The sequence below is a fragment of the Brevundimonas sp. genome, from assembly GCF_035626975.1.
Lineage (GTDB): Bacteria > Pseudomonadota > Alphaproteobacteria > Caulobacterales > Caulobacteraceae > Brevundimonas.
The window spans coordinates 1-55652 of the sequence record NZ_DASPMQ010000060.1 but is presented as its reverse complement, the minus strand read 5'-3'; the positions used below and the strand labels follow the sequence as shown (position 1 = coordinate 55652).

At 70.0% G+C, this 55652-nt stretch carries 59 protein-coding genes (1 of these 59 running past the window's edge); 30 read left to right on the top strand and 29 right to left on the bottom strand.

What is annotated here, in order from left to right:
• The 3 genes from katG to VEB62_RS16060 all read left to right on the top strand — a co-directional run.
• On the top strand, positions 1-1706 hold the 3' portion of the coding sequence (gene katG / locus VEB62_RS16070; RefSeq protein WP_324802021.1) for a catalase/peroxidase HPI. Its footprint begins 526 nt before the window's first position; the window shows 1706 of its 2232 coding nt (coding positions 527-2232); the start codon falls outside the window, past its left edge; its stop codon occupies positions 1704-1706.
• Between the two features lie 100 nt (positions 1707-1806).
• Complete coding sequence (locus VEB62_RS16065) at positions 1807-2694, top strand: hydrogen peroxide-inducible genes activator (RefSeq protein ID WP_324802077.1); 888 nt, start codon at positions 1807-1809, stop codon at positions 2692-2694.
• 119 nt (positions 2695-2813) lie between these two features.
• The gene (locus VEB62_RS16060) at positions 2814-5654 is read left to right on the top strand and encodes a M16 family metallopeptidase (protein ID WP_324802017.1); all 2841 of its coding nucleotides are present in this window, start codon (positions 2814-2816) and stop codon (positions 5652-5654) included.
• On the opposite strand, the gene VEB62_RS16055 is transcribed toward VEB62_RS16060, so the two are convergent.
• The 4 genes from VEB62_RS16055 to VEB62_RS16040 all read right to left on the bottom strand — a co-directional run bounded on the left by VEB62_RS16055 (position 5655) and on the right by VEB62_RS16040 (position 9020).
• Complete coding sequence (locus VEB62_RS16055) at positions 5655-6479, bottom strand: S1 family peptidase (RefSeq protein ID WP_324802014.1); 825 nt, start codon at positions 6477-6479, stop codon at positions 5655-5657.
• A gap of 4 nt (positions 6480-6483) precedes the next feature.
• Positions 6484-6927: a DUF350 domain-containing protein gene (locus VEB62_RS16050; RefSeq protein ID WP_324802074.1), complete on the bottom strand. Its 444-nt coding sequence runs from the start codon at positions 6925-6927 to the stop codon at positions 6484-6486.
• A gap of 105 nt (positions 6928-7032) precedes the next feature.
• Positions 7033-8208 (bottom strand): dual-specificity RNA methyltransferase RlmN, encoded by a 1176-nt coding sequence (gene rlmN, locus VEB62_RS16045; protein WP_324802011.1) that lies wholly within the window; start codon positions 8206-8208, stop codon positions 7033-7035.
• Positions 8209-8609: 401 nt separating this feature from the next.
• The gene (locus tag VEB62_RS16040; protein WP_324802008.1) at positions 8610-9020 is read right to left on the bottom strand and encodes a metallopeptidase family protein; all 411 of its coding nucleotides are present in this window, start codon (positions 9018-9020) and stop codon (positions 8610-8612) included.
• A gap of 118 nt (positions 9021-9138) precedes the next feature.
• Here VEB62_RS16040 and VEB62_RS16035 point away from each other — a divergent pair, with 118 nt between their 5' ends.
• Together VEB62_RS16035 and VEB62_RS16030 are read left to right on the top strand one after the other, a co-directional pair.
• A complete protein-coding gene (locus tag VEB62_RS16035) occupies positions 9139-11463 on the top strand; it encodes a PAS domain-containing sensor histidine kinase (RefSeq protein WP_324802005.1) in 2325 nt (774 codons plus the stop codon).
• 48 nt (positions 11464-11511) lie between these two features.
• On the top strand, positions 11512-12351 hold the full coding sequence (locus tag VEB62_RS16030) for an HAD family hydrolase (RefSeq protein WP_324802002.1): 840 nt from the start codon (positions 11512-11514) through the stop codon (positions 12349-12351).
• On the opposite strand, the gene VEB62_RS16025 is transcribed toward VEB62_RS16030, so the two are convergent.
• The 7 genes from VEB62_RS16025 to sdhC are packed head-to-tail and all read right to left on the bottom strand — an operon-like array spanning position 12348 to position 17272.
• Complete coding sequence (locus VEB62_RS16025; RefSeq protein ID WP_324802000.1) at positions 12348-12677, bottom strand: PilZ domain-containing protein; 330 nt, start codon at positions 12675-12677, stop codon at positions 12348-12350. The genes VEB62_RS16030 and VEB62_RS16025 overlap by 4 nt on opposite strands.
• A complete protein-coding gene (locus VEB62_RS16020) occupies positions 12674-13474 on the bottom strand; it encodes a kinase (RefSeq protein ID WP_324801997.1) in 801 nt (266 codons plus the stop codon). The genes VEB62_RS16025 and VEB62_RS16020 overlap by 4 nt, the downstream gene beginning before the upstream one ends.
• A 4-nt stretch (positions 13475-13478) precedes the next feature.
• On the bottom strand, positions 13479-13799 hold the full coding sequence (locus VEB62_RS16015; RefSeq protein ID WP_291833500.1) for a 2Fe-2S iron-sulfur cluster-binding protein: 321 nt from the start codon (positions 13797-13799) through the stop codon (positions 13479-13481).
• 3 nt (positions 13800-13802) lie between these two features.
• Positions 13803-14606: a succinate dehydrogenase iron-sulfur subunit gene (gene sdhB, locus VEB62_RS16010; RefSeq protein ID WP_324801992.1), complete on the bottom strand. Its 804-nt coding sequence runs from the start codon at positions 14604-14606 to the stop codon at positions 13803-13805.
• Positions 14606-16390, bottom strand: coding sequence for a succinate dehydrogenase flavoprotein subunit (gene sdhA, locus VEB62_RS16005; protein WP_324801989.1), 1785 nt, complete (start codon positions 16388-16390; stop codon positions 14606-14608). The genes sdhB and sdhA overlap by 1 nt, the downstream gene beginning before the upstream one ends.
• A gap of 4 nt (positions 16391-16394) precedes the next feature.
• Complete coding sequence (gene sdhD / locus VEB62_RS16000; protein WP_324801986.1) at positions 16395-16802, bottom strand: succinate dehydrogenase, hydrophobic membrane anchor protein; 408 nt, start codon at positions 16800-16802, stop codon at positions 16395-16397.
• Complete coding sequence (gene sdhC, locus VEB62_RS15995) at positions 16799-17272, bottom strand: succinate dehydrogenase, cytochrome b556 subunit (protein ID WP_324801983.1); 474 nt, start codon at positions 17270-17272, stop codon at positions 16799-16801. Before sdhC ends, sdhD begins: the two co-directional genes overlap by 4 nt.
• 188 nt (positions 17273-17460) lie before the next feature.
• On the opposite strand from sdhC, the gene VEB62_RS15990 reads away from it, so the two are divergent.
• On the top strand, positions 17461-18006 hold the full coding sequence (locus tag VEB62_RS15990; RefSeq protein WP_324801981.1) for a hypothetical protein: 546 nt from the start codon (positions 17461-17463) through the stop codon (positions 18004-18006).
• On the opposite strand, the gene VEB62_RS15985 is transcribed toward VEB62_RS15990, so the two are convergent.
• Positions 17990-18418, bottom strand: coding sequence for an HIT domain-containing protein (locus tag VEB62_RS15985; RefSeq protein ID WP_324801978.1), 429 nt, complete (start codon positions 18416-18418; stop codon positions 17990-17992). The genes VEB62_RS15990 and VEB62_RS15985 overlap by 17 nt on opposite strands.
• Positions 18419-18466: 48 nt before the next feature.
• Positions 18467-19381, bottom strand: coding sequence for an SIMPL domain-containing protein (locus tag VEB62_RS15980; protein ID WP_324801975.1), 915 nt, complete (start codon positions 19379-19381; stop codon positions 18467-18469).
• A 228-nt stretch (positions 19382-19609) separates the two neighbouring features.
• Here VEB62_RS15980 and VEB62_RS15975 point away from each other — a divergent pair, with 228 nt between their 5' ends.
• Positions 19610-20164, top strand: coding sequence for a peroxiredoxin (locus tag VEB62_RS15975; RefSeq protein WP_324801973.1), 555 nt, complete (start codon positions 19610-19612; stop codon positions 20162-20164).
• 207 nt (positions 20165-20371) lie between these two features.
• Positions 20372-20905: an alkylhydroperoxidase, AhpD family gene (ahpD, locus tag VEB62_RS15970; protein ID WP_324801970.1), complete on the top strand. Its 534-nt coding sequence runs from the start codon at positions 20372-20374 to the stop codon at positions 20903-20905.
• Positions 20906-20954: 49 nt separating this feature from the next.
• On the opposite strand, the gene VEB62_RS15965 is transcribed toward ahpD, so the two are convergent.
• On the bottom strand, positions 20955-21485 hold the full coding sequence (locus VEB62_RS15965) for an SRPBCC family protein (RefSeq protein WP_324801968.1): 531 nt from the start codon (positions 21483-21485) through the stop codon (positions 20955-20957).
• A gap of 62 nt (positions 21486-21547) precedes the next feature.
• A complete protein-coding gene (locus tag VEB62_RS15960) occupies positions 21548-22399 on the bottom strand; it encodes a glutamate racemase (RefSeq protein WP_324801965.1) in 852 nt (283 codons plus the stop codon).
• Between the two features lie 121 nt (positions 22400-22520).
• On the opposite strand from VEB62_RS15960, the gene VEB62_RS15955 reads away from it, so the two are divergent.
• Entirely contained in the window at positions 22521-24689 is a 2169-nt protein-coding gene (locus tag VEB62_RS15955; RefSeq protein ID WP_324801962.1) for a M3 family metallopeptidase, read from the top strand.
• A 230-nt stretch (positions 24690-24919) separates the two neighbouring features.
• Here VEB62_RS15955 and VEB62_RS15950 read toward each other — a convergent pair whose 3' ends face one another.
• A complete protein-coding gene (locus VEB62_RS15950) occupies positions 24920-25216 on the bottom strand; it encodes a UrcA family protein (protein WP_324801960.1) in 297 nt (98 codons plus the stop codon).
• Positions 25217-25348: 132 nt separating this feature from the next.
• Positions 25349-28045 (bottom strand): phosphoenolpyruvate carboxylase, encoded by a 2697-nt coding sequence (ppc, locus tag VEB62_RS15945; RefSeq protein ID WP_324801958.1) that lies wholly within the window; start codon positions 28043-28045, stop codon positions 25349-25351.
• A gap of 377 nt (positions 28046-28422) precedes the next feature.
• On the opposite strand from ppc, the gene ffh reads away from it, so the two are divergent.
• From ffh to VEB62_RS15895, 10 genes are all read left to right on the top strand, one after another.
• Entirely contained in the window at positions 28423-29940 is a 1518-nt protein-coding gene (gene ffh / locus VEB62_RS15940) for a signal recognition particle protein (RefSeq protein ID WP_324801955.1), read from the top strand.
• Between the two features lie 25 nt (positions 29941-29965).
• Entirely contained in the window at positions 29966-30598 is a 633-nt protein-coding gene (gene rpsP / locus VEB62_RS15935) for a 30S ribosomal protein S16 (protein ID WP_324801952.1), read from the top strand.
• 141 nt (positions 30599-30739) lie between these two features.
• On the top strand, positions 30740-31267 hold the full coding sequence (gene rimM, locus VEB62_RS15930; RefSeq protein WP_324801950.1) for a ribosome maturation factor RimM: 528 nt from the start codon (positions 30740-30742) through the stop codon (positions 31265-31267).
• A gap of 53 nt (positions 31268-31320) precedes the next feature.
• The gene (locus tag VEB62_RS15925; RefSeq protein WP_324801948.1) at positions 31321-31695 is read left to right on the top strand and encodes a DUF3597 domain-containing protein; all 375 of its coding nucleotides are present in this window, start codon (positions 31321-31323) and stop codon (positions 31693-31695) included.
• Positions 31696-31767: 72 nt separating this feature from the next.
• Positions 31768-31983, top strand: a complete 216-nt coding sequence (locus VEB62_RS15920; RefSeq protein WP_324801945.1) for a KTSC domain-containing protein — start codon at positions 31768-31770, stop codon at positions 31981-31983.
• 74 nt (positions 31984-32057) lie between these two features.
• Complete coding sequence (locus VEB62_RS15915; protein WP_324801942.1) at positions 32058-32429, top strand: hypothetical protein; 372 nt, start codon at positions 32058-32060, stop codon at positions 32427-32429.
• A gap of 36 nt (positions 32430-32465) precedes the next feature.
• Positions 32466-33617 (top strand): acyltransferase family protein, encoded by a 1152-nt coding sequence (locus VEB62_RS15910; RefSeq protein WP_324801939.1) that lies wholly within the window; start codon positions 32466-32468, stop codon positions 33615-33617.
• Between the two features lie 37 nt (positions 33618-33654).
• On the top strand, positions 33655-34182 hold the full coding sequence (locus VEB62_RS15905) for a CHAP domain-containing protein (RefSeq protein ID WP_324801937.1): 528 nt from the start codon (positions 33655-33657) through the stop codon (positions 34180-34182).
• Between the two features lie 30 nt (positions 34183-34212).
• Entirely contained in the window at positions 34213-35175 is a 963-nt protein-coding gene (locus VEB62_RS15900) for a magnesium transporter CorA family protein (RefSeq protein ID WP_324801934.1), read from the top strand.
• Between the two features lie 60 nt (positions 35176-35235).
• The gene (locus VEB62_RS15895) at positions 35236-35727 is read left to right on the top strand and encodes a COG3650 family protein (protein WP_324801931.1); all 492 of its coding nucleotides are present in this window, start codon (positions 35236-35238) and stop codon (positions 35725-35727) included.
• On the opposite strand, the gene mmcB is transcribed toward VEB62_RS15895, so the two are convergent.
• On the bottom strand, positions 35712-36170 hold the full coding sequence (mmcB, locus tag VEB62_RS15890) for a DNA repair putative endonuclease MmcB (protein WP_324801928.1): 459 nt from the start codon (positions 36168-36170) through the stop codon (positions 35712-35714). The two genes, VEB62_RS15895 and mmcB, sit on opposite strands and share 16 nt — an antisense overlap.
• A 149-nt stretch (positions 36171-36319) precedes the next feature.
• Between mmcB and VEB62_RS15885 the strand changes: the two genes are divergently transcribed.
• Entirely contained in the window at positions 36320-36544 is a 225-nt protein-coding gene (locus tag VEB62_RS15885) for a hypothetical protein (protein WP_324801926.1), read from the top strand.
• A gap of 153 nt (positions 36545-36697) precedes the next feature.
• Here the strand turns inward: VEB62_RS15885 and VEB62_RS15880 are convergent, their stop codons facing one another.
• The 4 genes from VEB62_RS15880 to hslV all read right to left on the bottom strand — a co-directional run bounded on the left by VEB62_RS15880 (position 36698) and on the right by hslV (position 40189).
• Complete coding sequence (locus tag VEB62_RS15880) at positions 36698-37330, bottom strand: hypothetical protein (RefSeq protein WP_324801924.1); 633 nt, start codon at positions 37328-37330, stop codon at positions 36698-36700.
• Positions 37331-37362: 32 nt separating this feature from the next.
• Complete coding sequence (gene hslU / locus VEB62_RS15875; RefSeq protein ID WP_324801921.1) at positions 37363-38664, bottom strand: ATP-dependent protease ATPase subunit HslU; 1302 nt, start codon at positions 38662-38664, stop codon at positions 37363-37365.
• 19 nt (positions 38665-38683) lie between these two features.
• On the bottom strand, positions 38684-39565 hold the full coding sequence (locus VEB62_RS15870; RefSeq protein WP_324801919.1) for a Cif family virulence factor: 882 nt from the start codon (positions 39563-39565) through the stop codon (positions 38684-38686).
• A gap of 63 nt (positions 39566-39628) precedes the next feature.
• Positions 39629-40189: an ATP-dependent protease subunit HslV gene (gene hslV / locus VEB62_RS15865; RefSeq protein ID WP_324801917.1), complete on the bottom strand. Its 561-nt coding sequence runs from the start codon at positions 40187-40189 to the stop codon at positions 39629-39631.
• Positions 40190-40331: 142 nt separating this feature from the next.
• Here hslV and VEB62_RS15860 point away from each other — a divergent pair, with 142 nt between their 5' ends.
• Positions 40332-40721, top strand: a complete 390-nt coding sequence (locus VEB62_RS15860; RefSeq protein WP_324801914.1) for a BLUF domain-containing protein — start codon at positions 40332-40334, stop codon at positions 40719-40721.
• Positions 40722-40774: 53 nt separating this feature from the next.
• Positions 40775-41509 carry a HesA/MoeB/ThiF family protein gene (locus tag VEB62_RS15855; RefSeq protein WP_324801910.1) on the top strand — a complete coding sequence of 245 codons (735 nt, stop codon included), beginning with the start codon at positions 40775-40777 and terminating at the stop codon, positions 41507-41509.
• Here the strand turns inward: VEB62_RS15855 and VEB62_RS15850 are convergent.
• Positions 41506-43545, bottom strand: a complete 2040-nt coding sequence (locus VEB62_RS15850) for an alpha/beta hydrolase family protein (protein WP_324801907.1) — start codon at positions 43543-43545, stop codon at positions 41506-41508. The genes VEB62_RS15855 and VEB62_RS15850 overlap by 4 nt on opposite strands.
• Positions 43546-43625: 80 nt before the next feature.
• Positions 43626-44612 carry a 2-hydroxyacid dehydrogenase gene (locus VEB62_RS15845; protein ID WP_324801904.1) on the bottom strand — a complete coding sequence of 329 codons (987 nt, stop codon included), beginning with the start codon at positions 44610-44612 and terminating at the stop codon, positions 43626-43628.
• Between the two features lie 119 nt (positions 44613-44731).
• Here VEB62_RS15845 and VEB62_RS15840 point away from each other — a divergent pair, with 119 nt between their 5' ends.
• The 3 genes from VEB62_RS15840 to fabB all read left to right on the top strand — a co-directional run bounded on the left by VEB62_RS15840 (position 44732) and on the right by fabB (position 47128).
• A complete protein-coding gene (locus VEB62_RS15840) occupies positions 44732-45202 on the top strand; it encodes an SH3 domain-containing protein (protein ID WP_324801902.1) in 471 nt (156 codons plus the stop codon).
• Between the two features lie 111 nt (positions 45203-45313).
• Positions 45314-45844, top strand: a complete 531-nt coding sequence (gene fabA / locus VEB62_RS15835) for a 3-hydroxyacyl-[acyl-carrier-protein] dehydratase FabA (protein ID WP_324801899.1) — start codon at positions 45314-45316, stop codon at positions 45842-45844.
• Positions 45845-45898: 54 nt separating this feature from the next.
• Complete coding sequence (gene fabB, locus VEB62_RS15830; protein ID WP_324801895.1) at positions 45899-47128, top strand: beta-ketoacyl-ACP synthase I; 1230 nt, start codon at positions 45899-45901, stop codon at positions 47126-47128.
• Here the strand turns inward: fabB and VEB62_RS15825 are convergent.
• Entirely contained in the window at positions 47125-48726 is a 1602-nt protein-coding gene (locus VEB62_RS15825; RefSeq protein WP_324801892.1) for an ATP-binding protein, read from the bottom strand. The genes fabB and VEB62_RS15825 overlap by 4 nt on opposite strands.
• A 244-nt stretch (positions 48727-48970) precedes the next feature.
• On the opposite strand from VEB62_RS15825, the gene VEB62_RS15820 reads away from it, so the two are divergent.
• Positions 48971-49768, top strand: coding sequence for an enoyl-ACP reductase FabI (locus VEB62_RS15820; protein WP_324802072.1), 798 nt, complete (start codon positions 48971-48973; stop codon positions 49766-49768).
• A gap of 9 nt (positions 49769-49777) precedes the next feature.
• On the opposite strand, the gene rph is transcribed toward VEB62_RS15820, so the two are convergent.
• Complete coding sequence (rph, locus tag VEB62_RS15815; protein WP_324801890.1) at positions 49778-50503, bottom strand: ribonuclease PH; 726 nt, start codon at positions 50501-50503, stop codon at positions 49778-49780.
• Between the two features lie 46 nt (positions 50504-50549).
• Between rph and VEB62_RS15810 the strand changes: the two genes are divergently transcribed.
• From VEB62_RS15810 to grpE, 3 genes are read left to right on the top strand one after another with little or no spacing between them, the layout of a single operon-like run.
• On the top strand, positions 50550-51107 hold the full coding sequence (locus VEB62_RS15810) for a GNAT family N-acetyltransferase (protein ID WP_324801888.1): 558 nt from the start codon (positions 50550-50552) through the stop codon (positions 51105-51107).
• 8 nt (positions 51108-51115) lie between these two features.
• The gene (gene hrcA / locus VEB62_RS15805) at positions 51116-52192 is read left to right on the top strand and encodes a heat-inducible transcriptional repressor HrcA (protein ID WP_324802068.1); all 1077 of its coding nucleotides are present in this window, start codon (positions 51116-51118) and stop codon (positions 52190-52192) included.
• Between the two features lie 38 nt (positions 52193-52230).
• Complete coding sequence (gene grpE, locus VEB62_RS15800) at positions 52231-52824, top strand: nucleotide exchange factor GrpE (protein ID WP_414642069.1); 594 nt, start codon at positions 52231-52233, stop codon at positions 52822-52824.
• A gap of 36 nt (positions 52825-52860) precedes the next feature.
• Here grpE and VEB62_RS15795 read toward each other — a convergent pair whose 3' ends face one another.
• From VEB62_RS15795 to VEB62_RS15785, 3 genes are read right to left on the bottom strand one after another with little or no spacing between them, the layout of a single operon-like run.
• Positions 52861-53763, bottom strand: coding sequence for a dienelactone hydrolase family protein (locus VEB62_RS15795; protein WP_324801885.1), 903 nt, complete (start codon positions 53761-53763; stop codon positions 52861-52863).
• Between the two features lie 56 nt (positions 53764-53819).
• On the bottom strand, positions 53820-54452 hold the full coding sequence (locus tag VEB62_RS15790) for an alpha-ketoglutarate-dependent dioxygenase AlkB (RefSeq protein WP_324801882.1): 633 nt from the start codon (positions 54450-54452) through the stop codon (positions 53820-53822).
• A 3-nt stretch (positions 54453-54455) separates the two neighbouring features.
• Positions 54456-54821, bottom strand: coding sequence for a hypothetical protein (locus VEB62_RS15785; RefSeq protein WP_324801879.1), 366 nt, complete (start codon positions 54819-54821; stop codon positions 54456-54458).
• Positions 54822-55119: 298 nt separating this feature from the next.
• Here VEB62_RS15785 and VEB62_RS15780 point away from each other — a divergent pair.
• Positions 55120-55652, top strand: a 533-nt coding sequence (locus VEB62_RS15780; RefSeq protein ID WP_324801877.1) for an Hsp70 family protein, incomplete at its 3' end; no start/stop codon positions are given.

Below are 55652 nucleotides of genomic sequence, written 5' to 3'. Positions count from 1 at the left end.
GCTTCGGCGGCGGCCGGGCCGACGTCTGGGAGCCCGAGAAGGACGTCTACTGGGGCACCGAGGAGGAATGGCTGGGCGCCACCCGCATCGACGAGGAGGCGGGCAAGGCGCTGGAAAGCCCGCTGGCGGCGATCCAGATGGGGCTGATCTACGTCAATCCGGAAGGCCCGGCCGGCAGCGCCGACGCGCTGAAATCCGCCCGCGACATGCGCGAAACCTTCTCGCGCATGGGCATGAACGACGAGGAGACGGTGGCCCTGACCGCCGGCGGCCACACTTTCGGCAAGGCCCACGGCGCGGGCGACGCCTCCAAGGTGGGCGCCGCCCCCGAGGGCGCCGACATCGCCCAGCAGGGCCTGGGCTGGCAGTCCGGTCACGGGAGCGGCATGGGCGACCACACCATCACCTCGGGGCTGGAAGGCGCCTGGACGCCGACGCCGACGCAGTGGGACATGACCTTCTTCGACATGCTGCTGGACCACGACTACGAACTGGTCCGCAGCCCCGCCGGGGCCAAGCAGTGGCAGCCGGTCGGCAACCCCGAAGACACCCTGGCGCCGGGTGCGCATAGCCCGCATCGCCGCCTGCCGACCATGATGACCACGGCCGACATGGCGCTGAAGGTCGACCCCGGCTACCGCGCGATCATGGAGAGATTCCGGGCCGATCCGGACTATTTCGCCGACGCCTTCGCCCGCGCCTGGTTCAAGCTGTGCCACCGCGACATGGGGCCGAAGGCCCGCTACCTCGGGCCCGAGGTCCCGGCCGAGGACCTGATCTGGCAGGACCCGATCCCGGCGCGGACAGGACCGGTCATCGGCGCCGCCGACATCAGGGCGCTGAAGGATCGGATCGCCGCCTCCGGCCTGACGGTCGCCGAACTGGTCACGACAGCCTGGGCCTCGGCGGTGACCTATCGCGGCTCCGACCACCGGGGCGGTGCCAACGGCGGGCGGCTGCGGCTGAGTCCCCAGAAGGACTGGGACGTCAATGAGCCGGCGAAGCTGGCGAAGGTGCTCAGGGTCTATGAGGACATCAGGGCGGCGTCGGGGACCACCGTCTCGATCGCGGATCTGATCGTTCTGGGCGGCTCGGTCGGGATCGAACAGGCGGCGAAGGCGGCCGGTCAGTCGATCGAGGTTCCCTTCACCCCGGGCCGCACCGACGCCAGTCAGGAGCAGACCGACGTCGAGGGCTTCGCGGTGCTCGAGCCCAAAGCCGACGGCTTCCGCAACTATCTGTCGGTGCGCTTCAACGTGCCGACCGAGGAGTTGCTGGTCGACCGGGCCCAGCTGCTGGGCCTGACGGCGCCGGAGATGACGGTGCTGGTCGGCGGGTTGCGCGTGCTGGGCGCCAATCACGGCGGGTCGAGGCATGGCGTGTTCACCGACCGCCCCGGCCAGCTGACCAACGACTTCTTCGTCAACCTGCTGGACATGCGGACGGGGTGGAAGGAGGTCGACGACAGCGGCGACGAGACCTTCGTCGGCACGGACCGGCTCACCGGCGATCAGCTGTGGACCGCCACCCGTACCGACCTGGTGTTCGGCTCCAATGCGCAGCTGCGGGCGCTGTCCGAGGTCTACGCCTCGGCCGACGCGGGCGAGAAGTTCGTACGCGACTTCGTGGCGGCGTGGACCAAGGTGATGAACGCCGACCGGTTCGACGTGACCCTGGACGAGGAGTTCGGCCTCGCGGCCGTATGAGCGGCCCACCCCTTCGCGGCCATGGGGTCGCGAAGGGGCGGCGGCATAGAGCGCGTGGATCGGGATGGCTTTCGGAATAGCGACCGCCTATGTCGGCCGGATGCTCCCCACGCTCCGACAGCTCCAGTATCTCAAGCTTCTGGCCGAACACGCCTCGTTCAGCCGTGCGGCCGAGGCCGCCCACGTCAGCCAGCCGGCCCTCTCGGCGGGGGTGCAGGAACTGGAGCGGATACTCGGCGCCCCTGTGGTCGAACGCACGCGCGGCAACGTCCAGCTGACGGCGGTCGGCGCCGAGGCCGTGCGCCGGGCCGAGGATGTGCTGGCCCGGACCGAAGACCTCGTCGAGGCGGCGAAGAACGCGGGCAAGCCGCTGTCGGGCCGGTTCCGGCTGGGCGTCATTCCGACGGTCGCGCCCTTCCTGCTGCCGACCAAACTGCCCGGAATCAGGCTGGCCTACCCCGCCCTGCGGTTGTTCATCCGCGAGGACCTGACGCCGCGTCTGATCGCGGGACTGAAGGCCGGCCAGCTGGACGCGGCGGTGATCGCCTTGCCCTACAGCTCCAGCGGCGTGGACCACGCCCGCATCGGCGATGACGATATCCTCGCCGCCGCACCGGCCGGCCATGCCCTCGCCGGAACCGGTCCGATTCCGGCCGGCTCGCTGAAGGCCGAGGACCTGATCCTGCTGGAGGACGGCCATTGCCTGCGCGACCAGGCCCTGGCCGCGTTCGACATCGACCCGCCCAAGGGCGACGACGTCTTCGCCGCGACCTCGCTGCATACGCTGGTGCAGATGGTGTCGGCGGGGCTGGGCGTCAGCTTCCTGCCCGAGATGGCGGTGCGCGCGGGGCTGGCCGACATGCCGGGCGTGGTCGTCCGCCCCATCGCCGCCAAGGCGCCGCGGCGCGAAATCGTGGTCGCCTGGCGCACCGGTTCCAGCCGCGCGGCCGAGGCCAGGCTGCTGGCCGAGGCGCTCAGGCTGGACTGATCCGGCGGTCGTCGGGAGAGACGCCGGTCGAGCTTCATTACGACTCCGTAAGGTGCGCCCGGTTTTCCCGCTGATAGGGTCGCTGGCCCGCGTGCGTCGGGCTTTCGGAGCCCGCGCCCATGAAGTCCCGTCTGATCCTGACCGCCGCCGCATCGGCCCTTCTGCTCGGCCTGCCCGCCGCGGCTCCCGCGCTGGCGCAGACCGCGCCCGCGGCCGTGGCCGTGCCGCAGCTCGGCTTCGTCGAGCGCACCCTGCCGAACGGGCTGAAGGTCTACACCGCGCGCGACTCCTCGACCGCCAACGTCACGGTGCAGGTCTGGTACAAGGTCGGCTCCAAGGACGATCCGGCCGGACGATCGGGCTTCGCCCACCTGTTCGAACACCTGATGTTCAAGGCCACGAAGAATTTCCCGGACGAGACCTTCGACCGCCTGACCGAGGACGTGGGCGGCAATAACAACGCCTTCACCTCGGACGACGTCACGGCCTACCACGAGACCATTCCGGCCAACCACCTGCAGCGTCTGTTGTTCGCCGAGGCCGACCGGATGAGCTCGCTGGTCGTTGGCGACGACGTGTTCAGGTCCGAACGCGCCGTGGTGCAGGAGGAATACCGCCAGGGCATTCTGGCCAGCCCCTACGGCCGCCTGTTCGGCCTGTTCGAACCGGCCACCGTCTATCAGGAAAGCCCCTATCGCCGCTCGACCATCGGCTCGATCGAGGATCTGGACGCGGCGACGCTGGAGGATGTGCGGCGCTTTCACGCCACCTACTACCGGCCCGACAACGCCTATCTGATCGTCGCCGGCAATTTCGACCAGGGTCAGCTGGACGCCTGGATCGACCAGTATTTCGCGCCCATCGCCAATCCCGTGCGCCCTCTTCCGGCCAACAATGTCGTCGAGCCGGAGCCGGCCGGCCCGCGCGACGTGACCTTTTACGCCCCCAATGTGCCCCTGCCCGCCGTGGTGCTGGCCTGGCCGACGGTGAAGTACGCCGACCCGGACCGCGCCGCGCTGACCGTGCTGGACGGCATCCTGTCCACCGGCGAGAGCTCGCGCCTGTACCGGTCGCTGGTCTATGAGCAGGAGATCGCCGCCCAGATCGGCTCCTCGCCCGACATGAAGCAGCAGGCCGGTCACCTGACCGCCTACGCCATCATGGCCGACGGCCATACCGCCGACGAAGGCGTCGCCGCCCTGAACGCCGAGATCGCCCGCTTCCGCGACGAGCCGGTCACCGAGGCCGAACTGGCCGAGGCCAGGAACGAACTGGTCGCCAACGCTCTGCGCGAGCGCGAGACCATCGAGGACCGCGCCAACGTGCTGGGTTCGGCCCTGATCGGGACCAATGGCGACGCCTCGGCCGCCGACCGCGAGATCGCCGACATCCAGGCCGTGACCGCGGCGGATGTCCAGCGCGTGGCGCGGCGCTATCTGACGCCCGAGCGCGGGGTGACCATCCGCTATCTGGCCGCCGACGAAGCCCACCCGCCGACCGGGCAGAACACCGCCGTCGACGCCCCGGTGCGGGTCGCCGACCTGGCGCCGGTCGGCGAGATCTTCACCCTGCTGCCCGAGGCCGAACGGGCGCGCATGCCCGAACCGGGGGTGACGGTGTCGCCCGCGACCCCGGCCATCTCCGACTTCCGCCTCGACAACGGCCTGCGCGTGCTGGTCGCGCCGAAGAGCGGCCTGCCGCTGGTCTCGGCCCGCCTCAGCTTCGAGGCCGGCTCGGCCGACGAGGCCGCGGGCAAGGCCGGCGCGGCCAGTTTGACCGCCAATCTGCTGACCCAGGGCACGAGCACCCGCTCGGCGCCGCAGATCGCCACGGAGATCGAACAGCTGGGCGCCAATATCGGCGCCGGGGCCGGTCCGGACTTCACCAATGTCTTCGCCAACGCCCCGGCCAATGTCTTCCCGCAGGCTGTCGCCCTGATGGCCGATCTGGTGCGCAACCCGGCCTTCGCCGGAGAAGAACTGGACCGGCAGCGCACCCAGACCCTCGACAATCTGAAGGTGGCGTTGAGCACGCCCGGCCAGGTGCTGAGCCAGGCCGTCGGCCGGGTGGTCTATGGCAATGCGCCCTACGGCTCGCCGGGGGTCGGCACGGTGACCTCGCTGCCGGGGATCACGCGGGACGACATCGTCGCCTTCCACGCCGCCCGCTACCGTCCGCAGGACGCCACCCTGGTGTTCTCGGGCGACATCACGCCGGAGCAGGCCCGCGCCCTCGCCCAGTCGGCGTTCGGCGACTGGGCGCCGTCGGGAGCCGCCCCCGCCGCGACCGCGTCGCCGGCCGGCCAGACCGTGACGCCGCGCGTCATCGTCATCGACCAGCCCGGCGCCGGACAGGCGGCGGTGGCCGTGGCCATGCGCAGCGTGCCTCGCGCCACGCCCGACTATTTCCCCCTGACCCTGGGCAACACCCTGCTGGGCGGCAGCTTCACCTCGCGCCTCAACCAGGAGATCCGCATCAAGCGCGGCCTGAGCTACGGCACGCGCTCCTCGCTGGGAATCCGGCGCGACGCCGGGGCCTTCGTCGCCTCGGCCCAGACCCGCAACGACGCCGCGCCCGAGGTCGCCGAACTGATCCTGGCCGAAGTCGCCCGCCTCGGCTCGACCGCCCCGACCGAACAGGAGATGACCACCCGCCGCGCCATCCTGACCGGCGCCTTCAGCGACTCGCTGGAGACCGTGGACGGGCTGGGCTCGCTCGTCGCCAACCTGGCGCTCTACGACCTGCCCATGAGCGATCTGGCCGCCTATGTGAGCAATGTCGAAGGCGTCGGGGCCGCGGACGTCCAGGCTGCCTTCGCCCGCAACATTCCGGTCGACCGGTCCAGCATCGTCATCGTCGGCGACGCGTCGAAGTTCCTCGAGGCCCTGCGCGCGAAGCACCCCGACGTCGAGGTCATTCCGCTGTCAGACCTGAACCTCGACAGCGCGGCGCTGCGGTAGTCAGGCGGACAGGCAGACCACCTGGACGACGCGCAGGTCGCGGCGGAGGTCGTCGGCGACGAGGCCGTAGTTGTCGATAGTGACGGTGCGGCCCGTCAGCGGCTCGTCGGCCTTCTGCAGGCCGCGCACGGCCGGGCCGAAGGTGTCGGGCGAGGTGGTGTAGATGCGGCCCCGGCGCGGGCTTTCGGCGATGGTCACGCCGACGGCGCGGCCCTGGCGGTCCAACACCGGGGCGCCCGACAGGCCGGCGAGCGTGCCGCCCAGCCGGTCGGTGCGCCCGACCTCGGCCCAGGCCAGAACCGGCTCGTCGCGCTGGCCCCGGCCGCGCACCCGCAGCGTCTCACGGCCCATGAGGCGCGAGGTGACCTCGCCGGCGCGGCCCTGCGGGAAGCCCGGATGGAAGGCGCGCTGGCCCTTGCGCAGGGGTTCGCCGTCCGCGACCGGAATCGCCGCCGGCCCGCCGGCGGTCTGGAGTACAGCGATGTCGGCGCGCGGGGCCAGACGCACGTCGGCGGCGACGGCGCGGTCGCCTCCGACCATGATCGCCGGCCGGCGGCAGCCCTCGACCACGTGGCGGGCAGTCACCCAGCGGCCCTCGCCCGCGATCGAGAAGGCGGTGCCCGCGGCGGGCTGGAAGGGGATGTCCGGGGCGTTGACGGTGACGGCGGGGTCGAAGGGCGTGATCGGCCCGAGCAGGGCGCCTTCCATCTCGTCCGGCGGCGGCGGCGCGGGCGGGGCGTCGGCGTTCTCGCGCTGTCCCAGGGAGACCCCGATCAGGGCGGCGAGGACGAGGGTGTAGATCACCCAGTCGGGCGGACGGGCCATGGCCTCAGCCGGTCAGGGCGGCGGCGAGGATCAGGGCCGTCGCCAGCTTGGCGCCGACCAGCAGGACGGCGGCGGAGATCTCGCCCTCGCGGATGCGCTGGGGCAGGCCGGTCAGGAGCAGGTCGACGACGCGGAAGGCGAGCAGCTGCAGCACCACGGTGGCCGCGCCCCAGATGACGATGTCGCGGACCGAGGTCGAGACGCTGAGGCTGACCGCCAGCGGAATGGCCAGGCCGAGCAGCACGCCGGAGAAGGCCACGGCGGCGGCGGCGTTGCCTTCCCGGATGAGGGAGATCTCCTTCCACGGGGTCAGCAGGGCGTAGATCACCGCCCCGCCCGCCAGCAGGGCCAGGGTCACCGTCAGGTGGGCCACGGTCGTCGGAAAGCCCGACGCGAAGGCCTGGACCTCGGGGCTTTCAAGAACCTGGGTGAGAGACGAGGAGTCCATGGCGGTCCGGGCGGCTGACACGATCGAGGCTTGCCCCAATGGCGCCCCAATCCGCAAGCCCACCGGCGCCACAGGTGGTCAAGATTAGTGTCGGTGTGTGTCGGCTCAGGCCGCTTCGACAGTCCCGGCGGCGGCGGCCTGTTCGGCGCGGCGCACACTGGCGCGGACCTTCTCGCTCTCGGACTTGAGCTGGCCGCAGGCGGCGAGAATGTCGCGGCCGCGCGGGGTGCGGATCGGCGAGGCGTAGCCGGCCTTGTTGAGGATGGCCGCGAACCGCTCGATGGTCTTCCAGTCCGAGCATTCGTAGTCCGTGCCGGGCCACGGGTTGAACGGGATCAGATTGACCTTGGCGGGAACGCCCTCGATCAGCTTCAGCAGGGCGCGGGCTTCTTCGGGGCTGTCGTTGACGCCCTTGAGCATGACGTATTCGAAGGTCACGCGGCGCGCGTTGGACAGGCCCGGATAGGCGCGGATGCCGGCCATAAGCTGTTCGAGATTGTACTTCTTGTTCAGCGGCACCAGCACGTCGCGCAGGGCGTCGTTGGTGGCGTGCAGGCTGATCGCCAGCATGGCCTGGGTGCGGGTTCCCAGCGCGTCGAGCTGCGGCACGACGCCGGAGGTCGAGACGGTGATCCGGCGCCGTGACAGGGCGATGCCCTCGTTGTCCGAGATGATGTCGATCGCGTCGGCGACGTGGTCGAGATTATACAGCGGCTCGCCCATGCCCATGAAGACGATGTTGGACAGGCGGCGGTCTTCCTTGGGCGAAGGCCATTCGTCGAGGTCGTCGCGGGCGACCTGGACCTGGGCCACGATCTCGGCCGCCGTCAGGTTGCGGACCAGCTTCTGGGTGCCGGTGTGGCAGAAGGTGCAGTTGAGGGTGCAGCCGACCTGCGACGATACGCACAGGGCGCCGGCGCGGCCGACGTCGGGGATGTAGACGGTCTCGATCTCGATGCCCGGGGCGGTGCGGATCAGCCATTTGCGGGTGCCGTCCTTCGACACCTGGCGCTCGACGATCTCGGGGCGGGCGAGGGTGAAGGCGTCGGCCAGCTTCGCCTGGGTCTCCTTCGCGATGTTGCTCATCGCCGCGAAGTCGGTGACCCCGTAGTGGTGGATCCAGCCCCAGACCTGCGAGGCGCGCATCTTCGCCTTCTCGGGCGGGCAGATGTCCGCGTCGATCAGCGCCTGACGCAGGCCCGCGCGCGTCAGACCGGACAGGTTGACGGGGGCCGTGGGAACGGCCGCTGAGGTGCGCGAAAGGTCGAGCGTGAGGCTCAAGGCGGCATCCTTGGGTGACGGGAGGCGCGGCTTATACCACAGATCGTGCGGGTTTTAAGGCGTGGCCCGGGAAGCGGCCCACGGCGCTCCGCGCGGCCGGCGGTCAGACGAAAAAATGGGTCTGAATCGTCTGAACAGTCTGAACCGTCTGGCTCGCGGCGGGCCTCGAACGGCGCGGCGAGAGGATTCCATTGTCAAAGACCGGGCCTGCGAACCCGAACACCATGCGCCCGCTGTCTCCTGCGGCGGGTTCATGACGCTGGGGCCGGAAGGTTTCGTAGTGAAACCAGTGGCTTGCCTTTCCCGATTGTGGAGGCTGGGGTCGGATTTGCAGCGCAGCATCTACTTCCTTTTCCCCCCTGGGGGAGAAGGAAGGCGCGTGAGCTCCGCGCCCGCGACCCTCAGTCCGCCGCGTCCTCGATCTGATGGATCTGGTCGTCGTCGAGGCCGAAATGGTGGCCGATCTCGTGGATCAGGACGTGGGCGATGATTTCCGACAGGCCGACGTCGCCGCGCTCGCACCATTCGTCGAGGATCGGGCGGCGATAGAGGAAGATGCGCGAGGCCTCGGCGGCCGGGCCCATCTGATCGCGGCGGCCGACATCGACGCCGTGATAGAGGCCGGTCAGCTCGAACGGATCCTCCATCTCCATCAGGGCCAGCGTCCCGTCGTCGGCGAAGTCGTCGACGCGGATGACCACGTCGCCGGCCAGCGAGCGGAACGGCTCGGGCAGGCGGTCAAACGCCTCGCGCGCCAGCCGGGCGAAGTCGTCGAGGGAGGGGGCGGCCTGGTCGGTCCAGCGAGAGCTCATGCGGAGCCATATCGGGCCTGCGGAGCGTCCTCGCAAATCCTGCGACGCGGGTTATGGTTACCGAATCGGATTTGGGCGGCCTGCGTAACGTGGCCGGGGTGCGGAGCAGAACGACAGGATGGCCGAGGCCGACATCGCCTATGTCGCGACCGCGGGCGCCGCGGGACTGGCGCTGGCGCTCAGCGCCTGGGCGGCGCGGCTGCGCGGCCGGCTGGCCGAACGGGCGCACAGGGCCGAGACCGAACTGTCGGCCGCCCGGGCGGCGCTGGCCGACCGGGACGGGGCGCTGGCGGCGTTCGAGGACGCCCGGCTGGCCTTGACGCCGGACGGCCAGACCCGGCGGCTGGGCGCCCCCTCCGCCTGGAACGCCATCACCCGCGAACTGGCCGGGCAGGAATGGCCCGAGGTCGACCCGGCCCTGGTGGTGCTGGACGCGGTCCGGGCCACGGCGGGACCGCGGCTGGACGCCCTGATCGACCAGGGCGAGGCCTTCGACGCGGTGCTGGACGGCGCCGGCGGGGCCTGGGCGGTCGAGGGCCGCTCCTCGGCCGGGGCGGCGTGGCTGAGGCTGTCGCGGCTGGGCCTGGTCGGCACGGCGGCGGAAAGCGGCCTGGGCCTGCTGGCCGACGCCTATCCCTCTCCGACCTGGATCACCGACGCGGCGGGCCGGCTGGCCTGGGCCAACAAGGCGTGGCTGGCCGAGATGAAGGCCGACAGTCTCGACGCCGCCCGCGACAAGGGGCTGACCTTCGACCGCGGCGCCGACGCCATCGTGGCCGAGGCCGGGCGGCTTCATCAGCGGCAGGAGGGCTTCCGCTGGACCACCGGCGGCGGGCGGCGGCGGGCCTGGCGCATCGTGGCCGAGCCGGCCCCCGGCGGGGCGGGGGCGGTGCTGGCCTTCGCGCTGGACATGACCGAGGCTGAGGAGACCCGCGACACCCTGCGGCGCCACGTCGAGGCCCATGACGAAACCCTGAACCACCTCGCCGACGCGGTGGCGATCTTCGGGCCGTCGAAACGGCTGGCCTTCCACAACACGGCCTTCCAGCAGCTGTTCAACATCGATCCGGCCTGGCTGGACGAGCGGCCGACGCACGCCGAACTGCTGGACCGGCTGCGCCAGCGCCGCCTGCTGCCCGAAGTCATCGACTACGCCGGCTGGAAGGCCAACGAGCTGGATTTCTACGGCGCCTCCGAGGCCGCCCCGGACGACAGCTGGTCCCTGCCCGACGGCCGCACCCTGCGCGTGGTGCGCCAGCCCCATCCGCTGGGCGGGGTGCTGCTGCTGTTCTCGGACATCACCGACGAACTCAAGCTGCGCAGCCGGTTCAACGCCCAGATCCAGGTGCAGAAGGCCACGCTCGACAAGCTCAACGACGCCGTGGCGGTGTTCGGTTCGGACGGCCGCATCCGGCTGCACAACGAGGCCTTCGACACCTTCTGGGGCGTCAGCGGCGAGGCGCTGGACACGGCCAGCGATTTCGACGCCGTGGCCGCCCTGTGCCACGAGACCATGCCCGATCCGGCCCTGTGGCTGGGTCTGAAGGCGCGGGTGGCCGATCCGGACCCCGAGAGCCGGGTGCCGATCTCGGGCGAGGGGCGGACCGCCGACGGCCGCATCGCCTCGTGGCAGACCCGCCCCCTGCCCGACGGCGCGACACTGGTGGCCTTCTCGGACATCACGGCGCGGCGCGGCCTGGAGCAGGCGCTGGCCGCCAAGGCCCAGGCGCTGGAGGAGAGCACGGCCCTGAAGCGCGAGTTCGTGGGCAGCGTCAGCTACGAGCTGCGCACGCCGCTGACCACCATCGTGGGCTATTCCGAGCTGCTGGAGAGCCAGGCCGACCTGCCCGACCGCAGCCGGCAGCACGCCGGCGCCATCCGCATCGCCGCCAGCCAGCTGGCCGGCTCGATCGACGACGTGCTGGACATGGCCCAGATCGACGCCGGCGAGATGGAGCTGACCCTCGGCGACGTGCGCGTCTGCGACGTGCTGGACGAGGCGGCGGAGAAGGTGCGCGAGCGGATCGAGGGCCGCGGCGCGACCCTGAAGGTGGTCTGCCCGACCCCGATGAAGCCGATCCGCGCCGACGCCCAACGGGTCTGTCAGGCCCTCGCCTATCTGCTCGACAACGCGGCCCGGGCCGTGTCCGAGGGCGGCGTGGTGTCCCTGATCGCCGAGGCCGCGCCGGCCGAGGTCCGTATCCGCGTCGAGGACACCGGCCGCGGCATTCCCTACCACCTGCAGGCCCACGTCTTCGACCGCTTCGTCAAGCGCGAGCGCGGCGGCCCCGGCGTCGGCCTCGCCCTGGTCAAGGCGCTGGTGGAACTGCACGGCGGCTGGGCCGAGGTGGAGAGCGAGCCCGGCAAGGGCGCCGCCTTCATCCTGCACCTGCCGCTCGAGGCCACCGGCGTGGCGGCGGCGCCGGAGCTGCGGCTCGGCTAGATTTTCAGCCCGGCTGGTATAGATCGGCGGAGAACAAGGACTTCGCCGATGGCCAAACCGCTCAAGACCGCGCTGATCTACGACTTCGACGGCACCCTGGCGCGGGGCAACATGCAGGAGGTCAGCTTCATTCCGTCGATCGGGATGAAGCCGCAGGCGTTCTGGGACAGCGTCTATCCGGAGACGCAGAAGGCCGACGGCGACGGCATCCTGATGTATATGCAGATGATGCTGCAGGCGGCCCGGGAGACCGGCCAGCCGGTGACGCGGCAGGCCCTGCGCGACCACGGCCGCGACGTGGCCCTGTTCGAGGGCTTGAGGGACCTGAGCTGGTTCGAGCGGATGAACGATTTCGGGGCCCAATACGGGCTGGAGATCGAGCACTACATCATCTCGGCCGGGCTGACGGAGATGATCGAGGGCTGCCCGATCGCGAAGGCGTTCCGGCACGTCTATGCGTCGAAATACGTCTATGACGCCGACGAGGTGGCGGTGTGGCCGGCGGTCGGCGTCAACTACACCACCAAGACCCAGTACCTGTTCAGGATCAACAAGGGCGTCTTCAACCACTGGGACGACGAGCGCATCAACCGCTTCATCCCCGACGACGAGCGGCCGATCCCGTTCGAGCGGATGATCTTCCTCGGCGACGGCGACACCGACGTGCCGACCATGAAGATGATGCACACCAAGGGCGGCTTCTCGATCGCGGTCTACGACCCCGACAACACGCCGCGCGACACCAACAAGATCCACCGCCTGATTTCGGAGGACCGGGTCAATTTCGTCGCCGCGGCCGACTATCGCGAGGGCACGGCGGTGGACCTGATCGTCAAGGGCCTAATCGGCCGGATCGCGGTCAACGCCGGGCGGATGCCGGCCGACTAGCGGCCGCCGGCGCGCATCAGGGCGTCGCGGGCGGGGGCGAGGCGGGAGGGCACGAGGCCGCGCAGGGACGAGGCGGCGCCGCAGCGCTTGACGCCGGCTTCCAGGCCCTTGCCCCAGACGACTTCGGCCTCGACCGCCGTGGCCTGGGCGATGTCGATCAGGAGGATCCGTTTCGGCAGGGCCAGTTGGCGGTCCAGCCGCAGGCGCACGCCCGCGGAGGACTGGTCGACGATCAGGCAGGGCAGTTCGAGACCGGGCGCGACGACGATCCCGCGCATGTTGGCGGGCGAACGGGGTTCCAGCCTGCGGTCGTCCGGCCTGTTCATCCGTCGACAGCTACCGGCTGACGGTTTCCATCCAGTTTCACTGTGACGCTTGCCTGAATGCCGCCGGCCAGCATGCGGCGGGTGATCCGTTCGAAATACTGGATGAAGCCGGCAATCCGGGCGCGCTCCCGCGGCGGCAGATCGGCGGGGGCGACGCCCAGCAGGTCGGCCTCCTGCTGGCTGCGCCAGTCGAGCACGACGTCGAATGACGGGGCCTGCAGGAACAGGACGGCGTCGAAGCGGGCGGCGAAATCCGCATAGGGCCCGGCCACGAAGCCCTCGACCGCGCGCCGCCAGCCGCCGTCCGGGTCCCGCTCGCGCTCAAGGGCGTTGACCGGTTCGGCGAGGCCGGCCTCGTCTCCGGGCAGGGCGCCGAGGCACCAGGCGTCGATCAGGATGGCCGACGGGCGGCCCCGGAAACGGCGCCAGCGGTCGGCAGGAAAGCGATCGTCGCCGCGCTTGTCGAAGGCGGGAAGCGGCGTCTCGTCGTCGGGCCCGGCGGTCGAGAGGGCGTCGATCACGCGCTGGAGCAGGGCCAGTTCGTGCGTGCCCGGCGGGCCGCGGGTGAGAAACAGCGGATGGACGTCGCGGGCCATGGCCTCGCGTTCGGCCCGGGTCAGATAGACGTCGTCGAGGGAGATCTGCGCCGCGCCGAAGCGTTCGGCGGCGGCGCGGGCGAGGGTGGTCTTGCCGCACCCCTGCGCGCCGACGACGGCGATCAGGGGCGGGCGATCTTTCGGACCGTCGGCGATCAGCCGGCCGACGAGGTCGACCAGATCGGGGTGAGCGTGGCCCACGGCCTCAGTGCTGGTTTTCAGGCAGGCGGACGATCAGGCCGTCCAGATCGTCGCTGACCCGGATCTGGCACGACAGGCGCGAGTTCGGCTGGACGTTCTCGGCGAAGTCCAGCATCGACTCCTCCATGGCCGAGGCGCGGCCGGTCTCGGCGGCGAAGGCCTCGTCGACATAGACGTGGCAGGTGGCGCAGGCGCAGGCCCCGCCGCAGTCGGCGTCGATGCCCGGCACATTGTTGCGGATCGCCCCCTCCATGACGGAGAGGCCGTTCTTGACCTCGACCACATGCTCGCGGCCGTCGTGCTCGATGTAGGTGATCTTCGCCACGGATCAGGCCGCCGCTTCCGTCTTTTTCCGGCTCGGCGAGACCATCAGCTTCTTGGTCTCCGCGATGGCCTTGGCCGGGTTCAGACCCTTGGGGCAGACCTGGGCGCAGTTCATGATGGTGTGGCAGCGGTAGAGCTTGAACGGATCCTCGAGGTCGTCGAGCCGCTTGTCCGTGGCGTCGTCGCGACTGTCGGCGATCCAGCGGTAGGACTGCAGCAGGGCCGCCGGGCCGAGGTATTCGGTCTGGTTCCACCAGTAGCTGGGGCAGGACGTCGAGCAGCAGGCGCACAGAATGCATTCGTAGAGGCCGTCCAGCTTGGCCCGGTCCTCGGGCAGCTGGATGCGTTCCTTCTCCGGATCCGGCTCGTCGGACTGGAGGTAGGGCTGGATCGAGTCGTACTGGGCGTAGAACAGGGTCAGGTCGGTGACCAGGTCCTTGACCACCGGCTGGTGCGGCAGGGGCGCGATGGCGATGGTCGAGGACGAGCACTCCTCCCAGCCCTTGGTGCAGGCCAGGGTGTTGCGCCCGTCGATGTTCATCGAGCACGAGCCGCAGATGCCCTCGCGGCACGAGCGGCGGAAGGCCAGGGTCGGGTCGATCTCGTTCTTGATGTGGATCAGGGCGTCGAGCAGCATCGGGCCGTGGTCGTCGGCCGAGACCTCGTAGACGTCCCAGCGCGGGTCTGCGTCGATCTCGGGGTCGTAGCGGTAGACCTTGTAGGTCTTGACGTTCTGCGCGCCGGCGGGGGCCTTGTGGACCTTGCCTTTGGTGGGCTTCGAGCCCCTGGGGAGAGTCAGCTGGACCATTAGTAAACCCGCGCCTTGGGCTCGATGTAGGCGATGTCGTCGGACATCGTGTAATTGTGCACCGGCCGGTAATCGATCTTCACCGCGTCGCCGGGGACCTTCCAGGCGAGGGTGTGCTTCATCCAGTTCACGTCGTCGCGGTCCGGGAAGTCCTCGCGGGCGTGGGCGCCGCGGCTCTCGGTGCGGTTCAGGGCGCCCTCGATCGTGACGAGGGCCTGGTCGATCAGGTTGTCGTATTCGAGGGTCTCGACCAGATCGGTGTTCCAGATCAGGCCGCGGTCGGTGGTCCTGATGTCGGCGCCGGCGGCGTGGATGGCGCGCAGCTTGGCCACCCCCTCCTCCAGCGTCTTGCCGGTGCGGAACACGGCGGCGTCGGACTGCATGGCGCGCTGCATCTGGATGCGCAGCTTCGCCGTCGGGGTCGAGCCGTTCGCATGGCGGAAGCGGTCCATGCGGGCCAGGTGGCCGTCGGTGGCGGAGGCCGGCGCGTCCGGAACGGCCGAGGCCTTGTCCACCACCTCGCCGCAGCGCAGGCCGGCGGCGCGGCCGAAGACGACCAGATCGGTCAGTGAATTCGAGCCCAGACGGTTGGCCCCGTGCACCGAGACGCAGGCCGCCTCGCCCACGGCCATCAGGCCGGGCACGACGCTGTCGGCATTGTCGCCGACCTTGGTCAGGACCTCGCCATGATAGTTCGTGGGGATGCCGCCCATGTTGTAGTGCACCGTCGGCAGCACCGGGATCGGCTGCTTCGTCACATCGACGCCGGCGAAGATCTTGGCTGACTCCGAAATACCCGGCAGGCGTTCGTGCAGGATCTTCGGGTCGAGGTGGTCGAGGTGCAGGTGGATGTGGTCCTTGTTCGGGCCCACGCCGCGGCCTTCGCGGATCTCGATGGTCATGGAGCGCGAAACCATGTCCCGCGGGGCCAGATCCTTCACAGTCGGGGCGTAGCGCTCCATGAAGCGCTCGCCCTCGGAATTGGTCAGGTAGCCGCCCTCGCCGCGCGCGCCCTCGGTGATCAGGCAGCCGGCGCCGTAGATGCCGGTCGGGTGGAACTGCACGAACTCCATGTCCTGCAGCGGCAGGCCGGCGCGCAGCACCATGGCGTTGCCGTCGCCGGTGCAGGTGTGGGCCGAGGTGGCCGAGAAATAGGCGCGGCCGTAACCACCTGTGGCCAGGACGACCATCTTGGACCGGAAGCGGTGCAGGGTTCCGTCATCCAGCTTGAGCGCGGTGACGCCCGTGCACGCCCCGTCCTGCATGATCAGGTCGAGGGCGAAGAACTCGACGAAGAACTCCACTTCGCGGCGCACCGACTGGCCATAGAGGGTGTGCAGGATGGCGTGGCCGGTGCGGTCGGCGGCGGCGCAGGTGCGCTGCACCGGGCCCTCGCCGAAATTGCGGGTCATGCCGCCGAAGGCGCGCTGGTAGATCTTGCCCTCGTCGGTGCGCGAGAAGGGCACGCCCCAGTGCTCGAGCTCGTAGACGGCCTTGGGGGCGTTACGGACCAGGTATTCGATGGCGTCCTGGTCGCCGAGCCAGTCCGACCCCTTGACGGTGTCGTACATGTGCCACTGCCAGGAATCCTCGCCCATGTTGCCGAGCGAGGCGGAGATGCCGCCCTGGGCCGCCACGGTGTGGGACCGGGTCGGAAAGACCTTGGTGACGCAGGCGACCTTCAGCCCCTGCTGGGCCGCCCCGAGGGCCGCGCGCAGGCCGGACCCGCCCGCGCCGACGACGACGACGTCATAGGCATGGTCGACGAATTCATAAGCAGCCACGCGATCAGGCTCCGAAACCGGCCGGCAGCGGGGCCGAGCCCAGCGCCAGTCGCACGATGAAGAAGACGCCCGCCGCGGCGAGCACGACGCACAGCAGGCCGATCAGGCCGACCAGCGCATTCCGCGACATGGGCTTGTGGATGTAGTCGTCGACGATGACCTTGAGGCCCATGTTCATGTGCCACAGGGTAACCAGCAGGGTCGTGGCCAGCAGGATCGCGTTGACCGGCGAGCGGAACCACGCCAGCGCCCCGTCATAACCGGCGCCCGACAGGACCCAGCCGCTCCACAGCCCCCAGACGGTCAGCGGAACCAGGATCAGCGACGACAGCCGCTCCTGCAGCCATTCGCCGGCGCCGTGACGTTCGGAAACCTTGACGCCCTTGATGTAGCTTTTGGTCTGGAGGCTCAAAGGACGACCCTCCCGGTCATGAACAGGCCGGCCCAGAAGGCGACCGTGACCACGACGGCGAAGGCGATCGAGGCGGTGGACAACAGATTGGCCGACTTCGGCGTCAGGCCTTCGCCGGCATCCCAGATCAGGTGCCGGACGCCGCCGGCGAAATGATAGGCCAGGGCCGCGGTCAGGCCGATCCAGACCAGCAGGCCTAGCGGCGAGCCCATCCAGCCGGTGAACACCGCATAGGCGTCAGGTCCGAAGGCCAGGGCCATCAGCCAGATCGCCACCAGCAGGACGCCGACCGCCAGCGCGCCGCCGGTGACCCGGACGAGGATCGAGGCCAGCATGGTGACATGCCAGCGCCACACCTGCAGGTGCGGCGACAGCGGACGGACGCGGCCGTTGGGCTGGCGCACGAAACGGCCGGTCTGGTGGTCAGACGGATCGTTGGAGGCGTCGCCCGGCAAGGGGGAGGTCGACATATGCGAATGGTTCTCAGAAACCTGAGCGAAATCAGCCGCTCGAAATCGGTGATCAGGCTTTAGTCCAGCGGCGCGGCGGGGGTCAACGAAGCGTGAGCGCCGCCGGCCGGTCCGGCCACGAATTCCCGGGCCAGGAGGTCCGCTTTGCCAGAGTCGGCGCAAGGCGGCACAGTAGGATCATGTCGGGCATGATGATCGTTTTGCTGGCCGGGCTGCTGACGCCGCAGGCGGCGCCCCATCCGTCGACGCTGGAGCCCTATTCGGCGCCGGCGATCCGCCCGTTCGAGCCTGGCCCCGACTCCGGCCACGATGTCGCCCAGGGCGACGCGGCGGGCGCCCCGCACCGCCCGCCGCTAACCGCGCCGGTGACGGTGGGCGCCTATGACGGCTCCTATGAGCTCGCCCCGACCGATGTGGAGATCGCCTACGACCAGGGCGTGGCCTCCGCGGAGATCCGCACCGACCAGATCGCCGGGCCGCTGGACGGCTGGTGGTGGGTCCGGGACCCCGCCGGGCCGACCCTGTACGAGCTGGTGCTGGCGGATTCGGGCCTCGGACCGATCGAGGGCGGCTGGCGCAGCGGCAGGGACGCGGGCGGCGCGGGCGTGAACGACGGGGTGCTGACGCTGGACGACGGCGCGTCGATCGTTCTGGAGCGCACCCCCGCCGGGTGGCGGGGCCAGATGACCCGCGGCGGGCGGGTCGTTCCCGTGACCCTTACCCGGCCTGACTGAGCCGGATCCGGTCCGCCGCCGCCCGCAGGGCCCCGGCTCCATAGGGCGCAGCCGGGCCGCGCCCCCACACCGGATCGGGCCACAGGCCGTCGTCAGGCCGGCGTCCCACCACATGCACATGCAGCTGCGCCGTGACATTGCCGAGGGCGGCGACGTTGAGCTTCTGCACCGGCCGCAGGGACGCCTCGCCAAGCATCCGCACCGCCTCGCCGGCGCGGACGATCTCGTCCATCAGCACGGCCCGGTCCTCGCGGGTCAGGTCCTCGAGCTCGCGCAGCCCGGCCCGCCGGGGAATCAGGATCAGCCACGGAAACCGGGCGTCGTCCTGCAGCCGGACCTGGCACAGCGGCCAGTCGCAAACCACGATGGAGCCGGCGTCGAAGGCGGGATCGGCGTTGAACGGAGGCGTCATCTCCCTTCGGTCGCGCGACGGGCGGGCCGCGTCAACCGGGACCGCCGATCAGTTCAGCGCGTAGACCACGCAGGCCCGGTCGGTCAGTTCACGCAGAGGCGGCTGCAGGGCGAGCCGCGCCGACTCGATCTGGGCCTCGGACGGCGCCCCGCCGGCGACCGGCGGAGGCGGCGGGGGTGCCGGAGGGGCGGACGGAGCGCGCGCCCGGCTGGCCGTCACGACGAACTCGCTGGCGTCGACGTCGGTGGCGTGTTCCGCGCCCGACGCATAGCTGGGCCAGCCGGCCAGCACGTCGGTCTCGCAGGCGCGGCCGGTCGGATCGATCACCCGCACCCCGCCCAGCGACGCGCCGGCGTTGGACGCCGCCTCGCGGGCCCGGCGCGCCGCGTCCTTGACCGCCTCGCCCTGCAGCCAGGTCTTGGTGGCGTTCTCCGGCTCGAGGTTGAAATACACGGGGCTGGTCGAGGTCGGCTGCGACGCGATGACGGTGGCGTAGACCCGTTCGAGCACCGCCACGTCGCGCACGGTGACGCTGACCGTCGCCTCGGACTGGTAGCGTTCGATCTGGTCGGAGCGGGCGTTGTCGCGCAGCACGCCGTTCTCGTCGCGGTACTGGTCGTAAAGCGGCTGGGTGGACAGGGTGGTCTCGACCCGGACAGCCTCGACGCCGTAGGCGGCGAGGGCCAGGCTGAGCGCCCGCACCTGATCGGCGGCCTTGCGCGCCGCGTCGGCGGCGCTGCGGTCGATGGACCGGAAGGTGGCGCTGAAGGCGGCCCGGTTGGCGGGAATCTCGGTGCGTACATAGCCGACTGAGGCGATCACGGGATCGCGCATCCACCAGGGCGCGGGGACATAGCGGTCGCCGACGCTGGCCGGCGGGGTCTGGGCCAGGGCGAGGGCCGGAGCGAGCGTGGCGGGGCCGGCGACGGCGGCGGTCAGCAGGAGGGCGGTCAGGCGGCGCATGGGGAGGGTCCTTGTTCGCCGGGACCTTGCAGGCCGGCCCTGCCGCCAGCAAGGGCCGGTAAGGTTTCGTCAGGTCGGGCCCGGCCTATCACGACCATAGATATTTTTGATCGTGGAACCTGTATCCAGTGATTGACTTTGTGCACTGCACACGCCAATTCGCGGGTGCGGCGCCGCTCCCCCGGCGCTCCAGAATTTTCATCCCACGAACCATCAGGAGAACAGCGCATGCTGGGCGTCGGTCAAAAGCTGCCGGAATTCAAGATCATCGGCGTGAAGCCGGGCTTCAACAGCCACGAGGAGAACGGCGTCTCGGCCTTCGAGCCGATCACGCAGGACAGCTTCGAGGGCAAGTGGAAGGTCATCTTCTTCTATCCGAAGGACTTCACCTTCGTGTGCCCGACCGAAATCGCCGAGTTCGCCTCGCTGGCCCGCGATTTCGAGGACCGCGACACCGTGGTGCTGGGCGGCTCGACCGACAACGAGTTCGTCAAACTGGCCTGGCGGCGTGATCACGCCGACCTGAACAAGCTGCCGATCTGGCAGTTCGCCGACAACGGCGGCAAGTTCGCCCGTGAGCTGGGCGTGCTCGACGAGGCCGAGGGCGTCGCCCTGCGCGCCACCTTCGTGGTCGATCCGCACAACGTCGTGCAGCACGTTTACGTCACCAACCTGAACGTCGGCCGCGCCCCGGCGGACACGCTTCGCGTGGTGGACGCGCTGCAGACCGACGAGCTGTGCGCCTGCAACCGCCCGGTGGGCGGCGAAACGCTCGCTGCCTAAAAGGCGGCTGATCGAGTGGTGGAAGGCGGCGGGGTTCGCGTCGCCGCCCTTTCGCTGCTCGCTTCTTTTTTTGGGGCGCCATGCCCGGCTCGCGGAGCCTCGCGACTTGAGCGCGGTCGCGCCTGCAATCCAATGAGCCCCCATGCGGCTCAAGCAGCGAGCGACCGCGTCGCGAGCGGTAGCCGCTTCCCGAAGGGAACCTGACAAATGTCGATCGACGCCCTGCGCGACCTCATCCCCGCCTACGGCAAGGACATCTCCCTGAACCTGTCCTCGCTGGCGTCGGAGACGGTGCTGAACGATCAGCAGAAATGGGGCTGTTTCGTCGCCTCGGCGCACGCCATCGGCGTGGCTCCGGTGGTGAAGGCGATCGAGGCCCAGGCCGCCGCCATCCTGTCGCCCGAGGCGCTGAACGCCGCGAAATCGGCCGCCGCCATCATGGGCATGAACAACATCTACTACCGGTCGCTGCACCTGATGAAGAACCAGGAATACACGACCATTCCGGCCCGGCTGCGCATGAACGTCATCGCCAACCCCGGCGTCGACAAGATGGACTTCGAGCTGTGGTCCACCGCCGTCTCGGGCATCAACGGCTGCGGCGCCTGCCTCGACGCCCACGAGGGCGAACTGCGCAAGCACGGCGTGCCGGCGACCCAGGTGCAGGCGGCGCTGCGCATCGGCGCTGTGGTCCACGCCGCCAGCCGGATCATCGCCTCGGAGACGGCGCTGGCGGGCTAGGGCGCGGGGCCACGGGCTCTACAGATGCGCGGCGGCGCCGGCCGGGGGCTCACGAGCCGGCGCTTCCGCCTAGGTGGGCGACCAGCCGGCCAAACTGTTCGGCCATGACCCCGTCCACCGGGTCGGCCATCGCCCCGGCGCCCGGTCCGGTGACCACGAAGGTCCATTTCAGCGTGCGACCCGGACCGCCGTCCAGGTCAGCCCAGGTCATGGTCAGGACGGCGTCGACTCCCATGGATTGAAGCGGCCCGAACGGGGCGTCGAAGCGCACCATCCGCCGTTCCGGCCAGACCAGCACGGCCTCGGCGTGTTTGACGCCGCCGCCGGGCAAGGCCTCGCACCAGCATCCGCCCGGACGCAGGTCGATCGTGATGTTGGAGGCGCTTCCGGAATACGTATGGGCGTCGCTCCACCATGCGGCCGGACGGCCTATGGCCGCGAGGACCGCTTCCGGCGACGCGCTCACCGGGCGCTCATAGGTGAGGCTGAAGCTGTTTTCGGTACGCGCCGACACCTCGGCGGCGGCGGGCCCGGCGAGGGCGGCGGTCGACAGGGCGACGGCGAGCAACAGACGGTTCATACGCAAATCCTCCCGACCGACATCCGCGCCCACGCCGCCTCCGGCGTCAAGGGCGCCCTGGCTCAGGCCGGCTGGAAGGTCAGCGGCGCGCCCCAGAACTGGGCGACCAGATCGGATTGCGGCCCCGGCGTGCCGGTGGTCAGGAAGTCGCGCCGGCCGGAACCGCCCAGCGCATACTCCGGGTGCCGCTGGAAATAGCGGTCCAGGGCGTCGGCGACAGCGGTCGGCTGGTGGATCACCGGCGTGCCCCCGGGCAGGGCGGCGGCGAACAGGTCGGCGACGATCTCGTAATGGGTGCAGCCGAGGATCGCCTTGTCCGGATGGCGGCCGATCCGGCGGCGCAGGGCGTCGACGTGGTCCTGGACGACCACCTTCAGTTCCTCCGCAGGGGCGCCGAGCTCGATCAGGCCGGCGAGGCCGGGACAGGGCTCGGAGAAGACCGCCAGATCCTCGCGCCGCTTGTCGATCTCGATCTCGTAGACCCGGCTCATGGCGGTGGCGGCGGTGCAGAAGACGCCGGTGATCTCGATGGCCTCGACCTTCTCGCCGTGGCGCTCGGCCTCATAGGTCCACGGCAGGCCGGTGGCCGCCTCGATGGTCGGAACGATGATGCCCAGGACATTGACCGGCCGGCCGTGCCGGGCCCGGGCCTCAGGCACCCAGGTCTGCTGCAGCCGGCGCAGGGCGATGGCGCTGGCCGTGTTGCAGGCGAGGACGAGGATGTTGGCGCCGGCCTCGAACAGCCGCTCGCAGCCCGCCTGGGTCAGATTGACGATGTCCTCGCCGCCGCGGCCGCCGTAGGGCGCGTTGGCCTGATCGGCCAGATAGACGAAATCCCGCTCGGGGAACCGCCGCGTCAGTTCGCGGTGGACCGTCAGCCCGCCCACGCCGGAGTCGAATACGCCAATCGCCATGGCGCGGGCTTTAGACTCGCCGCCGCCGCCCGTCCACCAGCGAAGATTACGACCCGTTCATGTGACAGTCAGCGGCCCCAGCGCCTAGGGTTTGTCAAACGGATCACGCACGGAGTCTTTAATGCACAGACGTCACCTTCTCGTCGCCGGGGGCAGCCTGTTCGCCCTCTCGGCCTGCGCCTCGAACGGAGCGACCATGGGCGGTGGAACCCCGACCACGACCCTGGCGGCCGACGCCGCCGTCGCCCGCGCCGTCCTGCCGGCGCAGACGCCGCGCGCGGAACTGCTTCAGCCCTGGACGGGACCCTTCGGCGGCGTGCCGCCCTGGGACAAGGTGACGGCGCCGAAACTGCGCGCGGCCCTGCTGGAAGGCATCGAGCTGCAGCGCGCCGAGATCGAGGCGATCGCAAACAATCCCGAGCCCCCGACCTTCGCCAACACCATGGTCGCCATGCAGATGGCCGGCGAGCCCCTCGACCGGGCCGGCGCGATCTATGGCGTCATGACCTCCAACATCGGTTCGGACGACTACAATGCGGTCGACACCGAGGTGTCGCCCTTGCTGTCGGCCGCCGGCGACGAGATCACCTTCAACGAGAAACTGTTCGCCCGTATCAAGACGGTCGCCGACAACGCCCGCGCCATGGGCCTGACGGCGGAGCAGACCCGCATCGCCGAACGCAGCCGCGACGCCTTCGTGCGCAATGGCGCCGCCCTGGACGCCGCCGGCAAGGCCGAGCTGGGCCGGATCAACACCGCCCTGGCCAACGCCTTCACGTCTTTCAGCCAGAAGGTCGTCGCCGACGAGAACACCTGGACCGTCATCCCCACGGAAGCCGGCGTCGCCGGCCTGCCCGCCTCGAACAAGGCCGCCGCAGCCGCCGCCGCGCGCAGCCGCAACGTCCAGGGCTGGGCCATCGTCAACACCCGCTCCAGCGTCGATCCGTTCCTGAGCTTCGCCGACGACCGCGACCTGCGTGAGGTGGTCTGGCGCAAGTTCGTCAACCGCGGCGACAACGGCGACCGCAACGACACCAACGCGACCATCGCCGAGATCGTGAAGCTGCGTCAGGATCGCGCCCGTCTGCTGGGCTTCGGCAACCACGCCGAATGGCGCATGCAGGACACGATGGCGAAGACGCCGCGCGCCGCCATGGACTTGATGAACCGCGTCTGGGCCCCGGCCAAGGCGCGCGTCGCCGAGGAGGTCGCCGACATGCGCGCGATCGCCGGCCACGACATCGAACCCTGGGACTACCTCTACTATGCGGAGAAAGTCCGGAAGCAGAAGTACGACCTCGATCAGAACGAGCTGAAACCCTATTTCGAGCTCAACAACGTCCGCGCCGGCTCGTTCGAGATGGCGCGCCGTCTGTACGGATTCACCTTCGACAAACTGCCCGCGGGCGCCGTGCCGGTCTTCCATCCGGACGTGACCGTCTATGAGGTCAAGGACGCGGGCCGGCCGATCGGCCTGTACTACGCCGACGACTATTCGCGGGCCGGAAAGCGTTCGGGGGCCTGGATGACGACCTACCGGTCGCATTCGACCTATGACGGGGAAAAGAACACCCTCGGCTCGAACAACAACAACTTCACCAAGGCCGAGGGCGGCGAACCGATCCTGATCTCGCTGGACGACGCCGAGACCCTGTTCCACGAGTTCGGCCACACCCTGCACGCCTACTCCTCGAAGGTGACCTATCCGGCTCTCGGCGGCACGCCGCGCGACTACGTCGAATATCCGTCGCAGGTGCATGAGCACTGGGTGCTGAGCCGGCCGATCCTCGACGGCTATATGAAGCACTACCAGACCGGCGAACCGATGCCGCAGGCCCTGGTCGACAAGATCCAGGCCGCCCAGACCTTCAACCAGGGCTACGCCACGGTCAGTTATCTGTCCTCGGCCCTGGTCGACATGGATCTGCATACCCAGACCACGCCGCCGACCGACATCGACGCCTTCGAGCGCGAGAGCCTGGCGCGCTACGGCATGCCGAAGGAGATCGTGATGCGGCACCGCCTGCCGCAGTTCAATCACCTGTTCACGTCGGATGCCTATTCGGCGGGGTACTACAGCTACCTCTGGTCCGAGGTCATGGACGCGGACACCTGGGCCTATTTCGAGGAGTCGGGCGACGTCTTCAATCCGGACATCGCGGCCCGCTACAAGGCGATCATCCTGTCGGAGGGCAACACCACCGACCGCGCCGAGGCCTACCGCCGCTTCCGCGGCCGCGACCCGGACGTGACGGCCCTGCTGAAGGTGCGGGGCTTCCCGACTTCGTAGGGGGTCAGCCCACTACACCCTGCTCCCGTCACCCTCGGGCTTGACCCGAGGGCCAGACGCAGGGCCGGGCTGTGCGCAGGGAACGGCCCCGCGAGCGTGACCGCATCTCGTTCCACCGAGCACCGGACGGTCTGATCCTCGGGTCAAGCCCGAGGATGACTGGCAAGGTGGGTCGAGGATCGAGGTCAGAAGGCCCGGCGGAGTAATCCGCCGGGTCTTTTCCTTGGGCGCTACGCCGCCAGGGGAACGCGCCCGCGGGCGTAGTCGACCCGCGCCGCGCCGGGCAGCAGGCTGACCGCCTCGTCCCGAATGGCGGCGTGGCAGGCGGCGCGGTCGCCGATCCGGCCGCCCCGGCACATCCTGCGGGCCGCGGCGTCGATCCGCGCGTCGAGGGCGGCGGCGCCGGCGGCGCTGGACAGGTCCAGATCCCTCCAGGCGATCCGCGCCTCGCCCGCGGAAGCGGAACCGGCGATGGCGAGGACCGGGGCGACGATCAGGGCGGCGGCGAGAGAAGCGAGAATCTTCACGGTGTTATCCTGCTGAGAGCTGCGTCGCTCTTGTCGGCGACGCTTGAGCAGGACGGCCGCGGTGTTGCCGGCCGATGTGAGTTCCGCGGCGAAATAGCGACGCTGGATGAATTCGCGGAAAGCCTGGCCTTGCTAGCCGCTGTTGCGCAGGCCCGCGGCGACGCCGTTCAGGGCCAGCAATATCCCTTCCCGGACGCGGGGATCGTCGTCGCCGGCGCGGCGGCGGCGGATCAGCTCGATCTGCACATGATTGAGCGGCTCGACATAGGGCATGCGCAGGCGGATCAGCCGGTCGAGCTCGGGCTGGCCGGCCAGCAGGGCGTCCTGGCCGGTGATGGCCAGCACCGCCGCCTCCGTCTTCTCCCATTCCGCGAGAATGGCGCCGTGGATGCGGTCCGCCAGCGCCCGGTCCGGCACCAGGGCGGCGTAGCGGCGGGCGATGGTCATGTCGGCCTTGGCCATGACCATCTCCATGTTCTGGATCAGGGTGCGGAAGAACGGCCAGTCCCGGGCCATGACCCGAAGCTCGTCGAGATCGGCGCCCTCGACCGCCGAGCCGAAGCCGAACCAGCCGGGCAGCATGACCCGCGACTGACTCCAGCTGAACACCCACGGGATGGCGCGCAGGTCCTCGATCGCGGTCGAGGCGCTGCGCGAGGCGGGGCGCGAACCGATCTTCAGGTCGGCGATCTCGACGATCGGGGTGGCTGCGCGGAAATAGTCGACGAAGCCGTCGGTCTCGTAGACCAGCGCCCGGTAGGCGGCCATCGAGGCCCGGGACAGGGTCCGGGCGGTTTTGCCGTGGCGCGCGGTGAAGGTCTGGTCCGCCGGCGGGTTCAGGGAGGCCAGCAGCACGCCGCAGGTCAGGGCGTCGAGATTGCGCCGGGCCACTTCGGGCTCGCCGTATTTGTTGGCGATGACCTCCCCCTGTTCGGTGACGCGGATGCGGCCGGCGACCGTGCCCTGCGGCTGGGCCACCACCGCCGCGAAGCTGGAGCCGCCGCCCCGCCCGACCGCGCCGCCGCGGCCGTGAAACAGCTGCAGCCTCAGCCCGGCCGCGTCGGTGACCTCCAGCAGCGCCCGCGACGCCTCGTGCAGCTCCCAGGTCGAGGTCAGGTAGGAGCCGTCCTTGTTGGAGTCGGAATAGCCGATCATCACCTCCTGCACCCCGCGGGCGCGGGCCACGGCGAGGGCGGAGGGCTCCTTCAACAGGCGTTCGAGCGTCGGTTTCGAGGCGCGCAGGTCGTCGATGGTCTCGAACAGGGGCGCGGCCTGGATCGGGCAGGCGGCCGGGTCCTCAGGCCGGTAGAGGCCGACCTCCCGGAGCAGCAGATAGACCTCGAGCAGGTCGGAGGCGGCGTCGGTCTTGGAGACCACATGGGTGCGGATCGCCTGCGGCCCGAACAGGCGCAGCGCCTCGGCCGCGGCTTGCAGGATGCCGCGCTCCTTCAGCGTCTCGTCGGCGTAGGCGGCGTAGGGGCTGAACAGCAGGCGGCCGGAGGCCAGCTCCGCCGCCAGCAGGGCCAGCCGGGCCTCCTCCTCCAGCGAGGGATAGTCGTCGCAGACCCCGGCCACCTTCAGCAGGTCGGCGACCACCCGCTCATGAACGTCGGAGTTCTGGCGCAGGTCCAGCGTCGCCATGTGGAAGCCGAACACATCCACCGCGGCGACCAGCCGGGACAGGCGGTCGTCGGTGAACACGGCCCCGTGGTTGGCGATCAGGCTGTCGCGCAGCACGGCCAGATCACTCCGGAAGGCGTCAGGCCCGGCGTAGGGTTCGGTCGCGAACGCCGCCGCCCGCGGCGCCGGCTGGCCGGTCAGCACCGGATGGGTCGCGGCCAGCCGGGCGTAGATCTCGCTCAGCGCGCGGCGATAGGGCTCGTCGGCCCGGTGCGGGGAGCGATCGCCGGACGCGTCCGCCAGAGCCGAGAGTTCGGGCGAGATGGCGCTCATAGAGCCCGACAGGCTGAGCTCCGCGCCGAGGGCGTTGACCTCGTCCAGATAGTGGCGGAGCGCCGCGCGGGCCTGGGTCCGGAAGGCGGCGGCCAGAACGGCGCCGTCGACATTGGGATTGCCGTCGCGGTCGCCGCCGACCCAGGTGCCGATGCGGATGAAGGGCTCGAGCTCCGGCGCGTCCAGCCGTTTGCGCCAGTCGGCCAGCTGGGCCGGGGCCACGTGCAGGAAGATGCGTTCGAGGAAGGAGACGACGGTGTCGATCTCGTCCTGCACCACCAGCCCGGCCTGGCGGACCAGCCGGGTGGCCCACAGGATGACGGTCTGGCGGCGCAGCCCCGCCGTCAGCACCTCGGGCGCGCAGGCCAGCTGGTTCTGGTCGCAGGCGTCGAGCAGGTCGGAGACGGCGGCGATGCGGTCGATGACGCTCTTGCGCCGCACCTCGGACGGATGGGCGGTGAGGACCGGCGAGATCAGGGCCCCGGCGAGCAGGTCGCGCGCCTCCGTCGGCGAGACGCCGGCGCCGGCGAGGCGCTGGAGGGCGCCCTCGGGCGTATCGGCCCTCGCACCCGCCGCGGACTGCTCCCGGGCCCGGCGCTTGCCGGCCCGGTCCTCGGCGACATTGGCCAGCAGGGAAAAGACCGCGAAGCCGTGCGCCAGCCCGACAGCCTGGTCCAGCGACAGCTCGCCCAGAAGTCGTTCCAGCCGGGCGGCGTCGGCGGCCCCCGCGTTGCGGTGCCAGGCGACGGACGCCTGACGGACGGCCTCGATCCGGTCGTAGAGCTCCCGCCCGCCCTCGTCGCGGATCACCTCGCCGAGCAGCCCGCCCAGCAGGCGCACTTCGTCACGCAGTCGATCGTCGGCGGCCTGGATCATGTCGGTTCCCGGGGAGGAACATGACTTTGCCTCGCGGAGGGCGGTTTGGCGAGACCGTGCGCATTTTTCTGAATCAAACCGCGTGTCAGGAGGTTGGTTTTTCGAACAGAGACGCGATCATGACGCCGCGCCCGGGACCCGGTCACCCCGCCGGGGCGATCTCTCACACGCGATGCGGTGGTCCGGGCGCGCTCGCCTTGTCTTCGCCCCGCTTTTCCGCCATAAGCCGCCGCTTCCGACGCAAGTGAACCTCGCGTCTCCACCTGCACGACCCCGGTTTCGACCGGACGAGGCAGGCGAGAACCCTCCGCCGACGTGATCGTCGCCGGGGGCCGTTGTCGTATGGAGCCGTTTCACCCGTCGCAGACGAGGTTTGTATGTTCGAGGCTCTGAACGAGCGGCTGACAGGCGTTTTCGACCGGATCACCGGGCGCGGCGCCCTGTCCGAAAAGGACGTGGCCGAGGCGATGCGCGAAGTGCGCGTGGCCCTGCTCGAGGCCGACGTCGCCCTGCCCGTCGTCAAGGACTTCATCGCCTTCGCCACCGAGCGCGCCACCGGCGAGGACGTCATCCGTTCGGTCAAGCCGGCCGACCAGGTGATCAAGATCGTCTATGACGGTCTGGTCGAGATGCTGGGCGGCGAGGAGCCGGTCCCGATCAACCTGAACGCCACACCGCCCGCCGTCATCCTGATGGCGGGCCTGCAGGGCTCGGGCAAGACGACGACCTCGGCCAAGCTGGCGCTGCGGCTGACGAAGTTCGACCGCAAGAAGGTCATGATGGCCTCGCTGGACACCCGCCGCCCGGCGGCGATGGAACAGCTGGCCACCCTCGGCAAGCAGATCGAGGTGGCGGTCCTGCCGATCGTGGCGGGCGAGAGCCCGGTCCAGATCACCCGCCGGGCCCTGCAGTCGGCGAAGCTGCAGGGCTTCGACGTCCTGATCCTCGACACCGCCGGCCGCATCACCCTCGACGAGGCCCTGATGGCCGAGGTGGCGGAAGTCGCCGCCGTGTCGAAGCCGGTCGAGACCCTGCTGGTCGCCGACAGCCTGACCGGTCAGGACGCCGTGCGCACGGCGAAAGCCTTCCATGAGCGGCTGCCGCTGACCGGTCTTGTCCTGACCCGCGCCGACGGCGACGGGCGCGGCGGGGCCATGCTGTCGATGCGGGCCGTCACGGGCCTGCCGATCAAATATCTCGGCGCCGGCGAGAAGGTCGATGCGCTGGAGGTGTTCGACGCCCGCCGCGTCGCCGGCCGCATCCTCGGCCACGGGGACATCGTCGCCCTCGTCGAGAAGGCGTCGCAGGAGCTTGACCAGTCCAAGGCCGAGGCCATGGCCCGCAAGCTGGCCAAGGGCCAGTTCGACCTCAACGATCTGGCCGCCCAGCTGCAGCAGATGAAGCGGATGGGCGGGCTGCAGGGCATCATGGGCATGCTGCCGGGCGTGGCCAAGATGAAGGCCCAGATGGCCAGCGCCAATGTCGACGACCGGATGATCGCCCGCCAGGAAGCCATCATCAGCTCGATGACCAAGGCCGAGCGCAAGAAGCCCGACCTGCTCAACGCCAGCCGCAAGAAGCGCGTCGCGGCGGGGGCCGGGGTCGAGGTGCAGGAGATCAACCGCCTGCTCAAGCAGCACCGGCAGATGGCCGACATGGTCAAGTCGATGTCGAAGGGCGGCGGCAAGGGCCTGAAGCAGATGGCCGCCATGATGGGCATGCCCGGAATGGGCGGCGGCGGCGACATGGCCCGCCTCAAGGCGCTGGGCGGCGGCAAGATGCCGGAGCCCTCGGCCGACGAAATGAAAACCATCCAGGACCGGCTCGCCGGCCTGGGCGGCGGACAACTGCCGGGAGGCCTTCCCGGCCTGCCGGGCTTTCCTCCCAAGAAATGATTTCGCTTAAAGAAAGAGACTGAAAATGCTGAAGATTCGTCTGGCCCGCGGCGGCGCCAAGAAGCGCCCGTACTACTACATCGTCGTCGCCGACTCCCACTCGCCGCGCGACGGCAAGTTCATCGAGCGCGTCGGCACCTACAACCCGATGCTGCCGCGCGACGGCGAGCAGAAGCGCGTCACCCTGAAGGCCGACCGCATCGCCGAATGGCTCGGCAAGGGCGCCCAGCCGACCGACCGCGTGGCCCGCTTCCTGAGCCAGGACGAAGCCCTGGCCGGCAAGGTCAAGTGGACCCAGTCGAACAATCCGAAGAAGGCCGAGCCGGGCAAGAAGGCCCAGGAACGCGCCGCCGAACGCGCCCAGCGTGAAGCCGACCGCGCCGAGGCCGAAGCCGCCGCCAAGGTGGAAGCCGCCGAAGCCGCCGTCCGCGCCAAGGAAGAGGCCAAGGCCGCCGCCGAGGCCGCCCGGAACGCGCCGGTGCCCGAGCCGGAAGCCGTTGCTGAGGAGGCCCCGGCCGCTGAGGAAGCCCCCGCCGCCGAGGCCGCTGCTGAAGAGGCTCCGGCCGCCGAAACCGTGACCGAGGAAGCTCCGGCCGAAGCCGCCGCTGAAGAAGCCCCGGCCGCCGAAGCGACCGAAGAAGAAAAGACCGAGGCCTAAACCTCATCCGCTCACCCCGGCGAAGGCCGGGGCCCAGATGACAGAAAGCAGTGCTCGACGTTCGGGCGCTGCTTTTCTGCTATCTGGCGGCGGTGTCTGGATCTGGGTCCCGGCCTTCGCCGGGATGAGCGGAGTTTTTTGATGCCTCAGGACAGCAAGCTCATCCTCGTCGGCCAGGTCGCCGGCGGGTTCGGGGTCAGGGGCGAGGTGCGGGTCACGGCGTACACCGCCGACCCGATGGCCCTGCTGGCCTACGGGCCGCTGCTGCGGGCCGACGGCTCGGTCGGCCTGACCCTGACCTCGGCGCGGCCGGAGAAATCGGCCGTCGTCGGGCGGGCGAAGGAGATCGCCACCAAGGAGCAGGCCGACGCCCTGCGCGGGCTGAAGCTGCACATCCCGCGCGATCGCCTTCCCGACCCGGACGAGGACGAGTTCTACCTGACCGACCTGGTCGGTCTGGAAGCGCGTGATCCCGAAGGCGCGGTGCTCGGAACGGTGAAGTCGGTGCAGAATTTCGGGGCCGACGACATGCTCGAGATCGCCCCGGCCGCCGGCGGCCCGACCTGGTACCTGCCGTTCACCCGGGAGGCCGTGCCGGACCTGCACATCGCCGACGGCTGGCTGCTGGCCGTCCGGCCGGTCGAGATCGGCGAGCGCGAACCCGACTGAACCGGAGCCGGTCCGGGGCGTTACGTCGGCCTCCAGCAAGGAAGGCGTCGCGCATGAGTATCTTCAGTTCGATCTGGGACCGCATCCGGGGTCACCGCCCGAAGGCCGCCCCCGCTCCGCAGGCGGCGCCATCGGCCACGCCCGCCCCCGCCCCGACCTCCGCCGCGCCGGTCGATGTGGAGGCCGTGCTCGTCTCCATGGCCGAACTGAAGGGCGGCGAGGCCGGCAACTGGCGCACCTCGATCGTCGATCTGCTCAAGCTGCTCGGGCTGGAGTCGAGCCTGGAGGCGCGCAAGGAGCTGGCGCAGGAACTGGGGGTCAACGCCGGTCCGCACGGCAGCGCCGAGCAGAACATCGCCCTGTCGAAGGCGGTCTGGCGCAAGCTGGCCGAGAACGGCGGCCTGGTGCCGGACTCTTTGCGGGACTGACGACGGGAAATATCCGGCCGGCGGGCCCGGTCCTGGGTCGGAGCCGTCGCCGCGCTGCCGCGTTTTCCCCGCATGCCGTCCAGCGTCATCCGCCGCTTCAGCTATGACGAACCGCACCGCCGGCTGCGCGTGACCTTCACCTCGGGCGACGTCTACGAATACGACGAGGTGCCGCCAGAGGTGAACGAGGCGTTCCGGGCCGCCTTCTCGAAGGGCCGGTTCTTCGGGCCCAACATCCGTGACCGCTACCCGTATCGCCGGGTCGGGAAGGCGTTCCGGACGCACTGAGGCCGCCGGGCGCGCTTTCACCCCGCCGCGAACCGTGCCTAAGGTGGCGCTTCGTGATCGATCGGAGTGACGTGATGCGCCGGACCGTTCTCGCCCTGCTGGCCGCCGCCGCCCTCGTCGCCGGTTGCCAGCGCCCCGCCGAGGCGCCCGCGGCCGAGCCGGCGCCCGCCGATGCGGCGCCGCCCGAGATGCCCGCCGACGCCCCGCCCCAGGAAGAAGTCGATCCGGCCATGGCCGCCTCGCCGGCCGGCCAGCCGGGTTCGTGCCTCAGCGAGATCGGCGCGACCGCCTCGGCCCGCCTGGTCGAACGCTGTATCGCCGTCAGCCCCGCCACCCGGCCGCCGTGCAACGCCGCCAACCCCTGCGAAATGATCCAGGGCGAGATCGACCGGGCCTGCGAGATGTACGCGCCGGGCGAGGCGAAACCGGCCGAATGCGGCGCTTAACGGTTCCTACAGCGTGAACCCCTAGTCTGGGCGGTCATGACGCCCGTCCAGACGCCGCCCGATCTACGCGCCCTGACCACGCTGCGGTTCCTCGCGGCGCTGTGGGTGGTGCTGTTCGCGGCCTGGCCGCATCTGGACGTCGCCTTCACGCCCATCGCGGTGACGAAGGGCTATCTGGGCGTCGAGGTGTTCTTCGTCCTGTCCGGATTCATCCTCAGCCACGTCTATCTCGAGGCGGCGGGACAAGGCCGGGCGGCCGGATTCAGCTATCGCGGCTTCCTGTGGGCGCGGATCGCGCGGGTCTATCCGCTGCATCTGGTGACCCTGGCGGGCATGATCGGCCTCGGCGTCGCGGCGACGGTCGCCGGCCTGACCGTCAGTGAGAGCCTGCTGGACTGGCGCTCCCTGCCGGCCCACCTGAGCCTGACCCACGCCTGGGGCCTGGCCTCGAGCGCGGCCTTCAACCATCCGTCGTGGTCGATCTCGGCGGAATGGTTCGCCTATCTGGGCTTTCCCGCCTTCGCCTTCGCAGCCTGGCGGATGCGCGAGCGGCCGGTGCTGGCCGCCGCGATCGCCGCCGGAGCCGCCCTGGTCCTCTACGCCGCCTTCGAACGCGTCGCCGGCTTCTCCCTGACCGAGGCGACCTTCCGCTGGGGCGCGCTGCGGATCGTGCCCTGTTTCGCGCTCGGCTGCGCCCTGTACCTGATCCACCGCCGCGCCCCGGTGCGTCCCGCGGCCCTGATCGCCCTCGTCTCGGGGATCGGCCTGCTCGGCAGCGCCGTACTGGGCCTGTGGGATCCGCTGGTGGTGCTGTTCGCGGGCGGGCTGATCCTCGGGCTCGGCGGCCTCGACAACGCCCGCGCCGGCGTCCTCGGCTCCAGGGCCGGGGTCTATCTCGGCGAGATCTCCTATTCGATCTACATGGTCTGCGCCCCCGTCCTGCTGATCGGCGTCAACGCCGCGGCGCGGCTCACGGGGGCCGATGACAAGAAGCTTCACATCATTGTGTGGCTGGCGGTTCTGGCCCTGATTCCGGTCGCCGCGGCCCTGACCTACCACCTCGTCGAACGCCCGGCCCGCAAGGCTTTGCGGGGGCTGGCGACTCGCTACGGCTCAGGTCAAGCGGCCTTGAAGCCACAGGCGGATTCGCCTGAAGGGGTGCTTCAACCCTCGGAAACTATCGTCTAAGGCTAAGTTGCTGAAACAGGTCGGGACCCACGCCAGCATGATCAAACGGCTCACAGCCGCCGCGTTCGCGGCGACCCTCGGTTTCCTTGCGCTGGGCGGCATGGCCCCCGCCGCGAAGGCCGACGAGCCGTACTGGCAGTGCGTGACCTTCGCCCGGATGTTCTCCGGCATCGAGATCTTCGGCGACGCCCACACCTGGTGGTCGCAGGCCCAGGATCGCTTCCAGACCGGCCATCGCCCCCAGACCGGCGCCGTGCTGACCTTCCAGCCCAGCGGCCGGATGAGCCGGGGCCACGTCGCCGTGGTCTCCGAAATCCTGACCGACCGGGTCATCCGCATCACCCACGCCAACTGGGGCGGCAGCCGCGGCAAGGTCGAGGAGAACGTCACCGTCGTGGACGTCTCGGGCGCGAACGACTGGAGCGCGGTCAAGGTGTGGTACAACCCGATCAATGATCTGGGCACCACCGTCTATCCGACCTACGGCTTCATCTACAAAGCCCCGGCGCAGCCTTCGGACGGCCTGCTCATGGCCTCGATTCCGAACGCGGACGGCCAGCCCTGATCCCCTGACCCCCGCCGGGACGATCTGCCCATGATTCGCGTCTATCGCGCGGGCTGCCGGACCTGCGAACCCCATGTCGGCGACGTCGCCGCCTGGACGCTGCCGACCGACGCCGTGTGGATCGACCTGGTGAACCCGACGATCGGGGAGGATCGCGCCGTCGAGGCGGCGCTGGGCCTGTCCGTGCCGACGCGCGAGGAGATGGCGGAGCTGGAGGCCTCCAGCCGCCTCTACCGCGAGAACGGCGCCACCTACGTCACCGCCGACATCATCCAGCACGGCGACGCCGACGTGCCGGGGCTGGATCCGGTGACCTTCGTGCTGACCGGCGGTCCGCTGGTGACCATCCGCTATTTCGACCCCAAGCCTTTCACCATGCTGCTGGACAAGCTGGATCGCGAACCGGCCCTGTGCGGCTCCGGCGCGGACCTGTTCCTGAACCTGATGGAAGCGATCATCGACCGGGCGTCCGACGTCCTGTCGACCAACGCGGCCAAGGTCGAGGGGGTGTCGAACCACGTCTTCAGCGGCCACAAGACCGTCGGATTCGAGAAGCTGATCACCAAATTGGGGCGGGCCCACATCGCCAACGCCCGCATCGAGCAGAGCCTGGCGGGACTGGCCCGCATCTTCGCCTTCGCCGCCCTGGACGACCGGATCGAGAAACAGCCCGAGGCCCGCGAACACATCAAATCCCTGGCCCGCGACGCCCAGAGCCTGATCTCGCATAACCAGGCTGTGGCGGCCTCGATCGACTTTCAGCTGTCGGCGGCGCTCGGCCTGATCAACATCGAGCAGTCGTCGATCATCAAGATTTTCTCGGTGGCGGCCGTGGCCTTCCTGCCGCCGACCCTGATCGCCTCGATCTACGGGATGAATTTCGACCATATGCCGGAGCTGCCGCAGGTCTGGGGCTATCCGGCCGCGATCGCCGCCATGGTCATCTCGGCCCTTCTGCCGCTGGCCTGGTTCAAGCGGAAGGGCTGGCTGTAGCGGTCACGCTTGACCGCGGCGGTTCTCCCGCGCTCCATGCCGGCAACCCGGGAGACACCCATGCGCGCCTTCGCCCTGACCGCCACCGCCATCCTCGCCCTGTCGGCCTGCTCCCCACCGGCTGAAGCGCCGAAGGAACCCGATCCGGCACCGGCGCCCGCGCCTGTGCTGGCCGGCATCGATCTGACGAAACCGTTGCGCGCCCTCGGCACCGAACCGTTCTGGGCCGTCGAGCTGACCGGGTCGGAACTGGTCTATTCCGGCGCCGACCGGCCCGAACAGCGGGCGCCGCAGGGGGCCCCGAACGTCCAGGGCACGATGGCGGTGTGGGAATCCACCACCGGGGCCGGCAACGCGATCAAGGTCACCCTGACCGCCACCGACTGCAGCGACGGCATGAGCAGCCGCACCTGGCCGCTGACGGCCATGGTCGAGATCGGCGGAGAAACGCTGATGGGCTGCGCCGCCACCGTGAGCGCGATCATGTCGACCGGCGAAAGCGGCCGTGTCGTGGACGGCGCCCAGCCGGCGCCGGCTCAACCGACCGGCTGATCCCTCAAGGTTCGTAGGGCGCCCAGCCGGGCGAAGGCGATGGTCAGCGCCTTGCGCCGGGCCGGGGCCAGCGGAATCGAAACCGCGTCCCGCACGACCGCGCCGCCGAAGCCGTCGGCGACGATCAGCCCCGGTTCGTCCGGCAGGATGTCGGCCGGAAACTCCGGCGCCACGGCGAAATAGAACAGGTCGCAGTACGGCCGGTACTCGCCCCATTTCCGGTCGACCCGGAAGTCGTCCAGCCCCGACTTGACCTCGCAGATGGCGATCTCGCCGCGCGGGCCCAGCGCCATGACGTCGGCCCGGCGGCCGTTGGGCAGGCCGACCTCGAGCAGGGGCGCATAGCCCATGTCCGCCATCAGCCGCGCGGCGCCGCGGGTGACCGACAAGGTCGTCGCGGGACGGCTGAAAACCAGGTCGATGTGCAGGACGGCGGCGGGCACGCCCCTCTATGTTCCGTTTGTGTTCCAGTTTCAAGCATCAGGGCCCCCGGCGGGCCGGGCCAATCTGTCCACAGGCGCGGGCGGCCCGGGATTGCCGCTTCGGAGAACGCGGGATTATTAACCATGGATCGGAGGACGCGGGGGTCGCGATGCGGAGGCTGGTTGACGAGGATCGGCGGGCTAGGCGCAACCGCGACACAGGCGGACTGTGGCTGATCAACCTTCTCGTCTCGGCGCTGATCGCCACGCTCGGCCTCTATGTCGTCCGCGCCGACGACACCCGCCATGACGCACGCACGGCGGCGGCGATGGTGGCGGCGCTGCCGGGCCAGATCGCGACGACGCCCGCCATGGCGGCGTCGCGGGAGGACTGAGCCGCCCGGCCGTGTGCCGACCGCCTCCCCGGCCAGGTCGCGGGCCTTCAACTCGACCCGGATCGGCAGCCGCCCCTGCCGTTCGGGCAGGCGGTCGAGAATCTGGCGGGGTGATGCGCTCCGCGAGGCGCCGCATTCGCCATCGATGCCGTCTCAGCAGGCGTCAATCCAGGCGATCTCGCGACCGGTAAGTCGCTCATAGCTCGCGCGGGCATCGGGATCGAGGCTCCACTCGATCTCGATATTCGTCAGGCCCGCGCCCGCGATCACCCCGGGCGCCAGCCACGCCAGTCCCCGATCGGGCACAGCGGCGGGGATGCAAGCGGCCAGCGACCGCCCCGCAGGGTTGTCAGCCGCCAGGAGCGACGATCGCGTGAACAGCAGGCTCGCGCCGTGGGGGACGACGAACCGGTCAGCCACTGTCGCGATGGCGGCGCATTCCCGGTAGCAATGACCTGACATGCGGACAGACCCGCCAGCCGCATTGACCATGTGGGCGATCTTCAGCGCGCTCGCCAGGTCTCCACCGTCGCCGCTCACGACCACTGTATCGTCCGGCCGGATCATGGGCCGCAGGGCCTCGACGCCCGCTTCCGTGAAGCGGCCCTGGTAAACCAGATAGTCCGCCGGCGACCGCCCGATCTGATACTCCGGCCGGCGGACGCGGGAGCCGGCCGGGAGCGACGGGACGGGCACAGGCGCAGGCGGAAGGACCGACGGTGTCGGGGGATCCTGCGACAGGACATGAAGCAGTGCGAGCAGAAGCATCCCGACACCCTGCCGCAAGCTTTGCGGTCAGGCCAGTCCGCCCGCCGACGTCAGAGGATGAAGCGGCTGAGGTCGGCGTCGCGGGCCAGATCGGCGACCTTCTCCCGCACCTGATCGCCGTCGAAGGCCACGGTCTGGCCCGAGAGGTCCGCGGCCTTGAAGCTGGTCTCCTCCAGCACCCGCTCCAGCACCGTCACAAGCCGCCTCGCGCCGATGTTCTCGACCGTCGAATTGGCCGCCACCGCCGCGTCGGCCAGCGCCTCGATGGCGTCGTCCGTAAAGGTCAGTCTGACATCTTCGGTGGCCAGCAGGGCCTGGTTCTGTCGGATCAGATTGGCCTCGGGCTCGGTCAGAATGCGCACGAAATCATTGCGGGTCAGCGCCTTGAGCTCGACCCGGATCGGCAGCCGCCCCTGCAGTTCGGGCAGCAGGTCCGACGGCTTGGCGACATGGAAGGCCCCCGAGGCGATGAACAGCACATGGTCGGATTTCACCGGCCCGTATTTCGTCGACACCGTGGTGCCCTCGATCAGCGGCAGCAAGTCGCGCTGGACCCCCTCGCGGCTGACATCGGCTCCGGAGGCGCCCTGCCGGGCCGCCACCTTGTCGATCTCGTCGAGGAAGACGATGCCCTCGTTCTCGGCCAGCAGCAGCGCCTCGCGGGTCAGGCTGTCCTGATCCAGCAGCCTGTCGCTCTCCTCGGTGACGAGGGGGCCGACGGCGTCGCGCACCGGAAGCTTGACCGTCTTGGTGCGGCCGCCGCCCAGCTTGCCCAGCATCTCCGAGAGATTGATCATGCCGACGTTGCCGCCGCCGGGCAGGTCGAACCCCTGCATCGGCGAACCGGTGTCGGCCAGCGACAGCTCGACCTCCTTGTCGTCCAGTTCCCCCGCGCGCAGCTTCTTGCGGAAGCTGTCCCGGGTCGCCGGCTGCGAGCCCGGCCCGACCAGGGCGTCGAGGATGCGTTCCTCGGCGGCGGCCTCGGCCTTGGCCTTGACGCCGGTGCGGCGCTTCTCTCGCACCATGACCAGGGCGGATTCGACCAGGTCGCGCATGATCTGGTCGACGTCGCGGCCGACGTAGCCGACCTCGGTGAATTTGGTCGCCTCGACCTTGAGGAAGGGCGACCCCGCCAGCCGGGCCAGCCGCCGGGCGATCTCGGTCTTGCCGACGCCGGTGGGGCCGATCATCAGGATGTTCTTGGGCGTGACCTCGTCGCGCAGGTCCTCGGGCACGCGCTTGCGCCGCCAGCGATTCCTCAGGGCGACAGCCACGGCGCGCTTGGCGTCGTCCTGGCCGACGATGAAGCGGTCGAGTTCGGAAACGATTTCGCGGGGAGAGAGGTCGGTCATGGGACGCAGATAGGGCGGCTCAGCCCCCGGCGGGAGGGGGCGGCGGCGCTGGAGGCGGCGGCGGGGCCGGGATCAGCTGCGCCAGCACGATCTTCCAGCCGGCCTCCTGCCTTTGCCACAGCCGTACATAGTGCCCCGTTCGCGCCTGCCCGTCCCGGGTCCAGGCGGCGCCTCCGTAGGTCCAGACCAAGTCCCCGGCCTGCGACGACCCGCCGCCCTCAGCGGGACCGAAGGCGAACCCGGCCGGCCATCCCTCCAGCGCCCCGGCGAAGGCCTCGCGCCCGATCGCCGGCGGAAAAGGCGCCACATAGAGCCGCCCGTTGTCAGCGAGCATGCGCAGATGAACCGCTTTCTGGTCGTGGGCGAAGGCGGCCAGTTCGGCCTCCACAGCCTCGACCTCGATCATGGCCCGTTCCGGCGAGGCGGAGCCCTGCGCGGCCACCGGCAAAATCGCCGGCTCGCTGTCCGGTCCCGGCACGTCGGCCGCGCTGGCGCCCGAGCCGCCGTCGTAGACCCATTTCCACGAGCCGTCGGGCTGGCGCATCCAGATGGTGAAATAGTGCCCGGTCCGCTGGCCGTTCAGCGCCACGCCGCCGGTGGTGAAGCCGAGGTCGCCGGAGCGGGCGATGCCGGCGAAATTCGGCCACCACTCCAGCAGCGGTTCGTCGGCGGGTTTCGGTCCGTCCGGATAGACCTCGCCGATGGTGCGCGGCTCTCCGCCCGCGATCAGGATCGCCTCGGGAACCGACCATTTGTTGAAGCTGCCGGCGATGCCCATCGACGGCGCATCGGCCGCGAAGGCGCGTTCGGCGGCCACCACCTCCGCCACGTTCGGCGTCTGGGCGAGAGCCGGTGAAGCCAGCAGGGCAAGGGGCAGGGCGAGAGCGGCGAGATGGCGCATGGGATCCTCCGCCGGCATGGAACGCCAGCCGGGCGGCGCTGTCCCGTTAAATCCCTGTCAGGGTCAGTCCAGCGTCTCCACGGTCAGGTTGCCGTTGGTGTAGACGCAGATGTCCGCGGCGATGGCCATCGACCGGCGGGCGATGGTCTCGGCGTCCATGTCGGAATGGTCCAGCAGGGCGCGGGCGGCGGCGAGGGCGAAATTGCCGCCCGAACCGACCGCCGCCACGCCATGCTCCGGTTCGAGCACGTCGCCGACCCCGGTGACGGTGAAGATCGAGGTCTTGTCTGCAACCAGCAGCATGGCCTCGAGGCGGCGCAGGTAGCGGTCGGTGCGCCAGTCCTTGGCCAGGTCGACGCAGGCCCGGGCCAGCTGGTCCGGATACTGCTCCAGCTTGGCCTCGAGCCGCTCGATCAGGGTGAAGGCGTCGGCCGTGGCCCCGGCGAAGCCCGCCAGCACCTTGCCGCCGGCGAGCGTCCGCACCTTGCGCGCGGCGCCCTTGACGATGGTCGGGCCCATGGAAACCTGGCCGTCGCCGGCGATCACCGTGCGGCCGTCCTTGCGCACCGCGAGAATGGTGGTCCCGTGCCAGCCCGGGGCGGAAGTGTCGTTCGCGTTCGTCATCCGTTTCAGATGGAGACGAAAATGCGGCGCGGCAAGCCGTTTGCGACGTGATTCCAATAGCCAGGCTGAGCCATATTCTGACCAATCCAGGCCATTAGCCTGACAATCCATACCCCAGAAATTGCCATATGAGGGAAGCGTCGTGCTTCACCGCGTGATCTACGCCAGCGAAGCCGTCGGCGCCGTCGGCGCCTCGACCCTGTCCATCGCCCAGATCCTGGGCGTCTCCGAGCGCAATAACCGCCGCGACCACCTGACCAGCTGCGTCATGTTCCACCAGGGCCATATCCTGCAGGCGATCGAGGGCCAGCGCGCCGATGTGGACCGCCTGATCCGGCGCCTGCTCGACGACCCGCGGCATTCCGGCTTCCGCATCCTGATCGACGCGCCGATCAGCGCCCGCCGCATCCACGAGCCCATGGGCCTGTGCGGGGATCCCGCCGCCCTGCTGGAACGGGTCGGCCTCAACTGCCTGTCCCGCGTCACCGCCAACGAGGCCGAGGCGCTGCTGGATATCCGCAAGGCCGCGTGACGTCCCCCGGCGGAGGGCGTGACGGGCGGCTCCGGAGGCCCTAACTGGGACGGGTGAGCTTTTCCGACGACGAGATCGAGCGCTATGCGCGCCACCTGGTGCTGGCCGAAATCGGCGGCCCGGGCCAGCAGCGGCTCAAGGCCGCGCGGGTGGCCATCGTCGGCCTCGGCGGGGTCGGCGCGCCTGCGGCCCTGTATCTGGCGGCGGCGGGCGTCGGGACGCTGCGGCTGATCGACGACGATGTGGTCGGCCTGTCCAACCTGCAGCGCCAGATCGCCTTTTCGGACCAGAGCATCGGCGACCTCAAGGTCGAGGCGGGCGCCCGACGGCTGGCCGGGCTCAATCCCCATGTGGAGATCGAGGACGCGGCCGAGCGGCTGACCACCGCCAACGCCGCCTGGCTGCTGGAAGGCAGCGACCTCGTCATCGACGGCACGGACGATTTCGCGACCCGGTTCGCGGTCAACGCCGCCTGCGTCGCCGGCGGCGTGCCGCTGGTCTCGGGCGCGCTGGGCCGCTGGAGCGGCCAGGTCGGGGTGTTCGCGCGGCGGCCCTGCTATCGTTGCCTGGTGCCCGACATCCCGCCGGACGCCGAGACCTGCGCCCGCGTCGGCATAGTCGGGGCGCTGGCGGGCGTGGTCGGCGCCATGGCCGCGCTGGAGGCGATCAAGCTGATCACCGGCGCGGGTGAGGCCCTGACCGGACGGCTGCTGATCTATGACGGCCTGGCCGGCGTGGCGCGCACGGTCGGCGTCCCCGCGGACCCGGCCTGCCCGGTGTGCGGCTAGGGCGCGGCCGCCACATCCGGCGCCGGGGCCGCGGGACCGCCAACGGGCAGGTGGCGGCCCAGGAAGGAAGCGATCTCGGTCAACACCAGGGACTCCTCGGCGGTCGACCAGTCGCTGTGATCGGCGTCCTCCATGATCACCAGCCGCACATCTTTCCCGGCCCGGCGGAGCGCCCGGTCCATGTCGCGCGACTGGGCCGCAGGGACCACATCGTCCTTATCGCCGTGGATCAGCAGCACCGGCGGACGCCAGGCCTCAACCCGGCGCAAGGGCGAGGCCGCCTCGATGCTTTCGCGGTCGGTGCGCGGGTCCCCGATCGACCGGACCCAGTAGTCATACCGGTCGGAGTCCGATCCGGCCTCGGAGCGCTCCCAGCGCAACATGGTCAGAAGGTCGCTCGGTCCGGCGATCGAGATGACGCAGCGGTACAGGTCGGGCTGGGTCGCCCCGCCCAGCAGCGCCGCATAACCCCCATAGCTGGCGCCCATGATGCAGACCTGCCCGCGGTCGGCGAGGCCCTGGCCGATCAGATGCTCGACGCCGGCTGTGACATCGCCCTGCATGCGGCCTCCCCACTGGCGGTGTCCCGCTTCGGTGAACGCCTTGCCCATGCCCGATGAGCCGCGGAAATTGGGCTGGAACACCTGGTAGCCCCGCGTCGCCAGGAACTGGGCCCAGGTATTGTAGCTCAGGGTGTCGCGCGCCTCCGGCCCCCCGTGCGGCAACACTACCAGCGGAAGGACGGCGTCCGGCGCGGCCCCGGGCGGTCGCGTCAGGTAGCCGAACAGGGCCTGGCCGTCGGCGGCGGCGTAGTCGACCCGCCTCATCTGGCCAAGGCCGGCCTCCGGCAGGCGCGGATAGATCGAGCCGATGTAATTCATGTGCCGGTCAGCGACGTTGAACAGGTAGTATTCCCCGGGATTGTCTGGCGCCGAGGCGCGGACAAGCCAGCGCGAGCCATCCTCGGCCTGGGAGACGACGCGCACACTCCAGTCATCGCCGAAGAAGCGGCGGATGCCGGTCATGACCGCATCCTCGCCCGGATCCTTGAAGTCGCAGCGATAGATGTCGGCCCAGTAGCAACCGGCGACCAATTCCGAGGTCTCGGCGTCGAAAACGGCCCCGGTGACGTCGTATTCGGGATGGCTCCACATCGCTGGCCCCATGGTGCGGGTGGCGAAGTCGAACACATGCACCGCGGCCGTGTTGGCCCCCTCGGCGGCCTCCGGCTGGACGGCGACGTAATATTTGCCCGGTTCGTCCGTCGCGCCAAGGAATTGATAGTCTGGCAGGTCGCGTATTTCGTCGCGCCGGATACGATAGACCTCGCTCCAGCCGCCGTCGGGATTCAGGGCCTCCATCAGGACCACCCGACCCGTCGCGCCCCGATAGGCGATGCGGCCGACCACGTCGCCGCGGCGGTCGGTCAGATAGTCCAGAACCCGACGATGGCCGTCGATGATCCTCTCGGCCTCGCCGGTCAGGACGTGCACGCGCGCAACATCCAGGCCGCCGAGGCTGTCGCGATAGCGCATCAGGATGTGGTCCGGATCGTCCCGCAGGGTGTCGAGAAGTTCGCCCGGGAGCGCGTCCTCCGTCCCGGGGGCCTTGAGCCGCACGAAGCTGCTTCCGTCGCGAGGAACGGAAAGGACGGACTCGCCGTAGGTCAGGGCGCGGATGCGGCCGTTCTCGCGCCCGCCGGCGCGGCGGATTTCGAGGCGGGTCATGCCCACCAGCAGGCGGTCATCGGACTTCCAGCGGATCCAGTCGATGTAGACTCCGCCGAAATGCTCGCGCGCCTGGCCGCCATCGAGCGAAACTCCCGTTCCCTCCTGTAGGTCGTGAATCTGCACCGAGGTCTCGTCGCCGCGGCGGACCGCCCAGGCGAGGTAGCGGCCGGAGGGCGACAGGCTGGCCTGGCTGAGCGCCGGCCCCTCGACGAAGTCGGCGATCGTCGGCGGATCGGCCAGCACCGGCGGGGCGACGAATATGATGGCGGCTACGCACGCGGCGGCGACTACACGGAAAGACTGCATTGGACGCCCCTGATTCCCGTTCAAGGGTTTCGGCGAGAGGGCGTTGTCCGTCAAGCCGGCCGCGTTCCCCGGGGGCTGGTTCAGAGCATCGCGGGAATCACCCGGTCGGGCGGGCGGTGGCCGTTCTGGAAGGTCAGGATGTTGGCGATGACCCGGTCGCCCATGTCCTGCCGGGCCTCGAGCGTCGCCGAGCCGAGATGGGGCAGCAGCACGACATTGGCGTGGCCCAGCAGGCCGGGATGGACCGCCGGTTCGCGTTCGTAGACGTCCAGCCCGACCCCGGCCAGCGCGCGCCGCGCCACCGCGTCGGCCAGCGCCGCCTCGTCGATCAGCTCGCCGCGGGCGGTGTTGATCAGCAGGGCGTGCGGCTGCAGCCGGGCCAGACGTTCGGCGGACAGCAGGTGGTGCGTCTCCTTCGTCGCCGGGCAGTTCAGCGAGATGATGTCCATCCGCGCCAGCATCTGGTCCAGATCATCCCACCAGGTCGCGCCCAGCTCCTCGGCGATCATCTCCGGGACCGGCTTGCGGTTGTGGTAGTGGACCTGCATGCCGAACGCCTTCGCCCGGCGCGCCAGCGCCTGGCCGATGCGGCCCATGCCGACGATGCCCAGCCGCTTGCCCCACAGCTTTCGCCCCATCATCCACGTCGGGGTCCAGCCCTCGAACCGCCCCTCGGCGACGACCTGGGCCCCTTCGACGATCCGCCGGCTGACCGCGAGGATCAGCGCCATGGCGAGGTCAGCGGTGTCCTCGGTGAGCACGCCCGGGGTGTTGGTGACGATCAGCCCCCGCCCCACGGCCGCCTCGACGTCGATGTGATCCACGCCCGCGCCGAAGTTGGCGATCATCTTCAGCTGCCCGCCGGCCGCCGCGATCAGGCCGGCGTCGATGGCGTCGGTGATGGTCGGGACCAGAACGTCGGCGCGCGCCACGGCCGCCTCCAGGGCGGTCCGGTCCATCGGCGCATCGGTCAGATTCAGCTCGGCGTCGAACAGCTCGCGCATCCGCGTCTCGACCGCGTCCGGCAGGCGTCTGGTTAACACGACCTTAAGTCTGGGCGCGGACATTCGGAGCCTTCGATTTCACGGACGTCCACGTGTCTAGCAAAGCTCGTCCCCGCTTCCAAAGGCTGGTTGCAACCGCCGCCGCCGTTTGCGCGGCCGTGCTGGCCGGGGCCGCGCAAACCATGCCCGACGGCCGTCCGACGCCCAGCGGCCAGCCGGTGCCCCGCTGGCTGTCGCTGAAATCGTCCGAGGTGCACGCGCGCTTCGGGCCCGGGCTCGACCACCGCATCCTGTGGGAATACCGGATCTCCGGCCTGCCGGTGCAGGTGATCGCCGAGACCACCGAATGGCGCAAGATCTGCGATCCCGAGGGCGCCGTCGCCTGGGTCCACCGTAGCGTGGTGTCGAGCCGCCGCAGCGTCTTCAACGCGTCGGAGCGCGAGATTCCCATCCATGCCGGACGGTCGGAGACCTCGCCGGTGCGGGCCCGGCTGTCGCCCCGCTCGCTGGTCGCCATGGACGAGTGCGAGGACGGCTGGTGCCGCGTCCGGGCCGGGCGGCTGCGCGGCTGGGTGCGCCAGTCCGCCGTGTTCGGCGCCCAGGAACGCCCCCTGTGCAACGCGGCGCGACCGGCGGGAACGGGACGGCGCTGAAGCCTTGCGCCGACAGCAGTGGTTGAGCCCGCTCCCGCGCTCGTGTAACCCGACGGCCACACCCGGCCAGGAGCGGCGTCCGCGCCGCCGGCCATCTGAATGCGAGCGCCCGTGACCCAACCCGATCGTCCCTCTTCGTTCGACTATGAGGCGCTGCTGGCTTCCGGCCGGGGCGAACTGTTCGGCGAGGGCAATGCGAAGCTGCCGGCCCCGCCGATGCTGATGTTCGACCGCATCACCACGATCAACGCGGACGGCGGCGCCCACGGCAAGGGCTATGTCGAGGCCGAGCTCGATATCCATCCCGACCTGTGGTTCTTCCAGTGCCATTTCATCGGCGATCCGGTGATGCCGGGCTGCCTCGGCCTCGACGCCATGTGGCAGCTGGTCGGCTTCTACCTCGGCTGGATCGGCGGCCCGGGCCGCGGCCGGGCGCTGGGCGTCGGCGAGGTCAAATTCACCGGCCAGGTGACCCCGGACGTCAGGAAGGTGGTCTACAAGATCGATCTCAAGCGGGTCATCAACCGCCGCCTGGTCATGGGCATCGCCGACGGGGTTCTCGAAGCCGACGGCGTCCCCATCTATACGGCCACCGACATGCGGGTCGGCCTGTTCGGCGCGACGGAACCCGTCGGCGGCTGATTCGTCATTAGATCGCGGGAAACGCGGCGGTCAGAGTTCAAGAAGGAAACCACCATGCGGCGTGTCGTCGTCACCGGACTGGGTATCGTCTCATCCATCGGCACGGGCCAGGATGAGGTCACCGCCTCCCTGCGCGAGGCGAAATCCGGCGTGCAGCACGCTGCCGACCACGCCGCGCACGGCTTCCGTTCGCAGGTCTGGGCCCCGCCGTCGCTGGGCGTGGCCGCCGAGGACTGGGCCCCGCTGGTCGACCGCCGCGCCGCCCGCTTCCTCGCCAACGGCACCGCCTGGGGCCACATCGCCTTCGAGGAGGCGCTGAAGGACTCGGGCCTGACGCCCGACGAGATCAAGTCCGAGCGCATCGGCCTGATCGTGGGCGAGGGCGGCCCCTCGACCCAGGTCATCCTGCAGGCGGCCCAGACCACCATCGACAAGGGCTCGCCCAAGCGCATCGGCCCCTTCGCCGTGCCCAAGGCCATGGCCTCCGGCCCCTCGGCCGTCCTGGCCACCTGGTTCGAACTCAAGGGGATCAACTATTCGATCTCCTCGGCCTGCGCGACCAGCGCCCACTGCATCGGCGCGGCCGCCGAACAGATCGCCTGGGGCAAGCAGGACGTGGTCTTCGCCGGGGGCGTCGAGGACATCGACTGGTCGATGTCGAACATGTTCGACGCCATGGGGGCCATGTCGTCCAACTTCAACGAATCCCCGGCCACCGCGAGTCGGGCCTATGACAGGGACCGCGACGGCTTCGTCATCGCCGGCGGCGCCGGCATCGTGGTGCTGGAAGAATACGAAAGGGCCGTGGCCCGCGGCGCGACCATCTACGCCGAGGTCACAGGCTACGGGGCCAATTCCGACGGCTACGACATGGTCGCCCCCTCGGGCGAGGGCGCCGAGCGCTGCATGAAGATCGCGCTGGAAATGGCCGGCAATCCGAAGATCGACTACCTCAACCCGCACGGCACCTCGACCCCGGTGGGCGACTCCAAGGAGATGGGCGCGGTGCGCAACGTCTTCGGCGACCAGATGCCGGTGATCTCCTCGACCAAGTCGCTGACCGGCCACTCGCTCGGCGCGGCGGGCGCGCAGGAGGCGATCTACTGCCTGCTGATGATGAAGAACGGCTTCGCGGCCGAGAGCGCCCATATCGAAAACCTCGACCCCGAGTTCGAGGGCATGCCCATCCTGCGCCAGCGCCACGACGGCGAACTGACGCATGTCATGTCCAACAGCTTCGGCTTCGGCGGGACCAACGGCACGCTGATCCTGTCGAAGGTCTAGGCCGCCTCGACCATCCGCTCCTGCGTCATCGCCAGGCGGATGGCGTTCAGCAGGGCGTCGGGCTGGATGGGCTTCTGGACCACCCCGTTCATCCCGGCCGCGCGATAGCCCGCAGCGTCGCGCTCGTCGGCGTTGGCGGTCAGGGCCAGGATCGGCAGACGCGCCGCGGCGGTCGGCAGGGCGCGGATGGCCCGCGTCGCCGCGACCCCGTCCATCACCGGCATCTTGATGTCCATCAGGACCAGGTCGAACGGTTTCGTCGCCGCCAGTTCGGCCGCCGCCCGCCCGTTCTCCGCCGTCTCGAATGTGCAGTTGAACAGCTCCAGCAGCTTGCCGGCCAGGAAGCGGTTGGCGGCGTTGTCGTCGGCCACCAGCACATGCAGGGTTGCGTGCGGCGTCGGCTCGGCCATGACCTCGGCGGCGGCCAAGGCGCTTTCCTCGGCCGCCGGAACCGTCACCACGAAGCGGAAGCGCGCTCCGCCCCGGGGCGACGCCCCGGCCGCGATGGAGCCGCCCATCCGCTCGACGATCTGCCGGCAGATGGCGAGGCCCAGGCCGGCTCCCGCGCCTTCCCGGGCGGCGTCGCCGGTGTTGAACGGTTCGAACACGGTCGCCGCCTCGGCCTCGGAGAGGCCCGGCCCTGTATCGTCGATCACGCCGACGACCTGAACGCCGTCCTCCGTCTCCGAGGCGTCGAGGTCGACCAGGACCTCGCCGGCGTCGGTGAATTTGATGGCGTTGCCGATCAGGTTGTTGAGCAACTGTTTCAGCCTCTGGACGTCGGCCGTCACCCACTCATGCCCCATGGTGTCGCCGCCCACCCGCAGCCGCAGCCCCTTCTCCTCGGCCCGCGCCCGCCACAGGGCGTCGAGGTCCGCGATCAGGGAGCCCAGTCGCATCGGCGCGGGTTCCAGCGTCAGCATGCCCGCCTGGGCCCGGGACATGTCCAGGGCGTCGGTGAGCAGCCGCAACAGGCTCTGACCCGACGCCAGGATGGTCTCCACGTGGGGCCGCAGCTCCTCCTGGGTGAGTTTGCGCTCCATCAGGCCTGCGACGCCCAGCACGCCGTTCAGTGGCGTACGAATCTCGTGGCTCATCACCGCGAGGAATTCCGACTTGGCCCGGCTGGAGGCGCGGGCCTCGGCCTCGGCCAGCGCCAGGCCCCGGGCCAGTTCGCCCATCTCCTGCGCCCGCCGGCGGTAGAGGGCGCTTCCGGCCTGCAGCACCTCCAGAATCGTGCCCACGCCGACGTAGCGGCCCTTCGACACGGCGATGAAGCCGCCCAGCAGCGCACCCGCCTCGGATGAATCGATCGCGTCGAAAAAGGCCTCGGCGCCCTGTTCGGCGCGTACGATCATCGGCGTCCTGTTCATCAGGGCCGAGATCGGTCGCCTCGCGTAGAGCTCCCGCCCGAACGCCGCCGCCATGCTCGACAGGAAGACGTTGCGCTCGACCAGCCCCAGCGGCCGACTCTCGTCGTCGACGACCGCGATCACAAGGGTGTTCGGCTCGGCCTTGAACCGGTCGTAGACTGCCGACCCCGGGGTGTCCGGGGTCACGGGTGTCGCCGTCTCCGCATAGTCGCCGATCCGCGCCATTTCCGCTCCCCGTTGCCGAACGGGGAACGGTCTAGGCGGCGGCGCTTAACGAGCGGTTGGCTGAATGTGAAACTTATTGAGCAATTTCAACAAGATTCATCAGGACCCGGAGCAGGGGCGACCGGCGAAGACCACCGACCTTGTTTCACGGCGCCCGTGAGTCCAGAAAGGCCCCGATCAGCAGAGGCCCCGGGCGGGCCCATAGAGATGGAGACCGACCATGGCGAGCGCCGAAGGCTGGAACATGCCCACCGGAACCCTGATGCAGGGCAAGAGGGGCCTGATCATGGGGGTGGCCAACGCCAACTCCATCGCCTGGGGCATCGCCTCGCAACTGGCGGCCCAGGGCGCAGAACTGGCCTTCACCTACCTGGGCGAGGGGCTGGAGCGCCGCGTGCGCCCGCTGGCCGAGAGCGTCGGGGCGAAACTGCTGATCCAGGCCGACGTCACCGACGACGCCTCGATGGACGCCGCCTTCGCCGAGCTGGAGAAGGAATTCGGGACCATCGACTTCGTGGTCCACTCCGTCGCCTTCGCCAACAAGGACGAGCTCAAGGGCTCGTTTGTCGACAACACCAGCCGCGACAGCTTCCTGCTGGCCATGAACATCTCGGCCTTCAGCTTCGTCGACGTAGCGAAACGCGCCTCGAAACTGATGCCCAACGGCGGCTCGCTGGTCACCATGACCTATCTCGGCTCGGAGCGGGCCATCCCCAACTACAACACCATGGGCGTGGCCAAGGCGGCGCTGGAGGCGGCGACCCGCTACATCGCCCGCGACCTCGGGCCCAGGGGCATCCGCGTCAACGCCATCTCGGCGGGCGCCATGCGCACCCTGTCGCTGGCCGGCATCTCGGGCGGGCGGGGCATGATCGCCCAGGGCCGGGCCATGTCGGCGATGAAGGAGGACACCACGATGGAGGGGGTCGCCGGCTGCGCCCTGTGGCTGTGCTCCGACCTGGGCCTGTCGACCACCGGCGAGATCATCCACGTCGACGCCGGCTTCCACATGATGGGCCTGCCGGACGGGGAGGAGGGCTGAGGCCCTCCGCTACCGCCCCAGCGCGGCCCGCTGCATCGCGAACAGCTCGGCGCAGCCGCCCTCGGCCAGCTGGAACAGGCGGTCGAACTCGGCGCGGGTGAAGCCGCGCTTCTCGCCGGTGGCCTGGATCTCGACGATGGTTCCCGAGCCGGTCAGCACGAAATTCGAGTCGGCCTCGGCGGTGGAATCCTCCTCATAGTCGAGGTCCAGCACCGGCTGGTCGCTGCACACGCCGCACGAAATGGCCGCGACCTGATCGAGGATCGGGTCGGCCTTCAGCACCCCCTCGGCGCGCAGGTAGTCGAAGGCGCTGGCCATCGCGACCCAGGCCCCGGTGATCGCCGCCGTGCGGGTGCCGCCGTCGGCCTGGACCACGTCGCAGTCCAGCACCACCTGCCGCTCGCCCAGCGCCTTCAGATCGACCACCGCCCGCAGCGAGCGGCCGATCAGCCGCTGGATCTCCTGGGTCCGGCCGGTCTGCTTGCCCGAGGCGGCCTCGCGGCGGCCGCGGGTGTGGGTGGCGCGGGGCAGCATGCCGTATTCCGCGGTGACCCAGCCCTGCCCCTTGCCGCGCATCCAGCCGGGCACATTCTCCTCGACCGAGGCGGTGACCAGCACCTTGGTATGACCGAACGTGACGAGGCAGGAGCCCTCGGCGTAGCGGTTGACCCCGGTCTCCAGCGTCACGGCGCGGAGCTGTTCGGGAGCGCGTTCTGAGGGGCGGGCGGTCGACATGAGCGATTTCCTTGGACGGGGCGGCGGGGCTGCTTATCCTGAAACCGTGAGCCTGTATTCCCCCCTGTCCGCGCCTACTGACGTCCGGCTGCGCCCGGCGACGGTCGACGACGCCGATCTGCTGGCCGGCTGGGACCGCGAGCCGCACGTCATCGCCTGTTCGACGGACGATCCGGACGCGGACGTCGCCTTCGGCGGCATCGTCTGGCGCGAGGAGCTGGCGGCGCAGTCGCCGGTCAGTTTCTACCGCATCGCCGAGGTGGACGGGCGGCCGATCGGGGTGATGCAGGTCATCGACCCGCGCCGGGAGCCGGAGCACTACTGGGGCGATATCGAGCCGGACCTGCGGGCCCTCGACATCTGGATCGGCCCGAAGGACGCGCTCGGCCAGGGCTACGGCACGCGGATGATGACCCTCGCCATCAATGATTGCTTCGCCGACCCGGCCGTGACTGCGATCGTCATCGACCCGCTGGCCTCGAACACGGACGCCCACCGTTTCTACCGGCGGCTGGGTTTCGAGCCGGTCGGCCGCCGGATGTTCGGCGAGGACGACTGTCTGGTGCATCGGCTGACGCGCGAGCGGTGGGAGGCGGGGTCGTGAAGCCGCCCCTGCTGACCCCGGCGGCGATCGAAACGGGCGGCCTCGTCGCGCTGGACGAGCGCGCCCGCGACATCTTCCGCCGCATCGTCGAGAGCTACCTCCAGACCGGGGAGCCCGTCGGGTCCCGGACGCTGTCACTGACCGGCGTGGCCCTGTCGCCGGCCTCGATCCGCAACACCATGCAGGACCTGACCCTGGCCGGCCTGCTGGGCTCGCCGCACACCTCGGCCGGGCGCATCCCGACCCACGCCGGCCTGCGCCTGTTCGTCGACGGCCTGCTCGAGATCGGCGATGTCGGGGCCGAGGAGCGGCGCGAGATCGACGCCCGGCTGGCCGGCAGCGGCCGCAGCTTCGACGAGGCGCTCAACGAGGCCTCCTCCCTGCTCTCCGGCCTGGCCGGCGGGGCCAGCATCGTCGCCAGTCCGGTCCGCGAGGCGGGCGTCAAGCATGTGGAGTTCGTGGCGCTGGGGCACGACCAGGCCCTGGCCGTGCTGGTGGGCGACGACGGCACGGTCGAGAACCGGCTGATGCCGCTCAAGGCCGGGGTGACGCCCTCGACCCTGACCGAGGCCTCAAACTTCCTCAACGCGCGGCTCAAGGGACGGCCCCTGCACGAGGCGCGCACAGAGATGCGCACCGAACTGGACGCGGCCCGCCGCGAACTGAACGCCGCCGCCGCCCGGCTGGTCGAGGACGGGCTGGCCGCCTGGTCCGGCGGGGCCGAGCGCGAGCGGGCCCTGATCGTGCGCGGCCGGGCCAATCTGCTGCAGGACAGCGAGACGGTCGAGGATCTGGAGAAGGTGCGGACCCTGTTCGACGACCTGGAGCAGAAGGAACAGCTGATCGGCCTGCTGGACGGGGTGTCCACGGCCCAGGGCGTACGCATCTTCATTGGCGCGGAAACGCGTCTGTTTTCGCTTTCGGGTTCCGCTGTGATCGCGGCGCCCTATATGACGGGCCGGCAGCGGGTGCTGGGCGCCATCGGCGTCATCGGGCCCGCGAGGCTGAACTACGCCCGTGTCATCCCGTTGGTGGACTACACCGCCCGGGTGCTGGGCCGGATTCTGGACGGACAAGAGACTTGAGCGACATTCACGACGACGACATCCCGACCTCCGGGGAACTGGCCGCCGATATCGCGGAGACGGAAGGCTACGAGACCGAACAGGACGATGGTCTTGGCCCGATCGACGCCCTGATCGCCGAACGCGACCAGTGGAAGGACCGCGCCCTGCGCGCCGTGGCCGAGGCCGAGAACACGAAGAAGCGCGCGGAGACCCAGAACAACGACGCCCGCGCCTACGCCATCCAGAAATTCGCCCGCGACCTGCTGGGCGTGGCCGACAACCTCGAGCGGGCCCTGCAGGCGGCCCCGAAGAACGCCGACGCCGGCGAGGCCGGCCTGGTCACCGGGCTGGAACTGACACAGAAGTCGCTGCTGTCGGCCTTCGAGGCCAACAATCTCAAGCGCGTCGAGCCGCAGGCCGGCGATCCGTTCGACCCGCACCTGCATCAGGCCATGATGGAGCAGCCGTCGGACGCGGTTCAGGGCGGCCGGGTGATCCAGACGCTGCAGGCCGGCTACGCCCTGTTCGGCCGCACCGTGCGCCCGGCCATGGTCGTGGTCGCCGCCAAGGGCTCCGGCGCCGCGGCCGGCAACGCCGCCTATGCGAAGGCGATGGACTCCGACGGCGGCAATTTTGACGGCACGGCCTGATCCTCCCTCTCCCCCGGGGCCACGCTTGGGGGAGGATTACTTCAACCGCCCCTCGAAGAACGCCAGCAGCTTCGCCCAGCCGTCCGCCGCGTCGGCCGGGCGATAGCTGTCGCGGTAGTCGGCGTGGAAGCCGTGCGGCGCGCCCGGATAGACCACGATCCCGCTGGCGGTCTGGCCGGCGCGCTGCAGGGCGCTGCGCATGGCCTCGACGCTGGCCAGCGGAATCCCGCGATCGGCCTCGCCATAAAGGCCCAGCACGGGCGCCTTGAGGTCGCCGGCCAGATCGACCGGCCACGGCCCGCCGGCGGCGACCTGTTCCGGCGTGGCGTCGGCGGCGGGGGCGAGGCGGCCATACCAGGCCACGCCGGCGTCGATGGCCGCGAATCGCGCCGCGGCCTGCCACACCACCTTGCCGCCCCAGCACCAGCCCGTGATCCCCACCCGTTCGGCGTTGGCCCACAACTGCTGGCTGGCCCAGTCGAGCGAAGCGGCGATGTCGCCCATGACCTGCTCATACCCCGCCGCGGCGACGATCTGCTGCACCCGCGCCATGTCCGCGATGGGCGCCGGATCCTCGACCCGGTTGAAAAAGGCCGGCGCGATGGCGGCGTATCCCGCCTTGGCCAGCCGCCGGCAGACGTCGCGGATGTACGCGTGCACGCCGAAGATCTCCGACACGACGATCACCACAGGAAAGGGCCCGGCGCCGGTCGGGCGGGCCACATAGACGGGCAGGGCGAAGCCGTCCGGGGCCGGAATGGTGGTGGTTTCGATGGTCAGATCGTTGTCGTCGGTGGCGATCGGCGCGGCCTGGCGGGCCAGCGCCGCCGGGGCGTAGCCGGCGAAGAACAGACCGCCCAGCCCGCCCGCGGCCAGGGCGCGGCGGCTGAAGCGGAAGTCGTCGGGCTCGGGGCCTTCGGGACGGATCAGGTCTGGCATAGGGGCCTCCGGCTCGGGAAAGCGGGACAGTGCCGCCGAGGCTTCCGGGCGTCGAGTCACGATTGCCGTGAAGCTGGCGCGGCCCGGCGCAGGGTCAGATTCAGTCGCCCGCCGCCGGGAATCAGGCCGGAAGAGCCCGCCAGTATCCGGTCGACTCCGTGCCGCGCCAGCCGCGCCGGACCGGTCAGGGCGCAGACGTCGCCGGAGGCCAGCCGCACCGACCGCGTCGGCCCGCCGCCGGCGGCCCCGATCCGGAACACCGCCGTGTCTCCCAGCGAGATCGACAGCACGGGCGCGCTCCGGTCGGCCTCGTCGAGGTCCTGATGCAGGCCCATCCGGGCCCCTTCCCGGTAGAGATTGACCAGACAGGCGTCCGGCGGCTCGGGCCAGCCCGTCAGCTCGCTCCACAACCGGAGCAGCCGCTCCGGCATCGGCGGCCACGGCGCGCCGGTCGCGGGATGAGTCGGTTGATAGCGATAGCCGGCCTGGTCGGAGACCCAGCCCAGCGGGCCGAGATTGCTCATCTCGACCGAGAACGGCCGGCCGGTCCTGGTCGTCGGCCGGTAGAAGGGCGCCGCCCCGACCGCCGCCAGCACCGCGTCGCGCAGGCCCGCCTGGTCCGCCGGCGAAAGCGCCCCGGGCCACAGGCGGAATCCCTCCAGCCCGGTGTCGATCTCGCCCCGGACCACGGCTCAGCGGGTCAGGTAGTAGTCGGCGATGCGGCAGACGTTGATGTTCTCGCGCAGCAGGGTCTGGCCGCCGGCGAGTTCGGCCCGCAGATCGTAGAGACAGCCGCCTGCGCCGTCGTCGATCAGCACCGGCGCGCTGGCGCCGCTCGGCACGGCGGTTCCGCCCAGCAGGTCGCCCCCGAAGGTTCCGGTCCGCACGTCGGCGGCCTGCAGCTTCTGCAACACCACGCCGGTCTGGTTGTGGACGCGGACGCGGCGGTTCTGGCCGTCGCGCGACTGCCCCTCCGGGGCCGGCGCGCCGCCGGCGAAGCCCGCGACGCCGAGCGAAACGGCGATCATGGCGGCGGTGAATGGTCTGCGGGCGATCATGGCCCCCTCCTGCCTCGGCCGTCCCGGTGTCGGGATCGGCCGTCGGAACCGACTATATGCCGTTGCGCGCTTCGTGACACACCTGACGGAGACTGATGTTGAATCGCAATCAGGCCTTGCGGGCCGGGGGGTGTTTCCCATATCGGCGACAGCCGCCGGAAAACCCCGCAGTGCGTGGGGCTTTCCGCCGGAACCGTACAACTGACCCAAGACCCTGACACCAGGGGCGGTCACGCGCGGCGCTTAGCTTTAGAAGGCCGCCGCACCGCCCGCTGAAATGGAGTGAAAGACCAAACACATGGCCAAGATCATCGGCATCGACCTGGGCACCACCAACTCGTGCGTGGCCGTCATGGACGGCAAGAACCCCAAGGTTATCGAGAATGCGGAAGGCAACCGCACGACCCCGTCGGTCGTCGCCATCCAGGACAATGGCGAGGTGCTGGTCGGCCAGCCCGCCAAGCGTCAGGCCGTGACCAACCCGACCAACACCTTCTTCGCCATCAAGCGCCTGATCGGCCGCAACTTCACGGATCCCGTGGTGGCGAAGGACAAGGGCATGGTGCCCTATGAGATCGTCAAGGGTCCGACCGGCGACGCCTGGGTCAAGGCCCACGGCAAGGACTATTCGCCCCAGCAGGTCTCGGCCTACACGCTCGGCAAGATGAAGGAGGCCGCGGAGGCCTACCTCGGCGAAACCGTGACCCAGGCCGTCATCACCGTCCCGGCCTATTTCAACGACGCCCAGCGCCAGGCCACCAAGGACGCCGGCAAGATCGCCGGCCTCGAGGTGCTGCGCATCATCAACGAGCCGACCGCGGCCGCCCTGGC

Bases quoted from the DNA above. Each gene is read 5' to 3' on its own strand.
- VEB62_RS16065 (WP_324802077.1), top strand. From the start codon at position 1,807: ATGCTCCCCACGCTCCGACAGCTCCAGTATCTCAAGCTTCTGGCCGAA.
- VEB62_RS16060 (WP_324802017.1), top strand. From the start codon at position 2,814: ATGAAGTCCCGTCTGATCCTGACCGCCGCCGCATCGGCCCTTCTGCTC.
- VEB62_RS16055 (WP_324802014.1), bottom strand. From the start codon at position 6,479: ATGGCCCGTCCGCCCGACTGGGTGATCTACACCCTCGTCCTCGCCGCC.
- VEB62_RS16050 (WP_324802074.1), bottom strand. From the start codon at position 6,927: ATGGACTCCTCGTCTCTCACCCAGGTTCTTGAAAGCCCCGAGGTCCAG.
- VEB62_RS16040 (WP_324802008.1), bottom strand. From the start codon at position 9,020: ATGAGCTCTCGCTGGACCGACCAGGCCGCCCCCTCCCTCGACGACTTC.
- VEB62_RS16035 (WP_324802005.1), top strand. From the start codon at position 9,139: ATGGCCGAGGCCGACATCGCCTATGTCGCGACCGCGGGCGCCGCGGGA.
- VEB62_RS16030 (WP_324802002.1), top strand. From the start codon at position 11,512: ATGGCCAAACCGCTCAAGACCGCGCTGATCTACGACTTCGACGGCACC.
- VEB62_RS16025 (WP_324802000.1), bottom strand. From the start codon at position 12,677: ATGAACAGGCCGGACGACCGCAGGCTGGAACCCCGTTCGCCCGCCAAC.
- sdhB (WP_324801992.1), bottom strand. From the start codon at position 14,606: ATGGTCCAGCTGACTCTCCCCAGGGGCTCGAAGCCCACCAAAGGCAAG.
- sdhC (WP_324801983.1), bottom strand. From the start codon at position 17,272: ATGTCGACCTCCCCCTTGCCGGGCGACGCCTCCAACGATCCGTCTGAC.
- VEB62_RS15990 (WP_324801981.1), top strand. From the start codon at position 17,461: ATGATGATCGTTTTGCTGGCCGGGCTGCTGACGCCGCAGGCGGCGCCC.
- VEB62_RS15985 (WP_324801978.1), bottom strand. From the start codon at position 18,418: ATGACGCCTCCGTTCAACGCCGATCCCGCCTTCGACGCCGGCTCCATC.
- VEB62_RS15980 (WP_324801975.1), bottom strand. From the start codon at position 19,381: ATGCGCCGCCTGACCGCCCTCCTGCTGACCGCCGCCGTCGCCGGCCCC.
- VEB62_RS15975 (WP_324801973.1), top strand. From the start codon at position 19,610: ATGCTGGGCGTCGGTCAAAAGCTGCCGGAATTCAAGATCATCGGCGTG.
- ahpD (WP_324801970.1), top strand. From the start codon at position 20,372: ATGTCGATCGACGCCCTGCGCGACCTCATCCCCGCCTACGGCAAGGAC.
- VEB62_RS15965 (WP_324801968.1), bottom strand. From the start codon at position 21,485: ATGAACCGTCTGTTGCTCGCCGTCGCCCTGTCGACCGCCGCCCTCGCC.
- VEB62_RS15960 (WP_324801965.1), bottom strand. From the start codon at position 22,399: ATGGCGATTGGCGTATTCGACTCCGGCGTGGGCGGGCTGACGGTCCAC.
- VEB62_RS15955 (WP_324801962.1), top strand. From the start codon at position 22,521: ATGCACAGACGTCACCTTCTCGTCGCCGGGGGCAGCCTGTTCGCCCTC.
- ppc (WP_324801958.1), bottom strand. From the start codon at position 28,045: ATGATCCAGGCCGCCGACGATCGACTGCGTGACGAAGTGCGCCTGCTG.
- ffh (WP_324801955.1), top strand. From the start codon at position 28,423: ATGTTCGAGGCTCTGAACGAGCGGCTGACAGGCGTTTTCGACCGGATC.
- rpsP (WP_324801952.1), top strand. From the start codon at position 29,966: ATGCTGAAGATTCGTCTGGCCCGCGGCGGCGCCAAGAAGCGCCCGTAC.
- rimM (WP_324801950.1), top strand. From the start codon at position 30,740: ATGCCTCAGGACAGCAAGCTCATCCTCGTCGGCCAGGTCGCCGGCGGG.
- VEB62_RS15925 (WP_324801948.1), top strand. From the start codon at position 31,321: ATGAGTATCTTCAGTTCGATCTGGGACCGCATCCGGGGTCACCGCCCG.
- VEB62_RS15920 (WP_324801945.1), top strand. From the start codon at position 31,768: ATGCCGTCCAGCGTCATCCGCCGCTTCAGCTATGACGAACCGCACCGC.
- VEB62_RS15915 (WP_324801942.1), top strand. From the start codon at position 32,058: ATGCGCCGGACCGTTCTCGCCCTGCTGGCCGCCGCCGCCCTCGTCGCC.
- VEB62_RS15910 (WP_324801939.1), top strand. From the start codon at position 32,466: ATGACGCCCGTCCAGACGCCGCCCGATCTACGCGCCCTGACCACGCTG.
- VEB62_RS15905 (WP_324801937.1), top strand. From the start codon at position 33,655: ATGATCAAACGGCTCACAGCCGCCGCGTTCGCGGCGACCCTCGGTTTC.
- VEB62_RS15900 (WP_324801934.1), top strand. From the start codon at position 34,213: ATGATTCGCGTCTATCGCGCGGGCTGCCGGACCTGCGAACCCCATGTC.
- VEB62_RS15895 (WP_324801931.1), top strand. From the start codon at position 35,236: ATGCGCGCCTTCGCCCTGACCGCCACCGCCATCCTCGCCCTGTCGGCC.
- VEB62_RS15885 (WP_324801926.1), top strand. From the start codon at position 36,320: ATGCGGAGGCTGGTTGACGAGGATCGGCGGGCTAGGCGCAACCGCGAC.
- hslU (WP_324801921.1), bottom strand. From the start codon at position 38,664: ATGACCGACCTCTCTCCCCGCGAAATCGTTTCCGAACTCGACCGCTTC.
- VEB62_RS15870 (WP_324801919.1), bottom strand. From the start codon at position 39,565: ATGCGCCATCTCGCCGCTCTCGCCCTGCCCCTTGCCCTGCTGGCTTCA.
- hslV (WP_324801917.1), bottom strand. From the start codon at position 40,189: ATGACGAACGCGAACGACACTTCCGCCCCGGGCTGGCACGGGACCACC.
- VEB62_RS15850 (WP_324801907.1), bottom strand. From the start codon at position 43,545: ATGCAGTCTTTCCGTGTAGTCGCCGCCGCGTGCGTAGCCGCCATCATA.
- VEB62_RS15845 (WP_324801904.1), bottom strand. From the start codon at position 44,612: ATGTCCGCGCCCAGACTTAAGGTCGTGTTAACCAGACGCCTGCCGGAC.
- VEB62_RS15840 (WP_324801902.1), top strand. From the start codon at position 44,732: ATGCCCGACGGCCGTCCGACGCCCAGCGGCCAGCCGGTGCCCCGCTGG.
- fabB (WP_324801895.1), top strand. From the start codon at position 45,899: ATGCGGCGTGTCGTCGTCACCGGACTGGGTATCGTCTCATCCATCGGC.
- VEB62_RS15825 (WP_324801892.1), bottom strand. From the start codon at position 48,726: ATGGCGCGGATCGGCGACTATGCGGAGACGGCGACACCCGTGACCCCG.
- VEB62_RS15820 (WP_324802072.1), top strand. From the start codon at position 48,971: ATGCCCACCGGAACCCTGATGCAGGGCAAGAGGGGCCTGATCATGGGG.
- rph (WP_324801890.1), bottom strand. From the start codon at position 50,503: ATGTCGACCGCCCGCCCCTCAGAACGCGCTCCCGAACAGCTCCGCGCC.
- VEB62_RS15795 (WP_324801885.1), bottom strand. From the start codon at position 53,763: ATGCCAGACCTGATCCGTCCCGAAGGCCCCGAGCCCGACGACTTCCGC.
- VEB62_RS15785 (WP_324801879.1), bottom strand. From the start codon at position 54,821: ATGATCGCCCGCAGACCATTCACCGCCGCCATGATCGCCGTTTCGCTC.